Source organism: Ruegeria sp. AL11, assembly GCF_056540865.1.
On record NZ_JBQFXO010000009.1, the window covers coordinates 114,851 to 170,420 of the forward strand.

Below are 55,570 nucleotides of genomic sequence, written 5' to 3' on the forward strand. Positions count from 1 at the left end.
CCAGCGCCTTACCCAAACGCATCGGGGATCGCAACTTGCGTATTCTTGATCCGTTAGGCACCGATCCCATGCTTCCCGATCTTGTCAGCGACGCGCTGAAATCGGCCTTGAAAGAAAAAAAATGGAGCGCGGCTGCTTCCGACCTTATCATCGCCGCGCACGGCTCAGGCCGTAGTAGAAACCCTTCGGCCGTTGCAAAAGATTTTGCCGAGCAACTGTTGCAGAGAATGACATTCCGCTCGATCCGCGTCGGATTTGTCGAGGAACCTCCGTCAATTTCCGATGCTGCCAACGGGGCGTCTGAGCAGTCGCTTTGTCTGCCCTTCTTCGCCTGTCGCGGAGGACACGTGCTGGAAGATGTCCCAGAAGAGCTGGAAAAGGCGCATTTCCGCGGCACTGTCCTGCCAGTGATCGGCGAATTGCCCCCGATACAGCGCCAAATCGCGGACACTCTGCAAGCGGCGTTTTCCACGGCCTGATCTCAGGACTGCGCCTTGAGGAGCGTGGAATAGAGCCGGTGGCACGATCTCCCCTCTCGCTTGGCTTGATACAGCGCGAGGTCCGAGGCCTGCAAAACATCTTCGGACCTCGGATTGTCAAAATGCGTAGACAAGGCCGTGCCGACACTTGCGGAGATACGGCAATCCTTGTCCTGAAAACTCATCGGTTGGTTCAGCCTTTCGATCAACCGGTCTGCAATCGCAGAAAGCCGGTCGGTGTTGGACAGGCCTTGGAAGATGATAACGAACTCATCCCCACCTATTCGTGCCACTGTGTCGTCGTCTCGGGTTTCTTCGATCATGATCCGGGCGGCCTGCTGCAAAACGAAATCCCCGGCAGCATGTCCGAGACGGTCATTCACGGATTTGAAGTAGTCCAGATCAATATGCATCACCGCAAACGGCGTGTTTGACGCGATCATCTGTCCTAGAAGGCTGTCCATCGCGCGCCGGTTTTTTACCCCGGTCAGGGTATCGGTATAGGCCTGCTCCTCTGCTGCGAGCATTGCGCCCTGTAGCCTGAGATTCAGCGACCGCGACGCATCCATCGCGGCCGATTTCGCCTCAACCAGATAGAGAAGTTCGATCGCCAGATCAGTGCCGGAAAAATCAGCGCTTGTCAGGGCGTAGTCGCGTACCGCGTCGAGGATCGAGATACCGAAGGACAGGTTGACAACCGCCCCCTCCCCGCCTGGAAGCGGTGCAACCAGCCCCTTGAGGGCCGTGCGCGGCTCATCATGAAATCGCAGATTCAGGTTCGCCCCGGCCATAGCCATAAGCGCCGGTAAAGTTGTCACCGTGCGAGGGCGAACCATCTCAAAAATATCCAGAACACACTGCCCCTCCATGACGCAATCCGGGCGCAACTTCTGCAATGTCGGACCGACACGCAGGATGTGACCCTCCTGGTCGACCAGCAGAAACATTGGGCACAGGGTTTTCAGCAGTTCTGCCAAATCATCCATCCGCGTCATGCGCCCCGCGCCCCCAGATCGAATTGCCGCCCCTCCGCAAATGCGCTTTCGACAAGCAGGATCGAGATCACCTCAGCCTCGCCCTGCTGACCTTCATGCGAAAGCATCACCAAAGCACCGTAATCATCTGCCATCGCACGCAAAACACCAACCATTGCGCTAGCATAGCCGGGCAGCCCGGGCCCACAGATGAGCTGAAATTCGGTCTGCGAAAGCTCTTGCAATTCGAGGGCCGGAAGAGACAGGTCGGACACAGCCAGCCGCACCCGATCCGCCAGATCATCAAGGGAATGGAGGAATTCTACATAGGTCACACCGCCAAACCGCAAAAGGCGGCGCAGTCCTTCGGTATTGGGATGCGAAACCAGATAGGTTCCTACGTCTTCCAGAATCTCGAGTCGCGGTCGGGCGAGCACCGTGCTGAGCGCATCCAGCAGAGGGGCCGTGATCGCGTCATCGTAGGTCAACATGGCCTCAAACTCGGAAAACCCTAATCCGGCCGAATCTGTTACGCGCTGCCAACACGGCCGCCCGTAGGTTGCGCATACAAACGACTGTATCGCCCGATTAATCAGACCATGCATCAGATGCCTCAGATTGGTTGCACCCGTACTGTGGCCTGACAATCCTTAACAAATAGCCAAGAACCGCTGCTGATCAGCGGAAAGACCTCTTAGTATCATAGCGATATCAAAAATCCGTCGGTGCCCCGCCTTCGGCTTTACGGCGGGTGACGAACTCGGCCAACTCCTCGCGAATACCCTCGTCCAGAGCCGGGGCCTCAAAGCTTCCGATGATCTCTTTGAACATGTGATGCGCGCGTTCCGCGGTCCAAATACCTCCTGCGATCTCCCAGCCTTCGTAATTCTTCCAGTCGCTCAGAAACGGTTGATAGAAGGCGGTCGTGTAGCGGTCCTGAGTGTGCTGAATGCCAAAGAAATGCCCGTCATTCCCGACCGCACGGATCGCGTCCAGGGCGATCTCATCCGGGCCGGTCGCGGTGAGATCAGGATTCATATACCTCTGAATTTGCTGAAGGATTTCGCAATCCATGATGAACTTTTCAGGACTTGCGATCAACCCGCCCTCAAGCCATCCCGCCGCGTGATAGACCATGTTGGTCCCCGACTGCACCGACGCCCAGAGCGAGTTTGACGTCTCCCACACCGATTGCCCATCCGGCACATTCGCCGCACAGACGCCTGACGATCGCATCGGCAGACCATAGAAGCGCGCCATCTGGCCCGTCATCTGAGTGGCCCGCATATACTCTGGCGTCCCAAAAGCCGGGGCCCCGGATTTCATATCCACGTTCGAGGTAAAGGTTCCAATCACGCAGGGGATCCCCGGACGCACATATTGGAACAGAGCGATAGCACAGAGCGCCTCTGCCAGAGACTGCGCCACCGCGCCCGCGATGGTGACAGGGGCCATCGCTCCGGCCAAGGTAAATGGCGTGACAACGATAGCTTGCCCGCGCCGCGCCAGACGCAGGCAGCCGTCAATCATCGGGTGGTCGTGCTTCAGCGGCGAGGTCGAGTTGATGTTGGTATACATCCGCGGCGTGGCCTCGAACTCTTCATGGCTCAACCCGCCCGCGATGCGGACCATCTCCATCACATCCTCGACCCGCTCTTTACCCAGTGAATAGGCGTGCATCGCCTTATCCGTCAGGGTCAGCTTGTCATAGAGCACATCCAGATGGCGGATGCTGGCGTGAATATCGACTGGCTCAACCGGGTAGCCACCGGCAAAATGGATGCAGTTGAAGTACTGAGTCAGCTTCAACAGGTTGCGGCACATCTCGCGGTTGCCGGGCACCTTGGTTGCGATTTCCATATCCCAGTAATTCGGAGGGGAGGAGACGTTGCCAAACAGGATGTTTCGCCCACCAATCTCGATCGTCCGGTCGGGATTGCGCGGCGTGATCGTGAAGCGGCTGGGGGCTTTTGCCACCATCTCCATCACGAAATCACGGCCCATCCGCACATTGTCACCGTCTATCGTACAGCCCGCCTCACGCAGGATGCCGATGGCTTCTTCGTTATAGAACTCGACCCCGATCTCTTCGAGAATTCGCATGGCGCCGTCATGGATTGCCTCAATGCCGTCCTGATCCAGAGGCTCGATCGGTGCATCGATATTGACCGGAGGGTTCCACGGCATCTGATCAATAGCCGCGCTTCCCCTGCGCTCGGCAGCGCCAGCGCGCCCTCCGCTACGACGTCTGCGCGATTTGGTTCCGGCCATGTTCGACTCCCTGCCAGTTGCCTGCTCTCAAGCAAGCCCGGGAAAGCGGGAATAGGCCGTTCCATCTGCGACAGATTTTGTCGTTTACAAGCTTTGAACCGCCGGAAACGGATTCTGCATATCTAGTTGTCCGCCAACCAAGCCGGGATATGACCTATGTCGGGCAAGACAACATCCGCCATCGGCGCCAGAACGTCGGCTTTGGCGAGACCGGTGAGGACTCCGATCGTAGTCATCCCTGCCGCCCGCCCGGCCTGCAAGTCGTGCAGGCTGTCGCCAACCATAGCGATGCGATCCGGCTGTACGCCGATATGCGCGGCGAATGCCAGCAATTGGCCTGGGCCGGGTTTGAACCCATGACCACTGTCATAACCGGCAATAAAGTCGAAATGGTCTTTGACGCCCACCGACTCCAAATGCTGAAGCGCCGGGTGTTCGCTGTCATTTGTGGCGACCCCCAGCTTGAGGCCGGCCTGTTTCAACGCGTCCAGGAACGGCCCTAAAGACACCGCCTGAGCTTGCGGCGCGGCTGCGGCCTCGGCATTCATCAACTCGATCAAGGCGTCACGCGGCATGCCATCGACATGCGGCAACAGGGCTTCTGCGATTTCCTCAACGGTTCCCGCAATCACGACGCTATCAGGAGAATAGGTCTCGGTCTCAAGGTCGAAACCGATGATCCGACCCAGCTCCGCCGCACGGTCCGAGTCGTTCTCGGCCAAGCGCAACAACATGGTCCGTCCGAATGTGCCCCAGGTGTTGGCGAAGTCAAACAGCGTGCCGTCCTTGTCGAACACGATTGCATCTATTGGCATGAAAAGCTCCTGCAGAGTCAGGTCCAGTGAACGTCGGAACCACCCGACAACACCGCTTGCGCCTGAGCGGGTTGGTCATACGGCACCGCCGCCGCGTCACAAAATGCCATGATCCACGAATCGTCAAGCATCAGGAAATCCAGAACCGAGGCCAGAAACTCGGGCTCACCCGCCCTGTCGCGCAGATCATTCGCCGCGGCACCGGTCGAGCCCAAGAAAATGGGCAAAAGCTCCTCATTCCCGACCAACCACCCGAGGGCGTTCAGGGCAAGAGTTTGGGCGGAATCTTCGGAAATCGACATAAACTGGCCTCAGCCCCCTGTCTTGGAAAGGGTTTGTTAACCAGACTCATAAACACTTTGTTCACGCATGCAATCAATGGTGAGCAACTATGTCCGTGCAGGGAACGATCCTTGTTTTAGATGGGGTATCTACAAACCGCATCATGCTGAAGGTTCAGCTGACAGCGGCGTGGTACCACGTGGTACAAGGTGAGAAATTGGAAGGTCTCGCCACGCTCTTGCGGCGTGTGCGGCCTGATCTGGTGCTAACCGCGCAAACGCTGCCTGACGGCACGGCGGCGGATGTCAAAAGCCTGATTGCGAAAAATCCGGCCTTGGGTGATGTGCCCGTCGTGGCCCTGACCGCCCAGAATGACAAGCAAGCTCGATTGCGGGCTTTGGCGGAAGGCCTGGATGATGTTCTGACCCACCCGTTCAAGGATACACTGCTGCTCGCCCGTATCCGTAGCCTATTGCGCGCACGAGCTGACACGCAGGACCTGCAATTCCGCGAGGACCCCCAGTCTCTTGGCCTGGCCGAGCCGGAAACCCCGCTCATTGCAGCCCCCAAACGGGCCCGCGTTGCGGTACTGGCGCAAACACCGCGCAACGGCGCGCTTTGGCAACAGGCGCTTTCCGGGCAGCCCCGCTACGCCCTGACCTCACATCACCAATCGGATCTTCAAGCCTTGCTCTCAGGCCCGGTCCCGGATGCATTTGTGGTCGAGCTGGATGCAGACCGATCCGCGCTGAACATCCTGGCCGACCTCAGATCGCGCGGGGCCACACGTCATACAGTCCTGATCGGCGTGCTGAGTGACAACGATGCCACCCGCGCGTCCGAGGCGCTGGACCGAGGGGCAGATGCCGTCTGTCTCGGCGGGTTCTGCGCAGATGAGATCGTGTTGCGACTAGACAACCAGATCGCCCGCAAAAGCCGGATGGACCAGATGCGAGATTCGCTAAAGAAAGGGATCGCAGAATCGTGGATCGACCCTCTGACCGGGTTGCAGAACCGCCGCTATGCCATGCGTGCCATCCAGCAGATCGCGCAGCAATCGGCGCAGACGGGGCGGGGTTTTGCCCTGATGCTGGCCGATCTGGATCATTTCAAGGCGATCAACGACAAATACGGTCACGCGAGTGGTGATTGCGTGCTGACCCAGGCAGCGGCACGGATGCAACAGGTCGTTGGCAAGGTCGGATTCGTCGCGCGCATCGGCGGAGAGGAATTCATGATCGCCGCTCCGAACATCTCGCGCGCCAAGGCGCTGACGATGGCCAGCACCCTGTGCGAGGCGATCTGTGCAGTACCTTTCCGCCTGCCCGATCAGCGTATACCGATTTCCGTAACCATAAGTGTTGGCCTGAAAATGTCTGCGCCGGCCTATCTGTCAAAAGACACGGCCGAACCTGTCGAGCAGTTGATCAATTCCGCAGACAAAGCGCTCTACGCAGCCAAACAGGCCGGGCGCAACCAAGTGCAGATCAGGCAAAGCGCGGCCTGATCGCCTCAGTGCTTTTTCTTGTGACCGCGCGGGCCGCGTTCGACGACGTCTTCCAGACGGGTCGCATAGGTCTGACGTTCCGTGTCGCTCATCTGTGTGACCAGAACCAACCACTTTTCTTGCAGCGCGGCCTGCAAGTCCGCAGTCGCCTGCGCCTGCTGCTGCAGCAAGAGCGTGACAGTTTCGGGATCAAAAGGAACAGCCCGTAATGCCTCAGTCACGGCCATAAAGTCCTGAGATCGCCCCTTGGCCCCTTTGCCGTGCAGGCCGGATAGCTCTCCCCTCAGGGCTTTGCGATCCTCTTTCGGCAAGGCCCGGTACAATGCGGGTCCAAAACCCGGTGGTGCCTTGGCATGATCGCTATTCTTCAGTCGCAATATGCTGCCGACCGCGACCCCTACAATCAACAGGTTGATCGCTAGAGACAGAGTCAGAACGATCGGCATCCAACGGCGTTTCGGTTTTGGATCAGTGTTCATTCCGTACTCTCCAGAAAACTGGTGTCAAATCCAAGGTCGGCCGCCAGAACGCTGCCATCCGTTGCGCCGAACAGGCCGACCGTTTCCGGTAGAACCGCAGGCGCAAAAAAACCGATGAAAATCCCGGTGACACTGGCAGCAGCCAGACCGCTAAAACCCTGCCATCCACCGATATTGTCCAGAAGGCGTGACCACGGAGGCCGCTCAGGGCGCGCGTTTTTCGCAAATCGCCCTAGCCGAGTGGTCTCAGCGTCTGTCTGGATACGCACGGCAAGATCATCCGGCAGGCCGGGTCGGTCCTTGCGCGCCTGAGCAAACAGGTTTTCCAGTTCCATGTCGTCATCAGCCATCGTCATACCCCAGTTCTTCCCGCCGTCCGGCCAATATGGCCGACAAAGCCCGCTTTCCTCGCGCGGTCAAGCTCTCGACCGCTTCGACCGATAGGCCCATGACCCCGGCGATCTCGGGGTTGGACAGTTCCTCAATATGCCTCAACACGACGGCCTGTCGCTGTCGGTCCGGCAATTGCATAAGCGCGACCTGCAAAGCATCATGGCGCGCCGTATCCTGCATTTTCTCAACCACGCTGGACGCGTTGTCCGGCGGCTCAACCTCCTCAGGTAGCTGCTCGGGCGTCTTTTTGCGCTTGCGGTCCAGACACAAGTTCAGCGTCACCCGATAGAGCCAGGTTGACACTTTGGCCGTGCCCGGCACCCATTTGGGGGCCATCTGCCACAGCCGCATCATGGCGTCCTGCGTCACATCCTCGGCCTCGGCCCGATTGCCCAGCATGCGCAGAGAAACCGAGTAGCAACGCGGGCCCAGTCGGTCCGTCAGGATCCGCGCCGCCCCGGCGTCGCCATCAGCAAACATCCTCAGCAACGCGTCGTCACCAAGGTCGTCCGCGGCACACCCCGCACCGCGAACGTCTTGAGGGTGGGAGGTCAGATCCTCCATCCTTTATCAGCTATCGTCAGCGTCCGATTTCTGGCGCTTTTTGTGATGCTTGCCCATCTTGTCTTTTGCATCGGCAAATTCCTGTTCCGAGATACCGCCGCTGCTATCCGCGTCGATCCGATCAAACATCTTGTCAGCCCGGCGCGGTTTGGGCAACTCATCGGTGCTGAGAACCCCATCGCCATTGGCGTCATGTTTCTCGAACATCTTGGTCACGCGATCATTGGCCTTCTGCTGGGCTGCGGCCTGCATCTCCTCAAGGCTCAACTGTCCATCGCCGTCAGTATCCGCCTTTGTGAAGCGCTGCGCGCGATGGGCCTGCATCTCTTCTTTTGTGATCTGGCCGTCCGCATTGGCGTCTAGCTCCTGAAACGAAACAGGCTCACGATCCTTTGGGCCTGCTGCCAGTGCCGATGTGCCTGTGATCGCCACTGCCGACAGAACGATGGCCGGGATGAATTTCGAGTTCTTCATATCGGTTTCCCCATATTGGCGCGACCTGATTGCCGCTGCTCATATCCATTCAAACGCGGCACCATCGGGTTTCCGTCGAAAAAAGTTTACCGAAGGATCAGCGGGTCACGAACGCTTGCCCGGACCGGGCGATGCAAAGCGACGCACCCCCCTTTTCTATTGCGGCAAACAAGCCCATTATCCGCCAAGATAGATGCGCGAGTTACATTATCATGGATCAAACGATCACCCCCGCTGTGGAAGAAGAGCGCGAAACATGGCCTGCTTTGGTCAAAGGCTTTCGTTGCAAATGCCCGAAATGTGGCGAAGGCAAGCTGTTGCACAGCTACCTCAAGGTCAACGACAGCTGCGCAAATTGCGGGCAAGAGCTGTTTCACCACCGCGCAGATGACGGCCCCGCCTATCTGACGATTCTGCTGGTAGGACACCTACTTGCCCCTGCGCTTCACGTGTCATACGTGCATTGGCGACCGGACCCGTGGACCATGGCCATCGGGTTTTCCGTCGGCTGCATAGCGCTGTCGCTGTTCCTGCTGCCTCGCCTGAAAGGGGCGGTCGTAGCCTATCAATGGGCACGGCGCATGCATGGGTTCGAGAAAGCCGCGTGACCGCAGCGGGCACCAGCATGAGCGTCGACAAGACCGCCATCCGCAACGCCGCCACCGTCATCGTATTGCGGGACCGTTTCACCGCGCCGTCGATCCTGATGGGGCAACGCGGCGCCAAAGCGGCGTTCATGCCCAACAAATTCGTGTTTCCAGGCGGCGCGGTCGACCCCGAGGATGCAAGCATCCCACTGGCCGCCCCGCTGCCCCAACTCTGCTATGATCGCTTGGCCGAGCAGGCCGAGGCTGACCTGCAGCAGGCGCTTGCCGTCGCAGCCATTCGAGAGTTGTGGGAGGAAACCGGGATGGTCCTTGGCCAACCCTGTGAATGGGATTGCGATGCTCCGTCGGATTGGGTCAGCTTTGCAGCTTTGGGCTACAAACCCTCGGCCGAGGCGCTTCAGTTCGTGTTCCGGGCCGTTACCCCTCCGGGTCGGCCCAGACGGTTTGATGCGCGGTTCTTTCTGGTCGATGCACAGGCGATTCACGGCGATCTGGACGATTTCAGCCGCGCCTCGGATGAGCTGTCGCACCTGCAATGGGTCAAACTGGACGAGGTTCGAGACTTCGACCTGCCCTTCATCACCGAGGTCGTGCTGGCCGAGATCACAGCCCGGGTCACCGACCCGACACCGCCAACCTCTGTTCCGTTTTTTCTAAACAATGATGAGGCCAGCCTGTTCCAAAGGCTCAGGGGGTACCCCATGCCCGAGGTTGACTGACCCCAACCTTATTTCATGCGACTGATCACAACCGTGACTTCGGGCTTTTTACCGATCTCTGCCTTGGCCGTCTGACGCACGATCCGGCGCATGGCCTCTTCCAGCTTGTCATCGTCGCGCAGGGTCTTGGCCTCGGCCCGCATCAGGAACTGGTTCAGGTCTTCCTCAAGCACCTCAACCAGTGCAGCGCGAGAGGTTCCGATCTCCGGCAGCCCCATCGTATCACACCATGGCTCACCCAGAGGCTCGTCCTCTTCATCCAGAATGACGGTCACAGTAACGTGGCCGTTCAGCGCCATGCGGATACGGTCGCGTACAACCCCGTCCAACGCCCCGACCTTGACCGTGCCATCCAGATAGGTCCGCCCGGTCTCAACGTAGTCGACAACCTTCGGCGCATTGCCGGTCAGATCCAGCATGGTGCCGTTAACGGCCAAAACACCCGTGCGTCCGCCGGCCTCGGCCAGTTTGGCATGTTCGCGCAGGTGGCGATGTTCGCCATGCATCGGGATCACCATCTGCGGGTCGATCAACCCATGGACTTTCTCAAGATCAGGCCGGTTGGCATGGCCCGATACGTGATAAAGGCCCGAGCTGTCATCCACCACATCCACGCCCTTTTCGCTGAGCTGGTTGATGATGAAAATCACGCCGCGCTCGTTGCCGGGAATGGTTTTCGAAGAGAACAGGAACAGGTCGCCTTCTTTCAACTCGATGCCGCGGTATTTACCACGAGCCAGCTGCGCGCTGGCAGCGCGGCGTTCGCCCTGACTGCCGGTTACAATCAGCATCAGGTTCTGACGCGGAAGCTCTACAGCCTCTTCGGCGCTGATCACTTTAGGGAAATCCGACAGGATGCCGGTTTCCGTTGCAGCCTCGATCATCCGGCGCATGGCCCGGCCCAAAAGCACGACCGAACGCCCGGCCCGCTGGCCAGCCTCGGCCAAGGTCTTAACCCGCGCAACGTTCGAGGCAAATGTGGTCGCCACGACCATACCTTCAGCGCTTTCGACAAGCTTGGTGATCTCGGGTCCGACCTCGGACTCTGAGCGTCCGGGGTGGCTTGAGAACACATTTGTGCTGTCACAGACCAGAGCCTTGACGCCGGATTTGGCGACATCGGCCCAGAGATCGGGATCAAACGGTTCGCCCACCACCGGGTTTGTATCCAGCTTGAAGTCCCCCGAATGCACGATCCGCCCTTCGGGCGTGTCGATCACCAGCGCGGCGCTTTCGGGGATCGAGTGCGATACTGGCAGGAAGCCAACGGTGAATGGCCCGGCTGAGACTTGCTCGGGCCAAGCGGAGGCCGTGCGGACGGCGTCTTCAGGGTGGCCGTGTTCTTCCATCTTCCGACGGGCAATATTGGCGGTGAAGGCGCGCGCATAGATCGGCGCACCCAGTGCCTCGTAGCAATGCGCCACGGCACCCACGTGATCTTCGTGAGCGTGGGTGACAAAAACCGCCTCAAGCCGGTCGGCGCGTTCCTGTAACCATGAGATATCGGCATGGATCAGGTCCACCCCCGGCGTGGTGTCCATGTCAGGGAAGGTCACACCCAGATCGACGAGGATCAGACGTTCCTTGCCCGGTGTGCCGTAGCCGTACACATAGGCATTCATGCCGATTTCACCGGCCCCGCCCAACGGCAGGTAGATCAGTCTTTCGCTGCTCATGTCGAGCCATTTTCCTTGTTATAGCGATGGATCACGGTCAGCCCGTGCATCGTCAGATCATCTTCGATTGCGTCGAACCCCACGTCGGCCTGATCGAACAAGGGTGCGAGCCCTCCGGTTCCAACGACTTTCATCGGCATTCCGTATTCGGTCTTGATGCGGGCGATCAGCCCCTCAATCAGACCGGAATAGCCCCAATACACGCCCGATTGGATACAGCCAACCGTATTCGTACCAATCACCTTGTCCGGGCGGGTTATGTCGATATGTGGCAGAGCAGCGGCCCCTTGGTGCAGGGCCTCAAGGCTCAGGTTCACGCCCGGCGCGATGATGCCTCCGACATAGGCCCCATCAGAGGCGACGACGTCAAAGTTGGTCGCGGTTCCGAAATCGACAACCACAACGTCTCCGCCATGACGGTCAAACGCCCCCACCGCATTGGCGAGGCGATCAGGCCCCGGCACCGTGCCTTCGTCAATGCGTGGGGCGACAGGCAAAAGGCAATCCGGTTTGCCCACAACTAGCGGACGGCAACCAAAGAACCGATCCGCAAAGATGCGCAGGTTGAAAACCACGCGCGGTACGGTTGAAGCGATGATCACGTCCGTAATGTCAGCCTCGATCCCGTAGTGTTTCACCAGCGTGGAATACCAGGTGAAATAGGCATCCGCCGTGCGCGAGTGATGGGTCGAGGTGCGCAGGGTACACAGAAATGTCTCGCCGTCCCAGATCGAGAAAACGGTATTGGTATTGCCGCAGTCGATGGCCAGAAGCATCTGAGCCCCCTTCAGAAAAACACGTCCGCCGCAGGAATGCTCACACGGCCTTTGGCGGTGTTTAGGACAAGGTTGCCCCCCGCGTCCACCGTTTCGAAGGTACCAACCGTTTCCGACGTAGCGGTACGGGCGGTAATGACCTCACCCAACCGCGCTGCGCGGGCCAACCATGCGGTGCGGATCGGTTCAAAACCGTAAGTGACGAACTGGGTTTCATACCCGGCATAGGCAACGGCGAGTTCGGTCAGAAAATCCTCGGGCGTGACATTCGCGCCTGTTTCCGACAGCAAGGAGACCGGACGAACGGCACCCGGCTCAACGGCATCCGCGCCGGGCGCTTCGGTCAGATTGACACCGATCCCAATCGACAGATGAGACACTCCGCGCCCCTGCCCTGTGCTCTCCAGAAGAATACCCGCAAGCTTGCCGCCGTTCAGCAACACATCATTGGGCCATTTCAAAGACAAACCTGAGGCTCTGCCCGTCACGGCCACACAGGCATCGAACAAGGCCAAAGCCGCTACGAAGCTGCGCAGAGCCGCACTCTCCGGATCACCTTGAGGGCGCATCAGAAGGGTCGAGGCCAAATTGCCCTTGGGATTGGCCCAAGCCCGCCCTCGCCTGCCGCGCGCTGCTGTCTGATGATGCGCCATGATCCACACGGGGCCTTGCGCCGTGGGTGCAAGACGCGCGGCTTCGTTCAGCGTGCTGTCCACCTCTTGCAAGATGTGCAAGCCGTACCCGCCGGGCCAGCTACTCATGTCAGCAAGGCCCGCTTGCGCGGTTGCGCAGCTGCATTGTGTTGGCGGCTTTCATCAGTTGACAAGCGTGGCTGCGGCAGCTGCTGCTGCACCTTCGACACCGAACTGGTAGAACACGCCGATCAACATCAAAGCCGCCGATCCCATCAAGGCCACCCACAATACAGGGTTTGAGTGCGTTTCGATGGGTTCTTCGTTTTCGGCACCGAAATACATGTAGAAGACGATCCGCAGGTAGTAGAACGCACCGATGACCGAGGCGATGGCCGACACGATCACCAACCCGGTTAAACCGGCGCTGACACCCGCCTGCCAAACGCCGAACTTGGCAAAGAACCCGAGCATGGGCGGCACACCCGCCAGGCTGAACATCAGGATCAGAACGGCCAGAGCCTTGCCCGGATCGCGCTTGGAATACTGGCGCAAAGCGTCGATGTCGGTAACGGGTTTGCCGTCCCGCTCCATCATCAGGATGAAGGCGAAGGTGCCGATATTCATCGTCACGTAGATCGCCAGATACATCAGCATAGCTTTCACGCCCAGCTCAGTTCCTGCCGCCAGACCGATCAGCGCATAGCCCATATGGGCAATCGAGGAAAACGCCATCAGACGTTTGATGTCACGCTGGCCAATGGCGGCAACCGCGCCGAGCAGCATGGACAGAACCGACAGCAACACGACCACCTGCTGCCAATCCTTAACGATGCCTCCAAACGCATCGTGCAGAAGCCGTGCAAACAACGCCATAGCAGCCACTTTAGGAGCGGTCGCAAAGAAGGCTGTGATCGGGGTCGGAGACCCTTCGTACACATCCGGGGTCCACATGTGAAACGGCACGGCCGAGACCTTGAAGGCCAGACCTGAGATCAGGAAGATAAGACCAAAGAGCAGACCGATCGAGACGTCTCCGGCCTGAACGGTGGCGATGATGCCCGAGAACAGCGTGGTTCCGGTGAACCCGTAAACCAACGACGCGCCATAGAGCAGCAGGCCCGAGCTGAGCGCACCCAGAACGAAGTATTTCAGACCGGCCTCAGTAGATCTCGCACTGTCCCGGCGCAGCGCCGCCACGACATAGAGGGCCAAAGATTGAAGCTCCAACCCCATGTAAAGCGACATCAGATCGCCCGCGCTGACCATCATCATCATCCCGACCGCAGCCAATGCGACCAGCACAGGGTATTCAAACCGAAGCAGGTTGCGGCGGGCCATGTAGTCCTGGCTCATGACCAGAACGGCAGCGGCGGAAAGCAGGATGGCAACCTTGGAAAACCGCGCAAAGCCGTCATCCACGAACATACCATTGAACGCCACATTGGTCCCGTCGCCGTTGCTTGATATCCAAATCGCCAGAAGCGCCATCAGACCTGCCGTGGACCAGACCAACGCCAGGGCCAGCTCGTCCTTCTTGGTGTAAACGGCCCCGATCAGAGCAGCCATCGCATATACGGCCAGAACGATCTCTGGCAGGATTATCGTCAGATCAGCCTGGATCATGTCTCCAAAGCTCCCTTAATGCGAAGCGGCCGTCTGGGTCGCAGCTTCAGCCGCGGCCAGAGCCGTGTCATAGTTCGAAATCAGTGCAGCCGTCGAGTTGCCGATCACATCGGTCACCAGCGACGGGTAGACGCCCAGCAGGATAGTCATCAAGATGAGCGGCGCAAAGATCAGCCGCTCACGCGAGCTCATGTCGGTCATCGCTTTGAGGCTTTCCTTGATCAGATCGCCGAACACAACCCGACGGTAGAGCCAAAGCGCGTACCCGGCCGAGAAGATCACGCCGGTCGCGGCCACTGCGGTTACCCATGTGTTGACCTGGAATGCGCCCATCAGGGTCAGGAACTCGCCGATGAAGCCCGAGGTGCCTGGCAGGCCGACATTGGCCATGGTGAACAGCATGAAGACCAACGCATAGGCGGGCATCCGGATTACCAGACCTCCGTATGCGTCGATATCGCGGGTGTGCATCCGGTCGTAGATCACGCCGACGCACAAGAACAGCGCGGCCGAGATAAACCCGTGGCTGAGCATCTGGAAGATCGCGCCATCAATACCCTGCTGGTTCGCCGCGAAAATCCCCATAGTCACAAAGCCCATATGCGCGACCGAGGAATAGGCGATCAGCTTCTTCATATCCTCCTGCACCAGCGCCACGAGCGAGGTGTAGACAACGGCGATGGCTGACATCCACAGAACCAGATCGGTCATCACCGCCGAGCCAACCGGGAACATCGGCAGGCTGAACCGCAGGAAGCCATATCCGCCCATTTTCAACAGGATCGCCGCCAGCACGACCGAGCCCGCCGTCGGGGCCTGCACGTGTGCATCCGGAAGCCAAGTATGCACCGGCCACATCGGCATTTTCACCGCGAAGGATGCAAAGAAGGCCAAGAACATTAGCGTCTGCATCCCGCCGACGACGTAGATGCCCAACACGCTAAAGCTTTCGGACGAGAACTGATGGGTCATCAGCGCCTCGATGTCTGTAGTGCCAGCATCCGCGTACATCGCAACCATCGCCACCAACATCAGCACCGAGCCGAGGAAGGTGTAGAGGAAGAACTTAAAGCTCGCGTAGATGCGATCCTTGCCGCCCCAGATGCCGATGATCAGGAACATCGGGATCAGGCCTGCCTCGAAGAACAGGTAGAACAGCACCAAATCCAGCGCCATGAACACGCCCAGCATCAGCGTTTCCAGCAGTAGGAAGGCGATCATGTATTCCTTGACCCGTTCGGTCACGTTCCAGCTGGCCAGAATGGTCAGGGGCATGATGAAGGTAGTCAACAACACGAACAGCACGCTGATGCCATCCACGCCCATCTTGTACTTCAGCCCCATCAACCACTCGCCCTCTTCCACCATCTGGAAGCCAGTGTTCGAAGGATCAAAGCCCGTGTAGATGCCAATCGACACAAGGAAGGTCACAGTAGTTGCAAGCAGAGCCACCCATTTGGCATTCCGCTGCGCCGCCGCATCATTTCCATGCAGGAACAGCGCCAAGATGCCCGCAGCAATGGCCGGGATGAAGGTCACGATCGAGAGGATATTGTCCATTACTGTGCCCCTCCGCCGATCGACATCCAGGTCACAAGGGCCGCTATGCCGAGCACCATCCAGAAAGCGTAGGTAAAGATGTACCCGGTCTGCGCCTTGCCTGCGAGGCGGGTGAAGAAGGGAACAACGCCCATTGCTACTCCGTTCAGGAAGCCATCAATTGTGTTGCCATCGCCCCGCTTCCACAGAAGGCGGCCAAGGGCCAGAGTCGGTTTGACAAAGATCGCGTCATAAATCTCGTCAAAGTACCATTTGTTCAGCAGGAACAGGTACAGCGGACGCTGGTTTGCAGCCAGACGCGCGGGCAGCGACGTGTTCACGATGTAGAACCAGTAGGCCACGACAAACCCAAGCAGCATCGCCACGAAAGGCGAGACCTTAACCCATTTCGGGACGGCATGGGCGTCATCCAGCACAGTATTGTCCGGCGCGATATACAAAGCGCCCTCACCCGGTTCGCCCGCGAAGACGTAGTGATGATCTCCGTGGCCGTCTTTCTTGCCATGCGCCTCATCCCCATGGTCATCCCCGTGCGCCTCATCCGAGTGGGCATCGGCATGATCGTCACCGTGATGCTCTTCGGCGGTACCATCGGCAACATGCTCGGCATGGGTCGCCTCGTCATGACCTTCAGCATGCGCCGAGGCCTCGGCAACCGGAATCCCATAGAACTTACCAACCTTGTCCGTGTGACCGAAAAAGTTGCTGTACCAGATCATCCCCGCAAAAACCGCGCCCAGTGACAAAACACCCAGAGGGATCAGCATCACCTTCGGGCTTTCATGGGCGTGATCATGCGTATGCTTGTCACCGCGCGGTGTACCGTAGAAGGTCAGGAAAATCAGACGCCAGCTGTAGAACGAGGTGAAAACAGCCGCGATCACCAGCATCCAGAAGGCATAACCTGTACCACCGGCAAAGGCGCTTTCGATGATCGCGTCCTTGGACAGGAACCCGGCAAAGCCGAAGGTGGTCAGCGGGATACCGACACCCGTGATGGCCAGCGTTCCGATCATCATCGCCCAGAACGTATAGGGGATCTTATTCCGCAGCCCGCCGTACTCGGTCATTTCCTGCTCGTGATGCATCGCATGGATCACCGAACCGGCCCCAAGGAACAGAAGCGCCTTGAAGAAAGCGTGCGTCAGCAGGTGGAACATCGCCGCCGAATACATGCCGACGCCTGCGGCCACGAACATGTAGCCCAGCTGTGAACAGGTTGAATAGGCGATGACGCGCTTGATATCGGTCTGAACCAACCCCACGGTCGCTGCAAAAAACGCAGTCGAGGCCCCAAGGAAAGTGATAAACCCGGTCGCACCCGGTGCGAACTCCATCAGCGGCGACATGCGGCAGACAAGGAAGACACCCGCCGTTACCATCGTCGCGGCGTGGATCAGGGCCGATACAGGCGTCGGGCCTTCCATCGCATCGGGCAGCCAGGTGTGCAGGATCAACTGTGCCGATTTACCCATCGCGCCGATGAACAGAAGGACACAGATCACCTCAACCGCGTTCCACTCACCCCAGAGGAAGCTGAGTTGCATTTCCGACAGGTCAGAGGCCGAGGCAAAGATATCCGAGAAGTTGATGCTGTCAGTCAGCAGGAAGATCGCGAAAATCCCCAGCGCAAAGCCGAAATCGCCAACCCGGTTGACGATAAACGCCTTCATAGCCGCCGCATTGGCACTGGATTTGCGGTAATAAAAGCCAATCAGCAGATACGAGGCGACGCCCACGCCCTCCCATCCGAAGAACATCTGTACCAGATTGTCGGCTGTCACCAGCATCAGCATCGCAAAGGTGAAGAAGGAGAGATAGGCAAAGAAGCGCGGCTTATAGCTTTCGCCCTCGCGCCATTGCGGGTCGTGATCCATGTAGCCGAAGGAATAGAGGTGCACGAGCGCCGAAACCGTCGTTACCACGATCAGCATAATCGCGGTCAGGCGGTCCAGACGAATGGCCCAGCTTGTCGAGAGCGAGCCGCTCTCGATCCAGCGCAGGATTTCGATCTGTTGGGTCTGACCGTCGAAGGCCAGGAACACGATCCACGACAGCAGACAGGCCAGAAACAGCAGGCCCGTTGCGGTCCACATGGCGGCTTTCTCACCGATGAACCGCCAGCCGAACCCGCAGATCAGAGCGCCCACGAGCGGGGCAAAGAGGATGGTGGTTTCCATAGTTCTCTCAGCCCTTCATCATATTGACGTCTTCAACCGCGATAGTGCCACGGTTGCGGAAGAAGCAGACCAGAATGGCCAGACCAATCGCCGCCTCTGCCGCCGCAACGGTCAGCACGAACAGCGTGAACACCTGCCCGACCAGATCGCCGAGGAAGCTGGAAAACGCCACAAGGTTGATATTCACCGCCAGCAGCATCAATTCGATGCTCATGAGCAGGATGATGACGTTCTTGCGGTTCAGGAAGAGACCAAAGATGCCGATGACGAACAGCGTCGCCGCGACTGTAAGATAGTGTTCAAGTCCGATCATCTTCTCAAAGTCCCTGCCCCGGTTTCACGTCCTTCAACTCCATCGCCTTGGCCGGGTCGCGCATCATCTGGCCGACGATGTCCTGACGCTTGATGTCCTGACGGTGGCGCAAAGTCAGCACGATGGCGCCGATCATGGCCACCAGCAGGATCAGACCCGCAAGTTGGAACAGAAGGAAGTATTGATCGTAAAGGATTACACCCAGCGCCTCGGTGTTGTGGCGGTCCGCCGGGACCGGTTGGGCCAGATTGACCTCAATGCCTTGGGCGCTGTCCCAAGCCCCAAAGGCCATGATGAACTGCATCAGAATGACCAGACCTATCAGCAGGGCCAGAGGCATGTACCGCGCCATCTCGGCCTTGAGCTCGGCAAAGTCCACGTCCAGCATCATCACCACGAACAGGAACAGCACCGCGACCGCACCCACGTAGACGATGATCAGCAGCATCGCCACGAACTCGGCCCCCAGCAGTACGAACAGCCCAGCCGAGGACAGGAAAGACAGGATAAGCCACAGCACCGAATGCACCGGCTGACGGCTGATCACCGTGAACAGCCCGCCGGTGATGGTGCTGATGGCAAACAGGTAGAAGGCAAAGACGGTCATTGATCCTCATCCTCGTTTTCGCCCATGACCTCTTGCGCCAGATCCAGCGCGCGTGTCATGGCCGGGATGCCAGCAAAGACCGACATCTGACCGATCGTTTCCACGATCTCTTGTTTCTTTGCGCCCGCCTCAAGCGCATGGCGCACGGTCTGCCGTACGGCCGAATCCGCCTGAGCGCCCTGACAGGTCAGCCCAGCCAACGTCAGCAGTAGACGCGTCTTGGCATCCAGCCCGTCCTTGTTGACGGTGTTGCCGAACATCATCTCCATGACCTCTTTAGGCATGGTCGGCCATAGGTTCTCGAACCCTTTGGGCGAGAAATTCTCCATCGCCGGATTCATCGCCTTGGCCATGTCCTGCGCCTGCTTCATCATCAGCTCAAATGGGTTTGTCGGCGTGTCACTCATCTGTACGGCGCGTCCATTTCCAGATTGCGGGCGATTTCGGCTTCCCAGCGTTCACCGTTGTCGAGCAGCTTTTCCTTGTCGTAGAACAGCTCTTCGCGGGTTTCCGTTGCGAATTCGAAGTTCGGTCCTTCGACAATTGCGTCGACCGGGCAGGCCTCCTGGCAGAAGCCGCAATAGATGCACTTGGTCATGTCGATGTCGTAGCGCGTGGTGCGACGGCTGCCGTCTTCGCGCGGTTCGGCGTCGATGGTTATGGCTTGTGCTGGGCAAATCGCCTCGCATAGCTTACAGGCGATACAGCGTTCCTCTCCGTTTGGATATCGGCGCAAGGCGTGCTCGCCGCGGAACCGAGGCGACAGAGGGCCCTTTTCATGCGGATAATTCACGGTGGCCTTGGGCGCGAAGAAGTATTTTAGCCCAAGCTTCATGCCGACCCAGAAGTCCTGCAACAGGAAGTACTTGGCAGCGCGGGTGTAGTCGATTTGAGTCATATCAGCCTCCTACGCTCCAACGCGCAAACGCGCCCCAGAACCAGTCGAATTTTGCAGCGAAGGCTACGAACACCACCCAAGCCAGCGAGAACGGAAGAAACACTTTCCAGCCCAGACGCATCAACTGGTCATAGCGGTAGCGGGGTGTGATTGCCTTGACCATCGCGAAGAGGAAGAAGAAAAACGCCATCTTCGCGACCATCCATAGCACTCCATCCGGCAGGCCCGGGATCGGCGACAGCCAGCCGCCGAAGAACAGCAGCGTGGTCAGCGCGCACATTAGGAAGATGGCGATGTACTCGCCCGCCATGAACAGCAGGAAGGGCGTGGCCGAGTATTCGACCTGATAGCCTGCGACCAGTTCTGATTCCGCCTCGGGCAGGTCGAACGGGGGTCGGTTGGTTTCCGCCAGAGCCGAGATGAAGAACAGGAACACCATCGGGAAGTGCGGCAGCCAGTACCAACTGAAGAAGCCAAACGAGCCATCCTGTGCGCGGACAATATCTCCGAAGTTCATCGACCCGGTCGAGATGATCACGCCGATGATGATCAGACCGATGGACACCTCGTAAGAGATCATCTGCGCCGCAGAGCGCAACGAGCCGAGGAAAGGGTACTTTGAGTTCGACGCCCAACCGCCCATAATCACGCCGTAAACCTCCAACGAGGATACGGCGAAGACATAGAGGATCGCCACGTTCAGATCTGACAGCACCCAGCCGTCGTTGAATGGGATCACGGCCCAAGCGATCATTGCCAGCACGAAAGAGGTCAGCGGAGCAAGGATGAAAACGGTGCGGTCCGCGCCTGCTGGGATGACGACCTCTTTGACCACATATTTCAGCGCGTCGGCCACCGTTTGCAGCAAGCCGTAGGCACCCACCACATTGGGGCCACGGCGCATCTGGACGGCAGCCCAGATCTTGCGGTCACCATAGACAAGGAACAACAGCGAGATCATCACAAAGGCCACAACCGCAAGCACCTGCGCCAGGACGATCAGGGCGATGCCGCCCGGTGTGTTAAAGAAATCAGCCATTGGTCCTCACACCGTGGGTCGTCGGGGTTATCTCTGCGGGACGGATCATTCTGCGGCCATCCTGTCTGTGTTTTTCGCCTGTGCCGACAGCTCGGCCATCAGTTGCGAGGCGCGCGCGATCGGGTTGGTCAGGTAGAAATCCTTGACCGCATTGCGGAAACTCGCCTTGCCCAGTACGCCAGCCTCAAGCGGCTGCACCTCGTTCTCGATCACCTCGTCGACACGCGCCAGATGCGGCACTGCCTCGATCAACGCGGTCCGCAATTGCGCCAAGGAATCGAAGGGCAACGTCGCACCCAAATCGGCCGAGAGTGCACGCAGAATAGCCCAGTTTTCCTTGGCCTCACCCGGTGCGAAACCCGCACGCATAGCCAGCTGTGGGCGGCCTTCGGTATTGACGAACAACCCGTTTTCCTCGGTATAGGCGGCAGCAGGCAGGATCACATCAGCGCGGTGCGCGCCACGGTCGCCATGGCTGCCCTGATAGATGACGAATGCGCCGTCTCCGATTTCAACCTCATCCGCGCCGAGGTTATAGATCACATCGGCTGCGCTGATCGCGTCCATACCGCCCGCGTTGGTGGCATCCACATCCATCGCGCCCACACGCGCGGCGGCGGTATGCAAGATGATCAGCCCACTTTCGGTATTGCTTGCAATGGCTTGCGCGGCGGCCAGAACAGCGGCGCCATCGGCCTCTTGCAGCGCGCCCTGACCGACAATGACCAAAGAGCGTTTTGCTTTGATCTCATCATCGCCGCCCATGTCGACGACCTTTTGCAACGCGGCGCGGTCATCGCCCATGTGGTAGTATTCATAGGTCAGATCAGCCGCCGGACCGACCAGAGCAACCTCGGCCCCATGCGCCCAAGCCTTGCGGATACGCGCGTTCAGAACCGGAGCCTCATCGCGCGGATTGGTGCCGATCAGCAGAATACGCTCGGCCATTTCGATATCTTCGATCGCGGCGGTCCCGGCATAGGCCCCACGGTTGCCCGCAGGCAGCTTGGCCCCGTCCGTACGGCATTCGACAACGCCGCCCTGCCCTTCGATCATCTGCTTCAGTGCAAAGATCGCCTCAACCGGGGCTAGATCACCAATGAGACCCGCCGGTTTTTCGGCCCCTTTCAGCGCTTCAGCGGCTTTGGTCAGCGCCTCAGGCCATGAGGCCGGGCGCAGCTTGCCGTTTTCACGCACGAAAGGACGGTCCAAGCGCTGTCGGCGCAACCCGTCCCAGACAAACCGGGTCTTGTCACTGATCCATTCCTCGTTCACGCCGTCATGGTTGCGCGGCAGAAACCGCATCACTTCGCGCCCTTTGGTATCCACGCGGATGTTCGAGCCCAAGGCATCCATCACGTCAATGCTCTCGGTCTTGGTCAGCTCCCAAGGGCGCGCGGTGAAGGCATAGGGTTTCGAGGTCAGCGCCCCCACGGGGCACAAATCAATGATGTTGCCCTGCAGGTTCGAGTGCAGCGTCTGGTTCAGATAGGAAGTAATCTCGGCATCCTCGCCTCGCCCTGTCTGACCCATCTGAGTGATGCCGGCGACCTCGGTTGTGAAGCGCACACAGCGGGTGCAGCTGATGCAGCGGGTCATCGCGGTACCGACCAGCGGCCCCAGATCCAGATCATCTACGGCGCGCTTGGCTTCCTTAAAGCGCGAGCCCGAAACACCATAGGCCATCGCCTGATCCTGCAGGTCGCACTCCCCTCCCTGATCGCAGATCGGGCAATCCAGAGGGTGGTTGATCAGCAAAAACTCCATCACCCCTTCGCGGGCCTTCTTGACCATGGGTGAGTTCGTCTTGACCTGTGGCGGTTGCCCCTCCGGCCCTGGACGCAGATCACGCACCTGCATCGCGCAAGAGGCCGCAGGTTTCGGAGGGCCGCCCACGACCTCAACCAGACACATCCGGCAGTTCCCCGCAATCGACAGACGTTCGTGATAGCAGAAGCGCGGCACCTCGACCCCGGCCTCTTCACAGGCCTGGATCAGGGTCATAGCACCATCGACTTCGATTTCCTGCCCGTCGATATTGATCTTGCGGAGGTCAGACATCGTCAGTTCGCCCTCAAATAAACGCCAATGGCGCTGTTTCTGTCGATTTCCTTCCGCCCCAACGTGCAGAAGGAATTCGGGTTCTCGTAGGTCACGCCGTTTGAGGCCAGATAAGCCTCGCCCTTGGCGCGCATCCGGTCTTTCTCGGCGTCAGATTCGACATAGGCCCGGATCTCTTGGTCCGAATAGCCAAGGCTGTTCGCCTCGGACCGCAGTCCCCACATCACGTTGATCGCTTTCAGCTTCCGCCCGCTGATCGAGGGGCAATAGTCTGAGATCTCTTTCGCGACCGCGATGTAGTACAGCTCATTGTCGATCTGTTTGACCTCACGCAGAGGCGGCTTGGCCTCGGCTGCCGCGGGGATCATCAGCGCAAGACCGATGGCAAGTGTTTTCGCATAAGACATGACAGGTCCTTTCATCTTGGATCGACCAAGATGGGTGTCGCCCTGTCTGCTATGCAATAACAGACCGCTGGCCCTGCCGTGATATGCGGAAAACAGCCTCATGGTCTTTGGCAGATTCCCGCAAAAGTCAGTTTGTCGTCGCTGATGCGCAGGTTCTGCGGTTCGGTATCCGGGCCAACCTTCCACACGATACGCGACGAGCCGAAGTTCTGGATGCAGAATTTGGTGCCTTCGAACCGGCCCGCCTCACGCGCGCCGTCAAGCGAGGCTGACACGTTGTTCACGACTACAGTGAACTCGGTCGGGGTGTTGCGCTTGTCGACCGACTTGGCCTTGGCGCGGAAAAACTGGCCGTCAAACAGCACACGGTCCTTGGACGAGGAGACGGTGCAGGCCGAGACCAGCGCAAGCCCTGCAAGGCCAGCCAAGGTTGAGAGTTTCATTGTCTTCACTTTGTTTATTCCTGTCAGATGGCTGGCATCTGGGCGGCTGCGCGCGCGATCAGAATGGTGTGTCATCCCGCTCACTCCGCTGCGACCTGAGCGCAACGATTGTCGCGCCACTTGCTTGCTTGTTTCAAATCCGCCCATCCAAAGGCGTGTTCACTTGGACCTTCATGGCGCAGACGCTCTAGCCGCGCCATGGCTTCATCCAGATCCGGCTGGTGCCCCGCGGGCACCCACCACATGACGAAATGCTGATCCCCCAGCAGTTCAAACCAGTCCTGACGACGGTCGTAAAACTGTTTGTGTATGGTGCCCCAGACAAATGTCTCAAGGCTCGCGACATCTTCCCAGACGGTCAGGTTGGCGACAAATTGAGGATCGTCCCCAATCGCGTTTTCCGTGTTCCCGGTTCCCGGCTCGCCCGAGCCTTCCATCATCCAAACAAAGCCCGGCATCCGCTTGCCCAAGCCATTGACCTTGTCGAGATTGGCCATGAACTCAGCCACCCGAGGGTCATCCGTCGGGGCCAGCAGGCGGCCAATATTCAGTTCGGCCAGATGATATCCGTCGGGCTGCCTGATCATTCCGCTGCCATCGCCCCCATGCGGCCTGATTTCTGAGCCTTGATGCGGTCCTCGATCTCTTCGCGGAAGTTGCGGATCAGGCCCTGGATCGGCCAGGCCGCGGCATCGCCCAAGGCGCAGATCGTGTGGCCTTCGACCTGTTTTGTGACGTCAAACAGCATGTCGATCTCTTCCAGCTCAGCCTCACCGCGCACAAGGCGGTCCATCACGCGCATCATCCAGCCGGTGCCTTCGCGGCAGGGTGTGCACTGCCCGCAGCTTTCATGCTTGTAGAACTTCGACAGACGCCAGATCGCTTTTATGATGTCGGTGGACTTATCCATCACGATCACCGCCGCCGTGCCAAGACCCGAGCCCAGTTCACCGCGCAGATAGTCGAAATCCATGATCGCATCGCGCATGCTTTCACCGCGCACGCACGGAACGGACGATCCACCTGGAATGACCGCGAGCAGGTTGCCCCAGCCGCCGCGAATTCCGCCGCAATGGGTTTCGATCAGTTGTTCGAACGGGATCGACATCGCCTCTTCGACGACGCAGGGGTTGTTCACATGGCCCGAGATCGCAAACAGCTTGGTGCCGGCGTTGTTCTGACGACCAAAGCCCGCGAACCAATCCGCGCCCCGGCGCAGGATGGTCGGTACAACCGCGATTGACTCAACGTTGTTCACCGTGGTCGGGCAGCCATAGAGGCCCGCGCCAGCCGGGAATGGTGGCTTCATGCGCGGCATACCCTTCTTGCCCTCAAGGCTTTCGATCAGCGCGGTTTCTTCACCGCAGATGTAAGCGCCCGCGCCGTGATGCAGGAAGATGTCGAAATCCCATCCCGAGCCGGCCGCGTTCTTACCCAATAGCCCGGCGTCATAGGCCTCATCAATCGCGGCCTGTAGCGCCTCGCGTTCGCGGATGTATTCGCCGCGCAGGTAGATGTAGCAGGTATGCGCATTCATCGCGAAAGAGGCAATCAGGCAGCCTTCGATCAGCGTATGCGGATCGTGGCGCATTATCTCACGGTCTTTGCAGGTACCCGGCTCGGATTCATCCGCATTCACAACCAGATAAGACGGGCGGCCATCGCTTTCCTTGGGCATGAACGACCATTTCAGACCGGTTGGGAAGCCTGCGCCACCGCGCCCACGCAGGCCCGAGTCTTTCATCGTCTGGATGATCCAATCCCGGCCCTTTTCGATCAGGCCAGCGGTGCCATCCCAATGACCTCGGGCTTGCGCGCCGCGCAGAGTACGCTCGTGCATCCCGTAGATGTTGGTAAAGATCCGGTCCTGATCCCTCAGCATCGCGTGTTACCCTCAGCTGTCCTGACGCATGCGCCAGAGTTGAAAAATGTTGACGCCTGCATAGATGAAGCCGGCCAAAGCAGCGAAATCAAATAGCAGCGCATAGCGCCCCGGCATTCCAATCGCGGGGCCGATGAACAAGGTCATGCCAAGCCAAACCACCATCGTCACGGAGATGACGATGCCGATATGTCTACCCTTGCGGGCTATGGCTTGCTCTTTGTCCTTGTCCATCTCGTCCTTAAGCCCTTGCAGGGCGTTTAATCCTCGTAAGTGCCGTCTTCCTTGGCACGTTTGGCGAATTCGGTCTGATCCCCAACGGCCAGCTTGGCCGCTTGTTCAATCCAACCATCGCGTTCGATCCGGCCTTTGAACTTCAGGCGCGCATCCACCCAAGCCACATGCTCGGGCGCCCAGGCCGCGATCTGATCATAGTGGAAGAAGCCCAGATCATTCAGCGTCTCTTCCAGTTTCGGCCCGACGCCTTTGAGCATCTTGAGGTCATCCGGCAGTCCCCCACGCGCCTCAGTCAGCGTTCGGGGTTTATCTTCCTCGACTTCTTTCGCTTTGGTCTCAGCGGCCTGTTTCACGGCAGGTTTCGGTGGCTCAGGCGCTTTCGGCGGTTTCGCCGCCGCCGATGCCCCAGCCTGTTTGCCGTCTTTCCCCAGCCAAGGCGTGAGGATCGGAACCTCAGTCCCGTCGATCCGCTTGACCGTATCGCCCAGTTCGGCCGCCAAGGCCACGCTGGCATTGTGTTCCGGCTTTCCAGCCTCATGTTCGGTTAGGCTGCTGAGGCCTTTCAAAGGCTCAGCCGCATATCGCCCGTTCTGAGGGCCAGGCGTGGGCACCTTGCCCGCAGCCAGATCGTCAATGATCTTGCCAAAACTCTCGGCGGTCAGGTCTTCGTAGTAATCCTTGCCAATCTGCGCCATCGGGGCATTCGTACAGGACCCAAGACATTCCACCTCTTCCCAGCTCAACTTGCCATCGGCGGATAGCGCGTGCGGCTTGACGGCGATCTTTTCCTTGCAGACCGCAATCAGATCCTCGGCCCCGCAAATCATGCATGAAGTCGTGCCACAGACCTGAATATGCGCCACCGAGCCGACCGGCTGCAGTTGGAACATGAAGTAGAACGAGGCGACCTCAAGCACGCGAATATAGGCCATGTCCAGCATGTCGGCGACGGATTCAATTGCCGGGCGGGACAGCCAGCCCTCTTGCTCTTGCGCGCGCCACAGCAGAGGGATCACCGCACTGGCTTGGCGACCCTCGGGGTATTTCGTGATCTGCGCTTCGGCCCATTGCTGGTTGGCGGCGGTGAACGCAAAGCTTTCGGGTTGTTCGGGGTGAAGACGGCGGAGCATTAGCGGTCAATCTCTCCAAATACGACGTCCATGGTGCCGATGATGGCGGCGACGTCAGCCAGTTGGTGGCCTTTGGCGACGTGATCCATGGCTTGCAGATGCAGGAAACCCGGTGCGCGGAGTTTGGCGCGGTAGGGTTTATTGGTGCCGTCGGCGACAAGATAGACGCCGAACTCGCCCTTGGGGGCTTCTACTGCGGCGTAGACTTCGCCTGCGGGGACGTGGAAGCCTTCGGTGTAAAGCTTGAAGTGATGGATCAGGCTCTCCATCGAGGTCTTCATGTCCGAGCGTTTCGGCGGGGTGATCTTGCCGCGGGCCAGAACGTCGCCCGGGCATTCGCGGATCTTGGCGATGGCCTGACGTATGATCAGCAGGGATTGGCGCATCTCTTCCATGCGGCAGAGATAGCGGTCGTAGCAGTCGCCATTCTTGCCGACGGGAATCTGGAACTCGAACTCGTCGTAGCATTCGTAGGGCTGCGCACGGCGCAAATCCCACGCGAGGCCTGAGCCACGGACCATCACGCCCGAGAAACCGTATTTCTGAATGTCATCCTCGGTCACGACGCCAATATCGGCGTTGCGTTGCTTGAAGATGCGGTTTTCGGTCAACAACCCGTCAATGTCGTCGAGAACGGCGGGGAATTCGTGGCTCCATGCCTCGATATCGTCCAGCAGTTCTGGCGGCAGGTCCTGATGGACGCCGCCGGGGCGGAAATAGGCGGCGTGCAGGCGGGCACCGCAGGCACGCTCATAGAACACCATCAGCTTTTCGCGTTCTTCAAAGCCCCACAGCGGCGGGGTCAGAGCGCCCACATCCATCGCCTGTGTGGTCACGTTCAGCAGGTGGTTCAGGATGCGACCGATTTCGGAATACAGAACCCGGATCAGAGAGCCCCGGCGCGGTACTTCGACACCGGTCAGTTTTTCAATCGCCAGACACCAGGCATGTTCCTGATTCATCGGTGCCACGTAGTCCAGACGGTCGAAATACGGCAGGTTCTGCAGATACGTCCGGCTTTCCATCAGCTTTTCGGTGCCACGGTGCAGCAGACCAATATGCGGATCGCAGCGCTCGACGATTTCTCCGTCCAGCTCAAGCACCAAACGCAAAACGCCATGCGCGGCAGGGTGTTGCGGGCCGAAGTTGATGTTGAAGTTGCGGATCTTCTGTTCGCCGCTCAGCGCGTCAGTGCTGCCGTCATCATATCTTGAGCCGTCCATCACCGCCCCCGCTTTTTCTTCGCGTCCGCACGCACCCGGACCTTCTCGGCCTCAGCCGCCTTGGCTGCGGCACCGGCAAGCAGCACCCCAAGAGCGCCCAAAATGATCAGTTCCCCCAGCATCTCAGCGACGCTCCATCTCTTGCAGCTTCATGGCCATGATCCACAGTAGGATCAGCGTTCCAATCGGGATAACACAGACAAACGCCCAGAACTTCTCGATCCCGAAATGCGGCAGCAGTTTCAGCATCGGGATGATCGTGGCGATCGTGAAAGCGATCCAGATCAGGAACTCCATGGCTTACGACTCCTGTTTTTCATCCCCCGGAAGAATGTAGTTGGCACCTTCCCATGGGGACATGAAATCAAACTGACGGTATTCCTGCACGAGGCTGACGGGTTCATAAACCACGCGTTTCTGCGCCTCGTCATAGCGAACCTCGGTGTAGCCGGTGGTCGGGAAATCCTTGCGAAGCGGATAGCCGCGGAACCCGTAGTCGGTCAGGATGCGCCGCAAGTCCGGATGGCCCGAGAACAGAATGCCGAACATGTCAAATACCTCACGCTCGAACCAGTTGGCCGAGGGATGCGTATCGACGATCGAGGGCACCATGTCTTCTTCGCGGATTGAAACTCGCAGGCGAATGCGTTGGTTCTGGTACATCGACAGGAAGTGATAGACCACGTCGAACCGCTTGGCCCGTTCCGGGTAGTCCACGCCCGTGATATCGACCAGCGTAGAGAACTGGCAGGAGCGGTCGCTTTTGAGGAATTCGATGAATTCGACAAGGTTCGACGGCGCCACATCCACGTTCAGCTCACCATGGGTGACATCCCAGGACAACACACAGTCGGACCGTTTCAGTTCCAGATGCGTACCAAGTTCTTTGAGTGCTTCGCTCATCCGCCCTCTCCCTTAGCGCACAATCGTGCCAGTACGGCGGATTTTGCGTTGCAGCTGCATCAAGCCGTACAGCAGCGCCTCAGCCGTCGGAGGGCAACCGGGGACGTAGATATCTACCGGAACGATACGGTCACAGCCGCGTACAACCGAATAGGAATAGTGGTAATAGCCGCCGCCATTCGCACAGGACCCCATCGAGATCACATAGCGCGGCTCGGGCATCTGGTCGTAGACCTTGCGCAGCGCCGGAGCCATTTTGTTGGTCAGTGTACCAGCAACGATCATCACGTCGGACTGGCGTGGGGACGCACGCGGCGCGATGCCAAACCGTTCCGCGTCATAGCGCGGCATCGAGGTGTGCATCATCTCAACCGCGCAACAGGCCAAACCAAAGGTCATCCAATGCAAAGACCCGGTCCGCGCCCAATTGATGATGTCTTCAGTCGAGGTCAGCAGGAAGCCTTTGTCCTGTAGCTCGGCATTGAGGGCCTGGGTGGCGACTTCTTTGTCGACGCCGGCGGTATTTGAACCCGTCATCACTCCCATTCCAAGGCCCCCTTCTTCCATTCATAGGCAAAGCCGATGGTCAAAACGCCCAGGAAAACCATCATTGACCAGAACCCTACATCGCTGATGTCCTTGAAGCCCACGGCCCAAGGGAACAGGAACGCAATCTCGAGGTCGAAAATGATGAACAGGATCGAAACCAGATAGAAGCGCACGTCGAACTTCATCCGAGCGTCATCAAACGCGTTGAAGCCGCATTCATAGGCGCTGACTTTTTCGGGATCGGGGTTGCGAACTGCCAGAACGACAGCTGCCAGAATCAGGACAATTCCCAGGCCGATGGCTACGGCCAGAAACACCAGAATAGGGAGATACTCCCGCAGCAGGTCTTCCACGTCTAGCTCCTTTCCTGCGCACCCCCTTTCGGAGGGCGCCGTCAATTGGCGTGTTGACTCGACTTTCTCTAGCCCCACGCGGTCAGAGGGTCAACCGAACACAAGCGCGCACCACGTCATTCATCCCCTTGACAGACCTTCGGGAATCACCCCGATTTCGCCTCAGCGGACAATAGACGCCCCAAGTTAATCTTTGTTGTTCCACTTGGGGTTACGTTTTTCGAAGAATGCTTCGATGCCTTCCCGTGCTTCAGGCGTCTCCCATCGGGCGACCAGAGCGTGGATGGTATGGTCAATCACACTGTCGTCAAGACGCGGGCCTAGGTTTTGAACCAAGGCCTTAGCCGATGCCACAGCCCCCGGCGCACAGGACAGATAGGGGGTGATTTCATCCTCGACAGCGCGCATGAGTTGATCGGCTGGCACCGCTTTTGCCAACAGTCCAAGCTCCACCGCCTCTGCCGCGTCAAACAAACGCGCCGACATGAAAACACGCCGCGCGCGGGCCTCACCCATCCGCGCGATCACGTAAGGCCCAATCGTCGCCGGGATCAGGCCCAGCCGGGTCTCGGTCAGGCCCATTTTCAGGGTGTCAACGCCAACCGCCATATCGCAGACCGAGGCCAGCCCGACTCCACCGCCAAACGCGTTGCCTTGCAATGCGCCGATCAAAGGTTTGGGCATCTCGTTCAGCACCATCAGCATTTCCGCCAGCTTACGCGCCTCAGTGAATCGGGTCTCGGCATCCGCCGCCATCTGATCGCGCATCCACCCCAGATCGCCCCCGGCGCAGAAGCTCTTGCCAGACCCGGTCAACACAACAACGCGCACCGCCTCGTCGCGCCCGAGCTGCGCCGCGGCGTGAGTCAATTCGCTGATCATCAACGCCGACATGGCGTTGTGCTTTTCGGCGCGCGACAGAGTTAGCGTCGCGACACCCCGGTCATCAGTGACGACCGCAATCGTTTCAAACATGTCAGCCTCTCATTGCCTGCGCTATCTGCGCAGCTTCGTCCAAAACTGCTGCGTCCAGACCGGTCTCATATCCAAGCCGCTCCAGATGGGGGGCGACGGCCTCAGTCGCGACATTGCCAGCCGCGCCGGGTGCATAAGGACATCCACCCAAGCCACCGACGGCAGCGTCAAACACCCGCACGCCCAGCGCCAGCGAGGCATCAATATTGTCCATCGCTCGCCCGTTGGTGTTGTGGAAATGGCCCGCAAGCCGTGTAACGGGCACCCTGTCGCGCACCGCCAGCAGCATATGCGCGATCTTGTCCGGAGTTCCCTGCCCGATCGTGTCGCCAAGCGAAATCTCATAACACCCATGCGCGAACAGAGCGTCCGCGACCTCAGCCACTTTTTCGGGTGGGGTCGGACCATCATATGGGCAATCGGTCACGCATGAGACATAGCCCCGAACCGGCAGGTCGATATGGCGCGCGGCCTCAAGGATCGGCACGAACCGTTCAATGGATTCCGCGATGGTCGCGTTGATGTTGGCTTTCGAGAACCCCTCGGAGGCTGATGCAAATACCGCGATCTCATCCGCTTTGGCCGCAAGCGCGTCTTCATAGCCGCGCATGTTCGGCGTCAACGCCGCATAACGCACGCCCTCAGCCCGTTTGATTTCAGCCAGAACCGCGCCGCTTCCCGCCATCTGGGGAACCCATTTAGGGGACACGAAACTGGCAACCTCAATTCGGTTGAACCCGGCGCGGCTAAGGCAATCGACCAGCGCAACCTTCTCGGCTACCGGAATCTCGCGCTGTTCGTTCTGAAGCCCGTCCCTTGGCCCGACCTCGAATATCTCGACCCGTTCTTTCATCAGCGCATCCCTCCCCGGCTTCTTTTCGTTTTACATTCGGATGGCCCGACTGTGCCACGCAATGTACGTCCCGAACAGATCAATCCTCGGCCAAGCGAACAAGGGCCGCCCCGGCCTCAACCTGCGCACCTGCGTCTGCCAACACCTCGGCCACCACACCATCGCGGGCAGCTAGCAGTGAATGCTCCATCTTCATGGCTTCCAGAATCGCCAACCGGTCGCCCTCTTTCACGGCCTGCCCTGCCGAGGCGAAGACGGCCTTGACCAGACCCGGCATCGGCGCCTCGATCACATTGGTATCTCCTGCAGCGCTGGGATCGCGATCCAAGGGGTCGACGATTTCAAACGCCTGCCCATAGTCATCAAACACCGTGATCTGAGGCCCAGCGACGGCGACATTGGGCATGCGCTGTCCATCAATGACCCAACCACCCTTGCGCTGCGCGATCACCTGCGCGCCATTCACCGTCCAGAGCTGCCGGTGCGGGCTTTCGACCTGAACATCCAGATCAAAGACCTCACCGTCGCGCATCAGCTGCACGGCCCGGTACAACGGCCCCCACAGGGTGAAGCCAGTCTCTGAGGTCGTCTCTGTCAGCCCCAGGGCTGTCATCGCCGCGGCCACCACGGACGCATTGACCGCGTCCGCAGTCTGGACCAAATCCTCAAGGTCACGCCCGATCAGACCCGTATCCACGTCGCCCGAGGCAAAACCACCATGGCGAGTCAGAGCGCCAAGGAAGGCCAGATTGGTCACCGTCCCGGCAACCTCGGTTTGACGCAGGGCGCGATGCAGGCTCTCAAGCGCGACCGCGCGGGTCGGACCATACACGACGACCTTGGCGATCATCGGATCATACCAGGGGCTGATCGTATCCCCCGCCCGCACGCCACTATCCGCGCGGCACTCAGGCGGAAACCGCAGATGGGTCAGAGTGCCCGTCGCGGGTAGAAAGCCCTTGGGCGCATCCTCGGCGTACAGCCGTGCCTCAAACGCGTGACCGGTGATCGACAGGTCGTTCTGCTGCCTCGGCAGGCTTTCTCCCGCTGCAACGCGCAACTGCCATTCGACCAGATCAACGCCCGTAATCGCCTCGGTCACCGGATGTTCGACCTGCAAGCGCGTGTTCATCTCCATGAACCAAAAGCGATCCGGCCGCAGCCCTTCGGACGCGTCGACGATGAACTCAACCGTCCCAGCACCCTTGTAGCCGATCGCCTCCGCCGCACGTACACCGGCCTGCCCCATCGCCTCGCGCATCTCGGGCGTCATACCAGGGGCCGGCGCCTCTTCAATCACCTTCTGATGTCGCCGTTGAAGCGAGCAGTCCCGTTCAAACAGATGCACCGCATGGGTACCATCGCCAAAGACCTGAACCTCGATATGCCGAGGTTTGGCTACGAATTTCTCGACCAGAACCGCATCGTTGCCAAAGGCCGTCTTAGCCTCACCGCGCGCGCTGTCCAGAGCGTCTGAGAAAGCTTCGGGCGTCTCGACCAACCGCATTCCTTTGCCGCCGCCGCCCGCAACCGCCTTGATCAGAACGGGGTAGCCGATGGCCGCTGCTGCCTCGGCCAGATGAGCGGGGTCCTGATTGTCACCGTGATATCCGGGCACAACGGGAACGCCTGCGTCCTCCATCAAAGCCTTGGCCGCATCCTTGAGACCCATCTTACGGATCGCATCCGCCGATGGTCCGATAAAGGTCAGCCCAGCGGCGTCAACTGCATCCACAAAATCGGGGTTCTCGGACAGAAACCCATAGCCGGGATGGATCGCCTGCGCCCCGGTCTCGAGCGCCGCCTGGATGATCACATCCCCCTTCAGATAGCTCTCGGCCGGTGCCGCCCCGCCAATATGCACCGCCTCATCCGCCATCTGCACATGCTTGGCCGAGGCATCCGCATCCGAATAGACAGCCACACAGGACACACCCATTTTCTGAGCGGTTTCGATGACCCGACACGCAATCTCGCCCCGGTTTGCGATTAGGATTTTACTGAACATGACCTACCCCTCAACCGTCAGATCTTCGACCAGCCGGAACCGCTCGCAGAGCAGCTCCATTTCAGGATCAAACCCGCCATTTCGTTCGAAATACCTGCGGTGATCTTCGCGCCAACCCTCAAGCGTCTCATTCTCACCCTCGGCCAGCGCGAAATCTTCGGTCACGTCGCAATACCGACAGACCGAAACCTGAACCGTTTCAATCACCAGCGCCGGACGGTCGTCCCAGTCCAAGGCGATATCCCTGCGCCCCACAACCGGCGTGTCTGCACTGCTTTCGGGATAGTCTCGCAAAGCACCGCAGGTTGCCGTTTTCCGGCCTGATCGCACCAAAGCCAGAAGCTCGGCGCTGAGGGCCGCGCTATCGCCGAACTTGAAAGTCTGCGCACCGGGATAGCGGCTTTTCAGATGTTCCAGATCGCTCATCTTACATCCTGAACACGCCGAAACGTGTTTCCTCGATCGGGGCGTTCAGAGCGGCGTTCAATGACAATGCCAACACATCGCGCGATTTGCGTGGGTCGATGATGCCATCGTCCCACAACCGAGCAGAGGCATAGAGCGGATGAGACTGCTCCTCGAACATATCCAAGGTCGGGCGTTTGAATTCGGCCTCTTCCTCGGCGGACCACGTCCCGCCCTGCCGCTCGATCCCGTCGCGTTTGACAGTGGCCAGAACGCCTGCCGCCTGCTCTCCGCCCATCACGGAAATCCGTGAATTCGGCCAGGTCCACAGGAACCGAGGCTGATAGGCGCGACCCGCCATGCCATAGTTTCCGGCCCCGAATGAGCCTCCGACAAGCATCGTGATCTTCGGCACCGAGGTTGTCGCCACCGCCGTCACCATCTTGGCCCCATGCCGCGCGATGCCTTCGTTCTCGTATTTGCGACCGACCATAAAGCCGGTGATATTCTGCAGGAACACCAGCGGGATGCGACGCTGAGAACATAGCTCAACAAAATGCGCCCCCTTCTGTGCAGCTTCGGAAAACAGCACGCCATTATTGGCGATGATGCCCACCGGGCAGCCTTTGACATGGGCAAAGCCAGTTACCAGCGTCTCGCCAAAACGCGGCTTGAACTCATCGAACCGAGAGCCATCGACCAGACGCGCGATCACCTCTCGGATGTCGTAGGGCGTGCGCAGATCAGCCGGAACAACGCTGAGGATTTCCTCGGGGTCATAGGCCGGGTCCTCGGGGCTGGCCCAATCGACCGTCTGCGGCTTGCGTAGGTTCAGCGACCCAACCGCCCGACGCGCCAAAGCCAGTGCGTGGGCGTCATCCTCGGCCAGATAGTCCGCCACGCCGGACAGGCGCGTATGGACATCGCCGCCGCCCAGATCTTCGGAACTCACAACCTCGCCAGTCGCGGCCTTGACCAGAGGCGGTCCAGCCAGAAAGATCGTACCTTGTTCTTTCACAATGATGGTCACGTCCGACATAGCGGGCACATAGGCCCCACCCGCCGTGCACGAGCCCATCACCACAGCGATCTGAGCAATCCCCTTAGCGCTCATCCGCGCCTGATTATAGAAGATACGGCCAAAGTGGTCGCGGTCGGGGAAAACCTCATCCTGATTGGGCAAGTTCGCGCCACCGCTATCGACGAGATAGATGCAGGGCAGATGGTTCTCCTCGGCAATCTCCTGGGCGCGGAGGTGTTTTTTGACGGTCATCGGATAGTATGTGCCACCCTTCACGGTGGCGTCGTTGCACACCACCATGACCTCGCGCCCCTGTACTCGGCCAATGCCCGCGATCACCCCGGCACAAGGCGCGGCATCGCCATACATCCCGTGCGCCGCCGTCGCGCCGATCTCCAGAAACGGAGACCCCGGATCGAGCAGATTCGCCACCCTGCGTCTGGGAAGCATCTTGCCCCGAGAGACGTGCCGCGCACGGGATTTCTCGCCGCCTCCCATACGGGCTGCTTCGGCAGCTGAGGAGATTTGCGCCAGCGCGTCGAGATGGGCTGCGCGGTTTGCTTTGAAGCCCTCAGAGGTGGGCATGGCTTTGGATGAAAGTTTCATGCGCGCAGCATCCTCTTCAGTTTCGCGGGCAATTGTCGGCGGGCACGGGCGGTCTTGAAAACCGTCGGCAGCTTTCTGTCGAACCAATATCGCCAAGGGTGGTTTACCGATGTTTTTCCACTCAGCAGTTCAAGCATCGCCACGACGTGTTGTCGGTCGTAAAACCAAAGCAACCGACCGGAGTAACTCAGTTGGTAAAAGGCGTTCCGAGGCCAACTGAGTTTGGTTTTTCTGGGCGAATGGCAGTGGCCGCATATTGAAGTGCCATAAAGTGAGTTCAGAACGTGCCGATACATGCCCACCGGATACAACGCAATCGACGAATGAATGTCTGAACCGCCAAGGCCGATGAAAGTCAGCGAATGTTCGCGATGCCAATTCGCATAATTTCGTTTGGGTCGATCTGCTTTCACGATCAAGACATCTTTTCCAAGCGCTTTGCCAGCAGAGCCCTTCAAGCTGACTTCTAACTCTGCTGGAACGAAACGCGCAGGTTTTTGACAATTCGGGCACTCGATAGCGACCGCTTGCGGAATGACAGAGGTATCACGTGCGAAGTCAAATGGGAGTGTCATCTGGAAACCTCCCCAGCAGCCCGCGCCTTCAATTCCTTGCGGATCACCTTCCCCGTCACCGTCATCGGCAACTCGTCCAGAAACGCCACCTCGCGCGGATAGGAATACTGCGCCAGACGGTCCTTGACCCAGTCCTGCAACTCCGGCCCTGAGGCCTCAGCCCCCGGTTTTAACACCACATAGGCCTTGACGATCTCGGTCCGCAGCGGGTCGAGCTTGCCGACCACGCCGACCGTTGCCACAGCAGGGTGGGTCAGAAGGCAATCCTCAATTTCGGCCGGGCCGATGCGGTATCCGGCTGAGGTGATCACGTCATCATCTCGGCCGACGAAGCGCAGATACTTTCCCTCCCACACGCCTCGGTCTCCGGTAATCAGCCAATCACCCCGGAATTTCTCAGCAGTGGCATCAGGCCGGTTCCAGTATTCCAGCAGCATCGAGGCCGAGCCGCGCCGGATGGCCACATCGCCCTCGTCCCTCGTGGGTGTGCCGTCCTCATCAATCACCGCGACCTCGTGGTCCGGAACCGGCTTGCCGATACAGCCGGGACGCACCGGGAAATCCTCGGCACAAGACGAGACGACCATGTTGCATTCGGTCTGGCCGTAGAACTCGTTGATTGTCAGTCCAAAGGCCTGTTGACCCCACGCCAGCATCTCGGCCCCCAGAGGCTCACCCCCAGACGCGACCGAACGCAGGCCGGGGATGCTCTGATCCGCCGCCTTCAGCATCCGCAGCGCGGTCGGCGGGAAGAACACATTGCGCACGCCGCCGCGCGCGATCACATCGGCGCAGGCCTCGGGGGTGAATTTGTCCAGCCGTGAGGCCACCACGGGAATACCCAGCGCGAGGCCCGGCATCAGGACATCGAAAAGCCCTCCGATCCACGCCCAATCTGCCGGAGTCCAGAGGCAATCCCCCGCGCGCAGGTGATTGTGGCTGATCGAAACGCCGGGCAGATGGCCGGTCAGCACACGGTGCCCGTGCAAGGCCCCCTTGGGGCTGCCGGTTGTGCCCGACGTATAGATCAGCACGGCGGGGTCTTCGGGGCCGGTATCCGCAAAGGGCACCTCTGGGCCGGGTTGGGCGACCTCGGCGGCGATCATCGGCTCGGCCAGATCACCCAGCAGCACCGCGCCCTCGGCATCTGTCATAACGATCCCTGCCCCGGCATCCGCCACGCGGGAGCGCAGCGCGTCCTGTTTGAACAGCTTGAACAGAGGTACCGAGATCGCGCCGATCTTCCAGATCGCCAGATGCGCCGCGGCGCACCACGGAGACTGGCTGAGCAAAACACCAACCCGGTCACCGGCCTGAACCTCGGGCAAGAGTGCCCGCGCAAGCCCATCGGCCATCTCGTGCAGCTGACCGTAAGTTATCGGCCGCTCATCGCCCTCTGTCAGATCGACCAAGGCGACCTGTTCGGGCGGATGGTTCAGACACTGGCGCGCCATGTTCAGCCGATCGGGGACATCCCAGCCACCCGCCGAGCGCAAACCCGGTATGCGCAGATCGCCTGACATCAAAATTTTCCTTTATTTTCAGGGCCTGCAGTTATGTCACACTTGACGGGCGCGCTCACGCAAATTTGACTCAGATCAGAGAGCACAGACAGCGCCCGTGCAAAACAGCGGTCATCAACTGAACCAAAGGCAGAACAATGACCAATAAACTCGCCGCTTTGACCCTCTCCACCGCGCTGATCGCGCTGGCTGGCCCCGCACTCGCCCAATCGCAAGGTGACTGGACCGTTGGTTTCGGTGTCGGCTACCTGGACCCTAAATCTGACAACGGAACGCTGGCCGGTTTTGACGCCGAGGTCGACGACGACACCCGTCCGATCTTTACCGTCGAATACTTCATCCGGGACAACCTGGGTATCGAATTGCTGGCCTCCACGCCATTCGAACACGATATCACCCTGGGTGGCAGCACCGACGCTGGCAGCACTAAGCACCTGCCCCCCACCTTGTCGCTGAACTATCACTTCCCGACCAACAGCGCGTGGAAGCCCTACGTCGGCGCAGGCCTCAACTACACTATCTTCTTCGAAGAAAGCTCTCCGCTGGGCGACCTGGAACTGGACAACTCGTTCGGTTTGTCGCTTCAGGCTGGTTTGGATTATCAGATCACTGAACAAGGCGCTGTCCGTTTGAACGTGCGTTGGTTCGATATCGACTCGGACGTCAAACTGAACGGTGCCGATATCGGTACCGCGGAAATCGATCCTTGGCTGGTCGGCGTATCCTACGTCCATCGCTTCTGATCCTTTGATCGAAACGCCCCGCAGTTCCCTCGGCTGCGGGGCGATTTCTTATCCCAGCATTTCGCCCATCAATTCACGACCGATCAGCATGCGGCGGATTTCGCTGGTCCCGGCCCCGATCTCCATCAGCTTGGCATCCCGGAAGATCCGACTGACCGGAGCGTCTGACAAGAACCCCGCCCCTCCCATCGCCTGAACGGCCTGATGCGCCTGCATCATCGCCGCCTCAGAGGCATAGAGGCAGCACGCAGCCGCGTCTTGACGAGTCACATCCCCCCGGTCACACGCCTTGGCGACCTCATACACGTAAGCACGGGCCGAGTTCATCGCAGTGTACATATCTGCGATCTTGCCCTGCATCAGTTGGAACATGCCGATGGGTTTGCCGAACTGCTTGCGCTCGGCCAGATAGGGCATGATTTCATCCAGACATGCGGCCATGATGCCGGTTCCGATCCCGGCCAGCACAACACGTTCATAGTCGAGCCCGGACATCAGAACGGCAACACCCTTGCCCTCTTCGCCCAGAACATTCTCAAACGGTACTTCTACGTCTTCAAAGATCAGTTCTGCGGTGTTGGACCCACGCATCCCAAGCTTGTCGAAATGGGGCGAGGTCGAGAATCCCGTCATCTCTTTCTCGATCAGAAACGCGGTGATCCCTTTCGATCCCGCATCCGGGTCGGTCTTGGCATAGACGACCAGAGTATCCGCATCCGGCCCATTGGTGATCCAATACTTGTTCCCGTTCAGGCGGTAATGATCATTGCGCTTCTCGGCGCGCAGCTTCATCGAAACCACATCCGATCCAGCCGAGGGTTCGGACATCGCAAGCGCGCCCACATGTTCGCCCGAGATCAGGCGTGGGAGGTATTTTTGTTTTTGCTCTTCCGTGCCGTTCAGCTTGATCTGGTTCACGCAGAGGTTCGAATGCGCGCCATAGGACAGCGAGACCGAGGCCGAGGCTCGCGCGATCTCCTCAATCGCGATCGTGTGCGCCAGATAGGACATGCCAGCGCCACCATATTCCTCTGGCACGGTCACGCCCAAAAGGCCCAGCGCACCCATCTCGGTCCAAAGCTCATTGGGGAACGCGTTCGACGCATCGACCTCGGCCGCCAACGGCTTGACCCGCTCCTGCGCCCAACGATGCACCATCTCGCGCAGCGCATTCACGTCCTCGCCCAGATCGAATTGCATACTCGCCATGAACATTGACGCTCTCCTCTCAGCATTAATGAACAAGTGTTCAATAACTGGATACCAGCGAATCTGCGGCGGGTCAATCATTCCGGGCGCCCCGGTTCCAACACGCAAAACGCCGCCCGAACCGGGGCGGCGTTTCCCAAAAAATCAAGCGTGCGCTGCAGGCGCACTCAATTGGATCACGATTGGTAGACAGCTCCGACCTCGGCCCGGATGATGCGGGCGATCAGTTGGCAGTCTTCCAGCGAAAAGGTCAGGGGCACGCGCATATCCATAATGCCAGCCAAAACCCGGTCCGAGGCAGGCATTCGCTCACTTTCGGCATAGCGCCAACTGTCATAGCGTGAGGTAAACCCGGTGGGCTCGGCACCGCCGAACCATTTTAACTCCACTCCGCGGCTGGCGCAGCGGCTGATCACCTCGGCGATCCGTTCCGGCAGCCAGTCGAGCAGTAGGAACTGGATCGAGGATCCCACATAGGTCTCCGCTTCGGGACGCTCGACCATTGTCAGGCCCGGTGTACCCCGCAGACCGCCTTCAATGGTCTGATACCGTTCATTCCAGCGGCCAACCTGCCGATCCAGATCCCGTAGCTGAGGGCGCAAAATCGCCGCACGCAAGTTGTCCATACGGCCCGAGACGTTCGGTGTGGTGTATTTGATCCGCTCAAACACCTCTGGCCCCGGTGCAGCCAGATGCCGCTCGTAGAGCATGTAGGACCCCGACAGCATCGTGGCTTTGGCCGCAAGTTCCTCATCATCGGTAACCAGCAGACCACCCTCGCCCGAGTTCACATGTTTGTAGGTCTGGCACGAATAACACCCGATGGCTCCTTGCCGACCCGAGAGTTGCCCGCGCCACGCGGCCCCCATCGTATGGGCGCAGTCCTCGATCACGACAACGCCTGCCGCATTGCAGAGCTGTATCAACCGGTCCATGTCGCACAGATGGCCACGCATATGGCTGAGCATCAGAACCCGCGCCTGATCCAGCTTGGCCTCCAGATCCTCCAGATCAATGGTCAGGTGTTCGGTCACGCCGACAAAAATCGGCTTGGCCCCGACTGAGGCAATCGCCCCCGGTACAGGAGCCAGAGTAAACGCGTTGGTTAGCACCGCCTCGCCGGGCTGCACACCCACGGCCCGCAAAGCGGTCGCCAAAGCGTAGCCACCCGACGAAACGGCAAGGCAATATTTCGCCCCCATCTGGGCCGCGAATTCCTGCTCCAGCAGCGCGGTCTCGCCCAATTCGCCAGGCACGACGTTGTAGCGATGAAGACGCCCGTGCCGCAGAACGGCCAGAGCGGCCTCGACCGCCTCGTCCGGGATGGGTTCTTGCTGGGTGAAGCTGCCGGTGAATGTCTCAATCATGGCCTAGTTCTGGGGCTCCATCCGGTCTGGGTCAAGGGATCAAGCCGCCGCACCGATCAAGTCGGCCACAAGATCGGGCAGATCGTCGAAATGATGCAGCAAGGCTTCAGGTTCCAAAGCGGCCATATCGTCGCCTGAGGGGCCGAACGTGACCAGAACCGAAGGCACTCCGGCCGCTTTCGCAGTGTTGCGGTCGGTATCAGAATCCCCGATCAGAACGCACAGGTCCGGATGCCCACCTGCACGCCGCGCAGCCTCGCGCAGCGGCTCGGGGTCGGGTTTGCGCACCGCTAGAGTGTCCGCGCCGACCAAGGAGGCGAAGTGATCCAGCACACCCATCTGACTTAGCAATTGATGCGCCAGACGTTCAGGCTTGTTAGTGCAGATCCCAACTCCATAGCCTGCGGTTTTCAGGGCCTCGACCGCCTCCAAAGCGCCGGGGTAGAACTGCGTGTGGGTGTCGATGTCCTGCGCATAGGCTTCAAGCAAAACCGGATAATATGCGTCAACCGTGCCTTCATCATAGGCCCCGACGCGCTTCAATCCGTGCGTCAGCATCATACGCCCGCCACGCACGGCAATGCCCGCATCCTGCCCATGAACTAGAACATCCCCATGCCCCATCTCGCGAAAACAATGGTTTGCAGCGGCCAGCAAATCGCCCGAGGTATCCGCCAAAGTGCCGTCCAGATCGAAGATGACCGTGCGCATTGCGCCTCCTTGCTCGGCAGGTTTCCGCCATGTCCTGTTGCAATCGGCAATCTAGTTTGATGGCCGAACGGCTTGCGCCTTTGCCCTCAGCGGATAAAACGGACGGCAACAAAACACAAAGAGAAAACGATTTCATGACCACCGCCCTTGTCATCCTTGCCGCCGGGAAAGGCACCAGGATGAATTCGGACATCCCCAAAGTCCTGCACCCGATCGCTCAGGTTCCGATGCTGGTTCACGCCATGCGCGCCGGTTCTGTGCTGTCGCCCGAGCGCACCGTGATCGTCACGGGCCACGGGGCCGAGGCCGTCACCAAGGTCGCACAGGCCGAGGATGAGACCGCACAAATCGCCGTGCAAGAGGAACAACTGGGCACCGCCCATGCCGTCGCGCAGGCCCGCGACGCGCTGGAGGGGTTCGAGGGCGATGTTGTGGTCCTTTACGGCGACACGCCCTTCCTTCAACCCAACACACTCGAGCGGATGATCGAAGCACGCGCGCAGAATGATCTGGTGATTCTAGGCTTTGAAGCCGCCGACCCGGCTCGTTATGGCCGCCTGGTGATGAACGGCGATACGTTGGAGCGGATCGTCGAGTTCAAAGACGCCTCAGACACAGAACGCGCGATCACCTTCTGCAACTCTGGCCTGCTGGCCTGCAACGCGGCAACGCTGATATCCCTGATTGACGCGGTCGGCAACGACAACGCCTCGGGCGAATACTACCTGACGGATGTGGTCGAAATCGCCCGCTCCCGCGATCTGAGCGTGACAGCGGTCGCCTGTGACGAGGCGCAGACTTTGGGCGTGAACTCGCGCGCAGATCTGGCCGCGGCGGATGCGGTGTTTCAGACCCAAGCACGGGCAGGGTTGCTGGATTTGGGGGTCACACTGATGGCCCCGGACACCGTCTATCTTGCCGCCGATACGGTGATCGGGCGCGACACGGTGATCGAACCCAATGTGATATTCGGTCCTGGCGTGACTATCGAAAGCGGCGCAACGATCCGGGCGTTTTCGCATCTTGAAGGCTGCCATGTCAGCCGAGGGGCCATCATCGGCCCTTATGCCCGCCTGCGCCCCGGCGCGGAACTGGCGGAAAACGCGCACATCGGCAATTTCGTCGAGATCAAGAATGCCGAGATCGCCGAGGGCGCAAAGGTCAATCACCTCAGCTATATTGGGGATGCCACAATCGGGGCGGGTTCGAATATCGGGGCGGGCACGATCACCTGTAACTATGACGGCGTGATGAAGCACAAAACCACGATTGGAGAGGGTGTCTTTATTGGCTCCAATACAATGCTCGTGGCCCCCGTCAGCGTAGGCGATGGCGCAATGACGGCGACCGGTACAGTCGTGACGAAAAACGTGGAAGCCGAGGCGCTTGCTGTCGCGCGCGCCAAGCAGGAGAACAAGCCCGGCTATGCGCGCAAATTGTTTGATATGTTAAAGGCGAAAAAGGCTCGCCGCGATAAAGAGGCCTGATTTTATGTGTGGAATTGTTGGTGTATTGGGACAGCATGAGGCTGCCCCCATTTTGGTTGAAGCCCTGAAACGGCTGGAATATCGCGGCTATGACAGCGCAGGGATTGCGACCGTCAACGATGGCGCTTTGGGACGCCGTCGGGCCGTTGGCAAGCTGGTGAACTTGAGCGACCTTCTGGTCCACGATCCTTTGCCCGGCAAATCCGGGATCGGGCACACCCGCTGGGCCACGCACGGCGCGCCCTCGGTCACCAACGCGCATCCGCACAAGGCCGGGCCTGTTGCAGTCGTACATAACGGGATTGTCGAGAATTACCGCGAGCTGCGTGCCGAACTGGCCGGACACGGCGTGGATTTCGTGACTGAGACCGACACTGAAACCGTGGCCCTGATGGCCGCGCACTACCTGAATACCGGTCTGTCCCCAGTCGAAGCGGCCTTCAAGACCATCGACCAGCTGGAAGGCGCATTTGCGCTGGCCTTCCTGTTCGACGGTGAGGACGACCTGATCGTGGCCGCGCGCAAGGGTTCTCCGCTGGCGATCGGCCATGGAGAAGGAGAGATGTATGTGGGGTCGGACGCGATTGCTCTGGCTCCGCTGACCAACAAGATCACCTATCTTGAGGAAGGCGACCGCGCTGTCCTGACCCGCACCTCGCTGGAAATTCGCACCGAAGCCGGTGAACTGGCCAATCGCGAAATGCGTAAGATCAAGCTGGATACGGCCCGTGCCGACAAGGGCGAACACAAGCACTTCATGGCCAAGGAAATCGCCGAGCAACCGGTGGTCGTGGCCGAGGCGATCCGCTCATACCTGCCCACCGGCGGAGACCGCGTGGTTCTACCCGAGACCGATCTGGATTTCACCAAGCTGGATCGCCTGACCATGGTCGCCTGCGGCACGGCCTTTTATGCCTGCCTGACGGCGAAGTACTGGTTCGAGCAGCTGGCGAAAATGCCGGTCGAGGTCGATATCGCCAGCGAATTCCGCTATCGCGAACCTCCGATCACTGACCGCACGCTGGCCTTGTTTGTTAGCCAGTCGGGCGAAACCGCCGATACGCTGGCCGCGCTGCGCTATTGCGAGGGTAAGGCCGACAAGATCGTTTCGGTCGTCAATGTTCCCGAAAGCTCGATTGCGCGGGAAAGCGATATCGCCCTGCCCATCCATGCGGGGGTTGAAATCGGCGTCGCCTCGACCAAGGCTTTCACCTGCCAGCTAAGCGTTCTGCTGATGCTGGCGCTCAAGGCCGCCGCTGACCGGGGTACACTGAGCGATGAGGAACTGGCCGATCACGCCGCCGCCCTGCGCGGCTTGCCCTCGGTCTTGAACGCAGCACTGGATCAAAACCGCGCCATCCGCAAATCTGCCCAGCGCCTATCCGAGGCGCGCGACGTGCTGTTCCTGGGCCGTGGCCTGATGTATCCGCTGGCGATGGAAGGCGCGCTGAAACTGAAGGAAATCAGCTATATTCACGCCGAAGGCTACGCGTCGGGCGAGTTGAAACACGGCCCCATCGCGCTGATCGACAAGCATATGCCCGTGGTGGTCATGGCCCCGCGCGATGCCGTTTTCGACAAGACTGTCTCGAACATGCAAGAGGTGATGGCACGCAAGGGCAAGGTCATCCTAGTGTCGGACGATGACGGCATCGTTGAGGCAGGCGATGATGTCTGGAGCACAATCCGCATGCCCCACATCCACACGAACCTGACCCCGATCCTCTACTCGGTTCCCGCGCAGTTGTTGGCCTATCACACGGCTGTCGCCAAGGGGACGGATGTGGACCAGCCGCGTAACCTCGCGAAATCTGTGACTGTGGAGTAAGGCATGGCCAAGCAATTCCCCCATCTGGACGAGGCTCATCAGAAATTCATCACCGAGCAGCACATGTTCTTCGTAGGCAGCGCCGGGGTTGAGGGGCGGGTCAATATCTCACCCAAGGGCATGGATTCACTGCGTGTTCTGGGGCCAAACCGGATTGCTTGGATGAACCTGACCGGCAGCGGCAATGAAACCGCCGGGCATCTGCTTGAGGTCAACCGCATGACCCTGATGTGGTGTTCCTTCACCACGCGCCCGCTGATCCTGCGCACCTATGGCACCGCACGCACCCTGCATGCGGGGGATGACGGTTGGGACGAACTGGCAGGTCAATTCCCCAACCATCGCAGCGCGCGGCAGATCTACGACCTCAGCATTGATCTGGTGCAGACCTCGTGCGGCTATGCGGTCCCGTTCATGGAATTCCAGTCGGATCGCGACACGATGCAAAATTGGGTCGACGGCAAATCAGACGATGATATCCGCGCCTATTGGGTCGAGAAGAACCAGCAGACGATTGACGGCAAACCTACCGGGGTTCCGGTCTAAACCATGCTTGCCCCATATCTGGATCAGATCAAGGCACATGCCGATGCCGAGCGCGCGGAACAGGTCGCAGCCTATCACAAGGCCGAGCGTCCCTATCTGGGCGTCGCCGTCACGGTTCTCAACGATCTGACCAAAGCTTGGCGCAAGGAATTGTCGGTTGCCGAGCGCGTCACCCTCGCGGATGCGCTCTGGCAGACTAACATTCACGAGGCGCGCGTTGCGGCCTCTAAACTACTGACACAAGCCCGGATTCGCCCGGATGAGGATGTCTGGACCTTGTTGCAAAGCTGGGTGCCCGATTTCGACGCGTGGGCCATCGCCGACCACGCCTGCACCGCCATCCAGAAACGCCTGAGCGCTGATCCCACGCGGCTGGATCAGGTCGAAACATGGACGGGATCAGACCACATGTGGACCCGCCGCGCCGCTCTGGTCTCGACCCTGCCCTGGACCAAACAGAACCACCCCAAAACCGAAGATCTGGCGCGCCGCGATCGAATCCTCGGTTGGGCCGCAGGCTATGTGCCCGACCGGAACTGGTTCATTCAGAAATCCATTGCATGGTGGCTGCGGGAACTCTCCAAACATGATCCAGACCGGGTCGTGACCTTTCTGGACGCACATGGCGACGCGATGAAACCTTTTGCCCGGCGTGAGGCCGGAAAATACCTGAAAATTTAGTTCGCGTAGACCTCGACCTCGACCAGCTGATCAAACGGCACCAGCAACGCCCGCATGGCATCTAGTGACAAACGGCTGCCACCCGTCTCGGGCCCCGAGGCCGGAACCAATGTGATGTAAGCCTGCGCCCCAGTTTTCGGCACAACCACCCGCGCGGTCACCTCGGAATCGACCAAGGGCGTCTGCATCCAGCGGCCCGGAGTCGACGGATCGCCCAACCCGGCAATAGTGGTCTTGGCCCCGGTCCAGTTCGCTGTCGCAGTTGCAGGTTGGATATAGGCTGAGCTTTCCGCCTCAGCAGGTGCGGTCTCTACAGCGGCAGGTGTTACCTCAGCAGCCTCATCGCGCCCCAACAAACGATCCGTTGTCGAACGCACGGTATCGCACCCGACCAGCAAAACGCAGGATATCACAAGCAGTTCTCTCATACTCCGAACCTACTACCGGTCAGGCAGCTGTACCAGACCAAAGCACAGTTCACTCTTGTCGCGGGCCTATTCCAGCTTTACCTATACCGCATGACTGCTCCGCTTATTGATCCTTTCGCCCGTGCCATCACGTATCTGCGCGTCTCGGTAACCGATCGCTGCGACTTTCGCTGTGTCTATTGCATGTCCGAGAACATGACCTTTCTGCCCAAGAAAGAGCTGCTGACGCTGGAAGAGCTGGACCGCATGTGTTCCACCTTCGTGAATATGGGCGTTGAGAAACTGCGCATCACCGGTGGTGAGCCGCTCGTGCGTCGCAATATCATGACGTTCTTCAACTCCATGACCCGTCATCTGGAAAGCGGCGCGCTGAAAGAACTGACGCTTACAACCAATGGCTCGCAGCTTTCGCGATTTGCCGATGACCTCTACGCGGCGGGTGTGCGACGGGTGAATATCTCACTGGACACGCTGGATGAGGATAAATTCGCAGCCGTTACGCGATGGGGACGTCTGAAACAGGTTCTGAACGGGATTGATGCGGCGCAAAAGGCGGGCCTGCGGGTCAAGATTAACGCTGTGGCTCTGAAGGGCTTCAACGAACCCGAATTGCCCCAGATCACCGAATGGTGCGCCGAACGCGACATGGACTTGACCTGGATCGAGGTCATGCCGATGGGCGACATCGGCAATGAGGACCGGTTGGACCAGTACTGGTCGCTGAAAGATGTGCGCAAGGAATACGAAAACCACTATAGCGTGACCGATCTGGCCGAACGCTCCGGAGGACCGGCGCGTTATGTCCGGCTTGAAGAAACTGGCCAGAAGATCGGCTTTATCACCCCGCTTTCCCATAATTTCTGCGAAAGCTGCAACCGCGTGCGCCTGACCTGCACCGGTGAGCTTTACATGTGCCTCGGACAGGAGGACATGGCCGACCTGCGCGCGCCGCTGCGCGATCACCCGGACACGGAAAAACCCTTGGAAGAGGCGATCCGCGCTGCGATCAACCTCAAGCCCAAAGGCCATGATTTCGACTATTCCCGCCAGGCCGTCGATGGCCAGATGAGCCGCCACATGAGCCACACAGGCGGCTGACATGCCCGGCTCTGACGTTCGTCCGACGCTGCTGTACAAGCTGTACTGCGGCGTCACCTCTCTCGTGCAGCCTTTGGCCTGGCGGACCGTGCGCAAAAAGCTGCAGGTGGCCGAAGTCTCGAACCAGCGCCAGCAGGAGCGACTGGGCTATGCCAGCCTCGACCGCCCCGCGGGACAATTGATCTGGTTTCACGCCGCCAGCGTCGGCGAAAGCCTCTCGGTGCTCAGCCTAATCCACCGGCTTGGCGAGCGCCTGCCACAAGCCGAGTTCCTGATCACCTCAGGCACGCCCACCTCAGCCGCGCTGATTGCCACGCGACTGCCCCCTCGCACCCGACATCAGTTTCCGCCCTTAGACAGCGCCGGGCCAGTGCGGCGGTTTCTGGACCATTGGGCCCCAGATGCTGCCGTATTCGTAGAAAGCGAAATCTGGCCCCGCCTGATCGTCGAGACGGCTGGACGCGGCACGCCTTTGTGTCTCCTGAACGCACGTTTATCCGACAAGTCCGTGGCGGGGTGGCAAAAACGCCCAGAAACTGCGCGCTTCATCCTGGACCATTTCGCTCTGTTTCTCACGCAGAATGACAAAACGGCCACGAATCTGATCGCAATTGGGGCGGACCCTGATCGCGTTCAGCCCGGCACCAACCTCAAGGCGATGTCCGACCCATTGCCGGTGGATCAAACCACGCTGACGGATATCCAAAACCAGATTGGCCATCGACCCGTCTGGATCGCCAGCTCTACCCATGCAGGCGAAGAGGAAACGGTTCTGGCCGCCCACAAAGCTTTGCTTAAGCAGTACCCAGACTTGCTGTTGCTGCTGATACCGCGACACCCGGAACGGCGCGAGGAGGTCGCGACCCTCCTGACCAAAGCCAAACTCACATCGGCCTTCCGAACCAAGACCGACCCTATTACAAATGAGACTCAGGTCTACGTGGCCGATACCCTTGGCGAAACCGGCACATGGTACGCGCTTTGCCCGATTGTCTTTCTCGGCGGGTCTTTGAGAGAGATCGGCGGTCACAACCCGTTCGAACCAGCTCAAGCCGGGGCTGCCGTCATGACCGGTCCGGGCTACTTCAACTTCGCCGAAACTTTCGCACCCCTTATCGACACCGGCGGGGCCGTTCAGGTTGAAACCGCCAAAGATCTTGAGAAAGCCGTCGACAACTGGCTGTCCAACGACGCAGCCCTGACCCAAGCCCGCTCCGCCGCCCGCACCTGCGTCGCAACCCAAAAAGACGCGCTGCAAAACGTGATCGAAACGCTCTGCTCCACACTCGGCCTAGAGCCGAAGGATCCTTCTTCATCTGGCTGAAAATATCCCGGGGGTGTGGGGGCAGAGCCCCCACCCTGTCATTCAGGCCGCAGGCATCCGCTGTTCTACAATCTCGGCCCACCAGCTGCACCCGGCAGGGATGGCCTCATCATTGAAATTGTACTCAGGGTGATGGACCATGGCCGTGTCGCCATTGCCCACGAGGATATAGGCGCCCGGACGTTCTTCCAGCATAAAGGCAAAATCCTCGCCGCCCATGACCAGAGGAGCCTCCTCGCAAGCACCCGACACGGATCGCGCGACGTCAGCCGCAAACTCGGTCTGCTCGTCGCTGTTCACCATGACCGGATAGCCTCGAATATAGGTGACGTCCGCTGTGCCACCAAAGGTCGCCGCTACGCCGTTGCATATCTCGTTAATCCGCATCTCGGCTAGATCACGCATCTCCTTACTCATGGTGCGCACGGTGCCTTTGATCTGAACCGATTGCGGGATCACGTTGAAGGCCTTCGACGAGGTCTCGAACGAGGTCACCGACACAACCACCTGATCGACCGGATCTGCATTGCGCGAGGCGATCGTCTGCAGCGCCAGCACCGCCTGCGCCGTCATCACGGTGGTATCGACCGTCTCCTGAGGTTTCGCCGCATGACCGCCGCGCCCTTCAAACGTGATGTCGAACTGATCGGTAGCCGCAAAGAACGACCCCGGTCGGATCGAGAAGCTGCCGACCGGTTTGCCCGGCCAGTTGTGCATCCCGTAGACCTCCTGAATGTTCCAGCGGTCCATCATGCCGTCTTCACACATCTCGCGACCACCGCCACCGCCTTCTTCGGCAGGCTGGAAGATCACTACGACGGTGCCATCGAAATTGCGGGTCTCCGACAAGTACTTCGCTGCACCAAGAAGCATCGCAGTATGGCCATCATGGCCGCAAGCGTGCATCGCGCCCGGCGTTTTCGAGGCATAGTCCAGCCCCGTCGCCTCGAGGATCGGCAGAGCGTCCATATCCGCGCGCAGACCGATCACCTTGCCTTTGCTGTCCGACTTGCCCTTGATCACACCGACAACGCCCGTGCGGCCAATACCGGTGACAACCTCATCACAGCCGAACTCTGTCAGCTTTTCGGCCACCAAAGCGCTGGTGCGGTGGGTTTCAAACAGGATTTCGGGGTTTTCGTGCAGGTCGCGTCGCCATGTGGTGATCTCGTCCTGCAATTCCGCAAAGCGGTTTTTGACTGGCATATCTTGTCTCTCCTAAATCATTCGGCCGGCATCCGGCGTTCGACCATTTCAGCGAACCAGCTGCAGCCGGCGGGTATGGCGTCATCATCGAAATTGTATTCCGGGTGGTGACACATGGCAGTGTCTCCGTTCCCTAGAAAGATGTAGGCTCCGGGCCGTTCTTCAAGCATGTAGGCGAAATCTTCCGACGGCATGATGGGATCAGTGCCATCGTTCACCTTTCCAGCGACAGCTGCAGCAGCTTCAGCGGCATAGCCGGTCTCGGCCTCGGAGTTTACCGTCACCGGATAACCCGGTGTCCATTCTACCTTGGCGGACGCGTCAAAAGCCGAAGCCGTATCTTCCGCAATCCGGCGAACACGTTGTTCCGCGATCGTGCGGTACTCGGGGTCAAGCGTTCGTACCGTGCCTTTCAGACGAACCGTATGCGCAATCACGTTTGAGGCCACGCTGTCCGTCTCAAACGTTCCTACGGTCAGAACAACCCGTTTGATCGGATCGACAGTACGGGCCACAACGGATTGCAAAGACACAACAATATGTGAGGCAACAAGCGTTGTATCCACCGCCTCATGCGGGGCTGCCGCGTGGCCGCCCTTGCCGGTGACGGTAATTTCGAACTCGTCCGACGAGGCCAGCAAGGCTCCGGGCCGGATCGCAAATTCACCAACCGGCAGGCCGGGCATATTGTGCATGCCGTAGACTTCCTGAATGCCCCAGCGCTCCATCAACCCGTCCTGACACATGGCCAGACCTCCGGCGCCGCCCTCCTCGGCCGGTTGAAAGATCAGCACGGCGGTGCCATCGAAACTCCGTGTCTCGGCCAGGTACTGCGCAGCCCCAAGCAGCATCGAGGTATGTCCATCATGCCCACACGCATGCATCTTGCCCGGAACGGTCGAGGCATAGTCCAGACCCGTCGCCTCTTCGATCGGCAGAGCGTCCATATCTGCGCGCAATCCGATCACCCGACCCTTAGTGTCCGAGCGGCCCTTGATCACGGCCACAACACCTGTCTTGCCGACGCCTTCGGTAATCTCATCGACACCGAAGGCCTTCAGCCGCTCAACAACAAAGGCGGCGGTCTCGTGAACGTCATACATCAGTTCGGGATGAGCATGCAGATGTCGGCGCCACTTGGTGATCTCTGCCTGCATTTCAGCAAGTCTGTTTTTCACCGGCATTTTGGACCTCCTTGGGATCAGCTGGACAGTTTCTCGACCAATCGTTGCATGAACGCATGGCCCGCTTCGAACTGCGCGACAGAGATGAACTCGTTCGGTTGATGGGCCTGCGCGATGTCGCCCGGGCCGCAGATGACCGCTGAGTAACCTGCTTCCTGAAACTGCCCGGCCTCGGTGCCATAGCTGACCACATGGCTTGCGTTGTCACCGGTCAGGGCGCGTACCAAAGCTTCGGCCTCACCATCCTTTTCGGGGACCAGACCGGGGATCGAGAAATTTTCAGAGATTTCGATCCGCGCTTCGGGGTGAACCGCCTGCATCCGCGCTTCAACCGCGCGCACCTGTTCTAAATAGTCATCGCGCCACGCGGCTTTGCTTTCATCCGGCACCGTGCGGAAATCCAGCATGAAGTGGCAATCCTTGGCGGTGATATTATGCGCAGTGCCGCCTTCGATCATGCCCACATGGACCGTGGTCCAGGGCGGATCGAACACGGCAGCGGTTTCGCTGGGCTTGGCCGCCTGATTGCGGGCGTTCTGTTCATTCGCCCAATTGATCAGCGGAGCGGCCTCCATGATGGCATTGACGCCTGTGTGCATGATCGAGCTATGAACCTCGAACCCGACCATATGCGTGTCATAGCCAAAACCACCCTTGTGGCCGGTGACAGCCTGCATTGTCGAAGGCTCGCCCACGATCACGGCCGAGCCTTTGGGCAGCACTTTGTTCATTGCCTCGATCATTGGCGGAGCGCCAGTGCATCCGACCTCTTCATCGAAGCTCAGCGCCAATTGCAAAGGACGTTTGAGACCGGCATTGCTCGCTTCGACCAACGCCCAGATCGCGAGCGCGTCAAAACCCTTCATGTCGCAGGTGCCGCGTCCGTAGTACTTGCCGTCCTTCTCAGTGACATTGAACGGATCCGTGTCCCAAGGCTGCCCGTCAACCGGAACGACATCGGTGTGACCCGAGAGGACAACGCCCCCCTCTTCCCACGGGCCGACATGAGCAAAGATCGCCGCCTTGTGCGGCTGATCCGGGTCCGGCCAGCGATGGGCCTCGATACCGTGTTCGTTCAGGTAACCTTCGACCCAGTCCACCAACGGCAAGTTTGTGTCACGGCTTACGGTCGGGAATGAGATCAGCTTGGTCATGATCTCAAGCGGCGTCAGACGCTGTGGCATATTTCTTAGTACCCGCTATCCGTAGTCAGGATGAAATGGCCCGGCTCAACCTCTTTGTACTTCGACGGTTCTGGCGCGTATCCAATTGGATGAATGGGTGACGGGATCGGCTTGAAATTCAAGTCTTTTTCCGATTTTCGTTTATTCGGGTCCGCGATTGGAACCGCCTTCATCAGCGCCTGTGTATAAGGGTGCTGCGGGTTCTCAAACACCCGCGCGCGCGGTCCAAGTTCGACAATCCGGCCCAGATACATCACGCCCACATGGTGGCTGACCCGCTCGACAACGGCCATATCGTGACTGATGAACAGGTAAGACAGGCTCAGCTCGGATTGCAGCTCCATCATTAGGTTCAACACCTGCGCCTGCACCGACACGTCCAGCGCTGATACGGCCTCATCCGCGATGATCAGTTTCGGGTTCAAGGCCAAGGCGCGGGCGATTGCGATACGCTGGCGCTGACCGCCGGACATCTCATGTGGGAAACGGCGCATGAAGCTGCGCGGCAGTTGCACCTTGTCGAACAGCTGCGCGACGCGATCTTGCAGCTCCGACCCCGAGGCCACGCCGTAGTTGCGCATCGGTTCGGCCACTTGGTCGATCAACTGCATCTGCGGATTGAGCGAGGCAAACGGGTCCTGAAAGATCATCTGCATATCCAGCCGCGCCTTGCGCAGACCGGATTGGTCCAGCTTCATGATATCGACGCCGTCCAGATTGACCTCACCCGCCATCGGCTCGACCAATCGCAGGATCGAGCGCCCGGCCGAGGACTTGCCGCACCCCGATTCGCCAACGAGGCTGAGCGTCTGCCCTTTGTTCAGCGTGAACGAGACATCCTCAACAGCATGAACGTTTGAGATCGTCCGGCGCAGCAAGCCGCCTTTGACCGGGAAACGCGTGGTCAGGTTCTTGACCGTCAGTAGTGTTTCTTCCGTGCCGGGAATCGGAGCGATATTTTGCCCCTCGACGCCAAGCAGTTTCATCGGCTCGGGCGCGGCCTTCCCCTGCATCTCACCCAGTTTCGGTACCGCAGCCAGAAGGGCCTTAGTGTAGTCATGTTGCGGATTTTCGAAAATTTCGGTGACCGGGCCCTCTTCGACCTTATTGCCACGGAACATGACCACAACGCGGTCGGCCATCTGTGCCACCACAGCCATATCATGGGTGATGAACATCACTGCAGTGCCCGTTTCGCGTTTCAAACGGTCCATCAGGGCCAGAATCTCAGCCTGAATGGTCACGTCCAATGCGGTCGTCGGCTCGTCCGCAATCAGCAAACGCGGCTCGCACGCCATCGCCATTGCGATCACCACGCGCTGACGCATACCGCCTGAAAGCTCGTGCGGGTACTGCTTCAACCGGCGCTCGGGTTCGGGGATTCGCACTTGGCGCAGCAGCTCCAGCGCGCGTTCTTCGGCCTGCGTCTTGGACATGTCCTTGTGAATGCGCAGCCCTTCGGTCAGTTGCCGACCAACGGTAAAAACCGGGTTCAAGGCCGTCATCGGCTCCTGAAAGATCATTCCGATCTCGTTACCGCGAATCTGTTTCATCAGGTCCTGATCGGCATCAGCCAGGTCCATCTCGGCCCCGTCGCGGCGGTCAAACAGCAGCTCGCCACCGGCTATTTCGCCTCCGCCGAACTCGACAAGACGCATCAGAGACAGCGAGGAAACCGATTTGCCCGAGCCCGATTCGCCAACAATACAAACCGTTTCGCCTGGATTTACCTCAAAAGAGACGTCCTCAACGCCAACGACCGGGCCGTCTTTCGTCTGAAACTCCACCCTCAGTTTTTTGATCTGGGCAATTGGTTGATCCAGCACGCGCGCGCTCCCTTTTGGGTCGTTTTGTTTTTATGGATGCCGAACGCTAAGGCGGTGAGCCAGGAAAAGTCAAACGCAATGCACGATTTCGTGACGGCAAGGCTTGCAATTTTCCTAAGTTCTGTTTCGATACCCGCGTAACCGACAACCAGCGAAGGCAGAAATCGCGTTGCGCGAAATGCAATTGCTATTTCTAACAATGTCTTAGCCACAAGTCGGCAACGCCAAATCCGCAGGCATTGCGGAGATAATCGAGACACGCAAGTGTCCAATTCGGGAGTGACTTATGAAGATCAAAACCCTTTTGCTTGGTGCGATTGCAAGCACGGCAATGGCCCCAGCGGCCTTTGCTGAGCGCGGATCGGACGGCAATGTCAGCATCATTTATTGGCAGGCTCCGTCAATTATGAACCCGTTTCTGTCGGGTGGCACAAAAGATGTTGAGGCGGCCTCGCTGGTTATCGAACCACTTGCACGCTACGACCAAGACGGGAACATGGTGCCGTATCTGGCCGCTGAAATCCCGACTGTTGAAAATGGCGGCGTCAGCGAAGACCTGACCACCATTACCTGGAAAATTGCGCCTGGCCTCACATGGTCGGACGGTACTCCGTTCACCTCGGCCGACGTGGTCTTTACCGCAAACTACTGCATGGACCCCGAAGGCGGTTGTGCTCAGGTGACCAAGTTTGAAGGCGTCACCGATGTCGAAGCTGTCGATG

The 55,570-nt window shown here is 59.4% G+C and carries 60 protein-coding genes (2 of these 60 cut by a window edge); 12 read left to right on the top strand and 48 right to left on the bottom strand.

Going from position 1 to position 55,570, the window contains the following annotated elements; all coding sequences use genetic code 11:
* Positions 1-479: the 3' portion of a CbiX/SirB N-terminal domain-containing protein gene (locus ACR0IP_RS15485; protein WP_170375185.1), read on the top strand. It extends 220 nt beyond the left edge of the window; 479 of the gene's 699 nt are visible here — the last part of the coding sequence; its start codon lies off the left edge, out of view; it ends in the stop codon at positions 477-479.
* A 2-nt stretch (positions 480-481) separates the two neighbouring features.
* Here ACR0IP_RS15485 and ACR0IP_RS15490 read toward each other — a convergent pair whose 3' ends face one another.
* The 5 genes from ACR0IP_RS15490 to ACR0IP_RS15510 all read right to left on the bottom strand — a co-directional run bounded on the left by ACR0IP_RS15490 (position 482) and on the right by ACR0IP_RS15510 (position 4,841).
* The gene (locus ACR0IP_RS15490; protein ID WP_480526536.1) at positions 482-1,474 is read right to left on the bottom strand and encodes a diguanylate cyclase domain-containing protein; all 993 of its coding nucleotides are present in this window, start codon (positions 1,472-1,474) and stop codon (positions 482-484) included.
* Entirely contained in the window at positions 1,471-2,058 is a 588-nt protein-coding gene (locus ACR0IP_RS15495; RefSeq protein ID WP_170375181.1) for a heme NO-binding domain-containing protein, read from the bottom strand. Before ACR0IP_RS15495 ends, ACR0IP_RS15490 begins: the two co-directional genes overlap by 4 nt.
* Positions 2,059-2,164: 106 nt before the next feature.
* Positions 2,165-3,724 carry a trimethylamine methyltransferase family protein gene (locus ACR0IP_RS15500; RefSeq protein WP_480526538.1) on the bottom strand — a complete coding sequence of 520 codons (1,560 nt, stop codon included), beginning with the start codon at positions 3,722-3,724 and terminating at the stop codon, positions 2,165-2,167.
* A 122-nt stretch (positions 3,725-3,846) separates the two neighbouring features.
* On the bottom strand, positions 3,847-4,539 hold the full coding sequence (locus ACR0IP_RS15505) for an HAD family hydrolase (protein ID WP_480526540.1): 693 nt from the start codon (positions 4,537-4,539) through the stop codon (positions 3,847-3,849).
* 17 nt (positions 4,540-4,556) lie between these two features.
* The gene (locus tag ACR0IP_RS15510; protein WP_170375177.1) at positions 4,557-4,841 is read right to left on the bottom strand and encodes a DUF3572 domain-containing protein; all 285 of its coding nucleotides are present in this window, start codon (positions 4,839-4,841) and stop codon (positions 4,557-4,559) included.
* Positions 4,842-4,930: 89 nt separating this feature from the next.
* Here ACR0IP_RS15510 and ACR0IP_RS15515 point away from each other — a divergent pair, with 89 nt between their 5' ends.
* Positions 4,931-6,328: a diguanylate cyclase gene (locus tag ACR0IP_RS15515; RefSeq protein ID WP_480526543.1), complete on the top strand. Its 1,398-nt coding sequence runs from the start codon at positions 4,931-4,933 to the stop codon at positions 6,326-6,328.
* 5 nt (positions 6,329-6,333) lie between these two features.
* Here ACR0IP_RS15515 and ACR0IP_RS15520 read toward each other — a convergent pair whose 3' ends face one another.
* From ACR0IP_RS15520 to ACR0IP_RS15535, 4 genes are read right to left on the bottom strand one after another with little or no spacing between them, the layout of a single operon-like run.
* Positions 6,334-6,807 (bottom strand): periplasmic heavy metal sensor, encoded by a 474-nt coding sequence (locus ACR0IP_RS15520; protein WP_170375173.1) that lies wholly within the window; start codon positions 6,805-6,807, stop codon positions 6,334-6,336.
* Positions 6,804-7,157, bottom strand: coding sequence for a hypothetical protein (locus tag ACR0IP_RS15525; RefSeq protein ID WP_170375171.1), 354 nt, complete (start codon positions 7,155-7,157; stop codon positions 6,804-6,806). Before ACR0IP_RS15525 ends, ACR0IP_RS15520 begins: the two co-directional genes overlap by 4 nt.
* Positions 7,150-7,764 carry an RNA polymerase sigma factor gene (locus ACR0IP_RS15530; RefSeq protein WP_170375169.1) on the bottom strand — a complete coding sequence of 205 codons (615 nt, stop codon included), beginning with the start codon at positions 7,762-7,764 and terminating at the stop codon, positions 7,150-7,152. Before ACR0IP_RS15530 ends, ACR0IP_RS15525 begins: the two co-directional genes overlap by 8 nt.
* A 6-nt stretch (positions 7,765-7,770) precedes the next feature.
* Positions 7,771-8,238: an EF-hand domain-containing protein gene (locus ACR0IP_RS15535; RefSeq protein ID WP_170375167.1), complete on the bottom strand. Its 468-nt coding sequence runs from the start codon at positions 8,236-8,238 to the stop codon at positions 7,771-7,773.
* A gap of 212 nt (positions 8,239-8,450) precedes the next feature.
* On the opposite strand from ACR0IP_RS15535, the gene ACR0IP_RS15540 reads away from it, so the two are divergent.
* Both ACR0IP_RS15540 and ACR0IP_RS15545 read left to right on the top strand, forming a co-directional pair.
* Positions 8,451-8,846 carry a DUF983 domain-containing protein gene (locus ACR0IP_RS15540; RefSeq protein ID WP_170375165.1) on the top strand — a complete coding sequence of 132 codons (396 nt, stop codon included), beginning with the start codon at positions 8,451-8,453 and terminating at the stop codon, positions 8,844-8,846.
* A gap of 17 nt (positions 8,847-8,863) precedes the next feature.
* Entirely contained in the window at positions 8,864-9,565 is a 702-nt protein-coding gene (locus ACR0IP_RS15545; protein WP_480526546.1) for an NUDIX hydrolase, read from the top strand.
* An 8-nt stretch (positions 9,566-9,573) separates the two neighbouring features.
* Here the strand turns inward: ACR0IP_RS15545 and ACR0IP_RS15550 are convergent, their stop codons facing one another.
* The 31 genes from ACR0IP_RS15550 to ACR0IP_RS15700 form a co-directional block, all read right to left on the bottom strand.
* Entirely contained in the window at positions 9,574-11,241 is a 1,668-nt protein-coding gene (locus ACR0IP_RS15550) for a ribonuclease J (RefSeq protein ID WP_480526548.1), read from the bottom strand.
* The gene (locus tag ACR0IP_RS15555; RefSeq protein ID WP_170375159.1) at positions 11,238-12,017 is read right to left on the bottom strand and encodes a type III pantothenate kinase; all 780 of its coding nucleotides are present in this window, start codon (positions 12,015-12,017) and stop codon (positions 11,238-11,240) included. Before ACR0IP_RS15555 ends, ACR0IP_RS15550 begins: the two co-directional genes overlap by 4 nt.
* An 11-nt stretch (positions 12,018-12,028) precedes the next feature.
* Positions 12,029-12,778: a biotin--[acetyl-CoA-carboxylase] ligase gene (locus ACR0IP_RS15560; RefSeq protein WP_170375157.1), complete on the bottom strand. Its 750-nt coding sequence runs from the start codon at positions 12,776-12,778 to the stop codon at positions 12,029-12,031.
* A 54-nt stretch (positions 12,779-12,832) separates the two neighbouring features.
* On the bottom strand, positions 12,833-14,275 hold the full coding sequence (gene nuoN / locus ACR0IP_RS15565; protein ID WP_480526550.1) for an NADH-quinone oxidoreductase subunit NuoN: 1,443 nt from the start codon (positions 14,273-14,275) through the stop codon (positions 12,833-12,835).
* 15 nt (positions 14,276-14,290) lie between these two features.
* Entirely contained in the window at positions 14,291-15,835 is a 1,545-nt protein-coding gene (locus ACR0IP_RS15570) for an NADH-quinone oxidoreductase subunit M (protein ID WP_480526552.1), read from the bottom strand.
* Positions 15,835-18,015 (bottom strand): NADH-quinone oxidoreductase subunit L, encoded by a 2,181-nt coding sequence (gene nuoL / locus ACR0IP_RS15575; RefSeq protein ID WP_480526554.1) that lies wholly within the window; start codon positions 18,013-18,015, stop codon positions 15,835-15,837. Before nuoL ends, ACR0IP_RS15570 begins: the two co-directional genes overlap by 1 nt.
* A gap of 7 nt (positions 18,016-18,022) precedes the next feature.
* Positions 18,023-18,328, bottom strand: a complete 306-nt coding sequence (gene nuoK / locus ACR0IP_RS15580; protein WP_005984024.1) for an NADH-quinone oxidoreductase subunit NuoK — start codon at positions 18,326-18,328, stop codon at positions 18,023-18,025.
* A gap of 4 nt (positions 18,329-18,332) precedes the next feature.
* Positions 18,333-18,935: an NADH-quinone oxidoreductase subunit J gene (locus ACR0IP_RS15585; protein WP_170375149.1), complete on the bottom strand. Its 603-nt coding sequence runs from the start codon at positions 18,933-18,935 to the stop codon at positions 18,333-18,335.
* Positions 18,932-19,342 carry a carboxymuconolactone decarboxylase family protein gene (locus ACR0IP_RS15590; RefSeq protein WP_170678546.1) on the bottom strand — a complete coding sequence of 137 codons (411 nt, stop codon included), beginning with the start codon at positions 19,340-19,342 and terminating at the stop codon, positions 18,932-18,934. The genes ACR0IP_RS15585 and ACR0IP_RS15590 overlap by 4 nt, the downstream gene beginning before the upstream one ends.
* Positions 19,339-19,833: an NADH-quinone oxidoreductase subunit NuoI gene (nuoI, locus tag ACR0IP_RS15595; protein WP_039524264.1), complete on the bottom strand. Its 495-nt coding sequence runs from the start codon at positions 19,831-19,833 to the stop codon at positions 19,339-19,341. Before nuoI ends, ACR0IP_RS15590 begins: the two co-directional genes overlap by 4 nt.
* A 1-nt stretch (position 19,834) precedes the next feature.
* Positions 19,835-20,872, bottom strand: a complete 1,038-nt coding sequence (nuoH, locus tag ACR0IP_RS15600; RefSeq protein ID WP_170467881.1) for an NADH-quinone oxidoreductase subunit NuoH — start codon at positions 20,870-20,872, stop codon at positions 19,835-19,837.
* A gap of 45 nt (positions 20,873-20,917) precedes the next feature.
* On the bottom strand, positions 20,918-22,933 hold the full coding sequence (gene nuoG / locus ACR0IP_RS15605) for an NADH-quinone oxidoreductase subunit NuoG (RefSeq protein ID WP_480526556.1): 2,016 nt from the start codon (positions 22,931-22,933) through the stop codon (positions 20,918-20,920).
* Between the two features lie 2 nt (positions 22,934-22,935).
* Positions 22,936-23,340, bottom strand: a complete 405-nt coding sequence (locus tag ACR0IP_RS15610) for a DUF5333 domain-containing protein (protein ID WP_480526558.1) — start codon at positions 23,338-23,340, stop codon at positions 22,936-22,938.
* A 98-nt stretch (positions 23,341-23,438) separates the two neighbouring features.
* The gene (locus tag ACR0IP_RS15615) at positions 23,439-23,783 is read right to left on the bottom strand and encodes a hypothetical protein (RefSeq protein ID WP_480526560.1); all 345 of its coding nucleotides are present in this window, start codon (positions 23,781-23,783) and stop codon (positions 23,439-23,441) included.
* 80 nt (positions 23,784-23,863) lie between these two features.
* Positions 23,864-24,370, bottom strand: coding sequence for a DUF3291 domain-containing protein (locus ACR0IP_RS15620; protein WP_170691947.1), 507 nt, complete (start codon positions 24,368-24,370; stop codon positions 23,864-23,866).
* Positions 24,367-25,665, bottom strand: coding sequence for an NADH-quinone oxidoreductase subunit NuoF (gene nuoF, locus ACR0IP_RS15625; protein ID WP_425085017.1), 1,299 nt, complete (start codon positions 25,663-25,665; stop codon positions 24,367-24,369). Before nuoF ends, ACR0IP_RS15620 begins: the two co-directional genes overlap by 4 nt.
* A gap of 12 nt (positions 25,666-25,677) precedes the next feature.
* A complete protein-coding gene (locus ACR0IP_RS15630) occupies positions 25,678-25,899 on the bottom strand; it encodes a DUF5337 domain-containing protein (RefSeq protein WP_170375133.1) in 222 nt (73 codons plus the stop codon).
* 26 nt (positions 25,900-25,925) lie between these two features.
* Positions 25,926-27,032: an NADH-quinone oxidoreductase subunit NuoE gene (gene nuoE / locus ACR0IP_RS15635; protein ID WP_480526563.1), complete on the bottom strand. Its 1,107-nt coding sequence runs from the start codon at positions 27,030-27,032 to the stop codon at positions 25,926-25,928.
* Entirely contained in the window at positions 27,032-28,255 is a 1,224-nt protein-coding gene (locus tag ACR0IP_RS15640; RefSeq protein WP_170375130.1) for an NADH-quinone oxidoreductase subunit D, read from the bottom strand. Before ACR0IP_RS15640 ends, nuoE begins: the two co-directional genes overlap by 1 nt.
* Positions 28,255-28,377 carry a hypothetical protein gene (locus ACR0IP_RS15645; protein WP_419738290.1) on the bottom strand — a complete coding sequence of 41 codons (123 nt, stop codon included), beginning with the start codon at positions 28,375-28,377 and terminating at the stop codon, positions 28,255-28,257. Before ACR0IP_RS15645 ends, ACR0IP_RS15640 begins: the two co-directional genes overlap by 1 nt.
* 1 nt (position 28,378) lies before the next feature.
* Positions 28,379-28,552, bottom strand: a complete 174-nt coding sequence (locus ACR0IP_RS15650) for a hypothetical protein (protein ID WP_170375128.1) — start codon at positions 28,550-28,552, stop codon at positions 28,379-28,381.
* 3 nt (positions 28,553-28,555) lie between these two features.
* Positions 28,556-29,158 carry an NADH-quinone oxidoreductase subunit C gene (locus tag ACR0IP_RS15655; RefSeq protein ID WP_170375126.1) on the bottom strand — a complete coding sequence of 201 codons (603 nt, stop codon included), beginning with the start codon at positions 29,156-29,158 and terminating at the stop codon, positions 28,556-28,558.
* A gap of 12 nt (positions 29,159-29,170) precedes the next feature.
* Entirely contained in the window at positions 29,171-29,704 is a 534-nt protein-coding gene (locus ACR0IP_RS15660; protein ID WP_138842137.1) for a NuoB/complex I 20 kDa subunit family protein, read from the bottom strand.
* On the bottom strand, positions 29,695-30,060 hold the full coding sequence (locus tag ACR0IP_RS15665; RefSeq protein WP_170375125.1) for an NADH-quinone oxidoreductase subunit A: 366 nt from the start codon (positions 30,058-30,060) through the stop codon (positions 29,695-29,697). The genes ACR0IP_RS15660 and ACR0IP_RS15665 overlap by 10 nt, the downstream gene beginning before the upstream one ends.
* 186 nt (positions 30,061-30,246) lie before the next feature.
* Complete coding sequence (locus ACR0IP_RS15670) at positions 30,247-31,035, bottom strand: crotonase/enoyl-CoA hydratase family protein (RefSeq protein ID WP_480526567.1); 789 nt, start codon at positions 31,033-31,035, stop codon at positions 30,247-30,249.
* A gap of 1 nt (position 31,036) precedes the next feature.
* The gene (locus tag ACR0IP_RS15675; protein WP_480526568.1) at positions 31,037-31,888 is read right to left on the bottom strand and encodes a hydroxymethylglutaryl-CoA lyase; all 852 of its coding nucleotides are present in this window, start codon (positions 31,886-31,888) and stop codon (positions 31,037-31,039) included.
* Positions 31,889-31,967: 79 nt separating this feature from the next.
* The gene (locus tag ACR0IP_RS15680) at positions 31,968-33,896 is read right to left on the bottom strand and encodes an acetyl/propionyl/methylcrotonyl-CoA carboxylase subunit alpha (RefSeq protein ID WP_480526570.1); all 1,929 of its coding nucleotides are present in this window, start codon (positions 33,894-33,896) and stop codon (positions 31,968-31,970) included.
* Positions 33,897-33,899: 3 nt separating this feature from the next.
* The gene (locus ACR0IP_RS15685) at positions 33,900-34,322 is read right to left on the bottom strand and encodes an ASCH domain-containing protein (RefSeq protein WP_170375117.1); all 423 of its coding nucleotides are present in this window, start codon (positions 34,320-34,322) and stop codon (positions 33,900-33,902) included.
* Between the two features lies 1 nt (position 34,323).
* Entirely contained in the window at positions 34,324-35,928 is a 1,605-nt protein-coding gene (locus tag ACR0IP_RS15690) for a carboxyl transferase domain-containing protein (protein ID WP_480526572.1), read from the bottom strand.
* The gene (locus tag ACR0IP_RS15695; protein WP_480526574.1) at positions 35,925-36,503 is read right to left on the bottom strand and encodes a hypothetical protein; all 579 of its coding nucleotides are present in this window, start codon (positions 36,501-36,503) and stop codon (positions 35,925-35,927) included. Before ACR0IP_RS15695 ends, ACR0IP_RS15690 begins: the two co-directional genes overlap by 4 nt.
* A complete protein-coding gene (locus tag ACR0IP_RS15700) occupies positions 36,500-38,026 on the bottom strand; it encodes an AMP-binding protein (protein WP_480526576.1) in 1,527 nt (508 codons plus the stop codon). Before ACR0IP_RS15700 ends, ACR0IP_RS15695 begins: the two co-directional genes overlap by 4 nt.
* A 137-nt stretch (positions 38,027-38,163) precedes the next feature.
* Here ACR0IP_RS15700 and ACR0IP_RS15705 point away from each other — a divergent pair, with 137 nt between their 5' ends.
* Positions 38,164-38,769: an OmpW/AlkL family protein gene (locus ACR0IP_RS15705; RefSeq protein ID WP_480526578.1), complete on the top strand. Its 606-nt coding sequence runs from the start codon at positions 38,164-38,166 to the stop codon at positions 38,767-38,769.
* A gap of 48 nt (positions 38,770-38,817) precedes the next feature.
* Here the strand turns inward: ACR0IP_RS15705 and ACR0IP_RS15710 are convergent, their stop codons facing one another.
* From ACR0IP_RS15710 to ACR0IP_RS15720, 3 genes are all read right to left on the bottom strand, one after another.
* The gene (locus ACR0IP_RS15710) at positions 38,818-39,984 is read right to left on the bottom strand and encodes an isovaleryl-CoA dehydrogenase (protein ID WP_480526580.1); all 1,167 of its coding nucleotides are present in this window, start codon (positions 39,982-39,984) and stop codon (positions 38,818-38,820) included.
* A gap of 170 nt (positions 39,985-40,154) precedes the next feature.
* Positions 40,155-41,345: a DegT/DnrJ/EryC1/StrS family aminotransferase gene (locus ACR0IP_RS15715; protein WP_480526582.1), complete on the bottom strand. Its 1,191-nt coding sequence runs from the start codon at positions 41,343-41,345 to the stop codon at positions 40,155-40,157.
* 39 nt (positions 41,346-41,384) lie between these two features.
* Entirely contained in the window at positions 41,385-42,056 is a 672-nt protein-coding gene (locus ACR0IP_RS15720; protein WP_480526584.1) for an HAD-IA family hydrolase, read from the bottom strand.
* 134 nt (positions 42,057-42,190) lie between these two features.
* Between ACR0IP_RS15720 and glmU the strand changes: the two genes are divergently transcribed.
* Genes glmU through ACR0IP_RS15740 form a run of 4 tightly spaced genes read left to right on the top strand, consistent with a single transcriptional unit; the run spans position 42,191 to position 46,598 of the window.
* The gene (glmU, locus tag ACR0IP_RS15725; protein ID WP_480526586.1) at positions 42,191-43,543 is read left to right on the top strand and encodes a bifunctional UDP-N-acetylglucosamine diphosphorylase/glucosamine-1-phosphate N-acetyltransferase GlmU; all 1,353 of its coding nucleotides are present in this window, start codon (positions 42,191-42,193) and stop codon (positions 43,541-43,543) included.
* Positions 43,544-43,547: 4 nt separating this feature from the next.
* Positions 43,548-45,371, top strand: coding sequence for a glutamine--fructose-6-phosphate transaminase (isomerizing) (gene glmS / locus ACR0IP_RS15730; protein ID WP_480526588.1), 1,824 nt, complete (start codon positions 43,548-43,550; stop codon positions 45,369-45,371).
* A gap of 3 nt (positions 45,372-45,374) precedes the next feature.
* Complete coding sequence (locus ACR0IP_RS15735; protein ID WP_170691916.1) at positions 45,375-45,917, top strand: pyridoxamine 5'-phosphate oxidase family protein; 543 nt, start codon at positions 45,375-45,377, stop codon at positions 45,915-45,917.
* 3 nt (positions 45,918-45,920) lie between these two features.
* Positions 45,921-46,598, top strand: coding sequence for a DNA alkylation repair protein (locus ACR0IP_RS15740; protein WP_170691914.1), 678 nt, complete (start codon positions 45,921-45,923; stop codon positions 46,596-46,598).
* Here the strand turns inward: ACR0IP_RS15740 and ACR0IP_RS15745 are convergent.
* Positions 46,595-47,026 carry a hypothetical protein gene (locus tag ACR0IP_RS15745; protein ID WP_170467929.1) on the bottom strand — a complete coding sequence of 144 codons (432 nt, stop codon included), beginning with the start codon at positions 47,024-47,026 and terminating at the stop codon, positions 46,595-46,597. The two genes, ACR0IP_RS15740 and ACR0IP_RS15745, sit on opposite strands and share 4 nt — an antisense overlap.
* 90 nt (positions 47,027-47,116) lie before the next feature.
* On the opposite strand from ACR0IP_RS15745, the gene moaA reads away from it, so the two are divergent.
* Positions 47,117-48,124: a GTP 3',8-cyclase MoaA gene (moaA, locus tag ACR0IP_RS15750; protein ID WP_170637112.1), complete on the top strand. Its 1,008-nt coding sequence runs from the start codon at positions 47,117-47,119 to the stop codon at positions 48,122-48,124.
* Between the two features lies 1 nt (position 48,125).
* The gene (locus tag ACR0IP_RS15755; protein ID WP_480526591.1) at positions 48,126-49,448 is read left to right on the top strand and encodes a 3-deoxy-D-manno-octulosonic acid transferase; all 1,323 of its coding nucleotides are present in this window, start codon (positions 48,126-48,128) and stop codon (positions 49,446-49,448) included.
* Between the two features lie 42 nt (positions 49,449-49,490).
* Here ACR0IP_RS15755 and ACR0IP_RS15760 read toward each other — a convergent pair whose 3' ends face one another.
* The 4 genes from ACR0IP_RS15760 to ACR0IP_RS15775 are packed head-to-tail and all read right to left on the bottom strand — an operon-like array spanning position 49,491 to position 54,848.
* A complete protein-coding gene (locus tag ACR0IP_RS15760) occupies positions 49,491-50,654 on the bottom strand; it encodes a M20 aminoacylase family protein (RefSeq protein WP_480526593.1) in 1,164 nt (387 codons plus the stop codon).
* Between the two features lie 17 nt (positions 50,655-50,671).
* The gene (locus tag ACR0IP_RS15765) at positions 50,672-51,838 is read right to left on the bottom strand and encodes a M20 aminoacylase family protein (protein ID WP_170691910.1); all 1,167 of its coding nucleotides are present in this window, start codon (positions 51,836-51,838) and stop codon (positions 50,672-50,674) included.
* Positions 51,839-51,855: 17 nt separating this feature from the next.
* Entirely contained in the window at positions 51,856-53,022 is a 1,167-nt protein-coding gene (gene argE / locus ACR0IP_RS15770; protein WP_480526596.1) for an acetylornithine deacetylase, read from the bottom strand.
* Between the two features lie 5 nt (positions 53,023-53,027).
* Entirely contained in the window at positions 53,028-54,848 is a 1,821-nt protein-coding gene (locus ACR0IP_RS15775; RefSeq protein WP_480526598.1) for an ABC transporter ATP-binding protein, read from the bottom strand.
* 286 nt (positions 54,849-55,134) lie between these two features.
* On the opposite strand from ACR0IP_RS15775, the gene ACR0IP_RS15780 reads away from it, so the two are divergent.
* On the top strand, positions 55,135-55,570 hold the 5' portion of the coding sequence (locus ACR0IP_RS15780) for a peptide ABC transporter substrate-binding protein (protein WP_170375081.1). The gene runs 1,271 nt beyond the window's last position; the window shows 436 of its 1,707 coding nt (coding positions 1-436); it begins with the start codon at positions 55,135-55,137; its stop codon lies off the right edge, out of view.

Coding starts and splice junctions, on each gene's coding strand:
- ACR0IP_RS15490 (WP_480526536.1), bottom strand. CDS start 1,474: ATGACGCGGATGGATGATTTGGCAGAACTGCTGAAAACCCTGTGCCCA.
- ACR0IP_RS15495 (WP_170375181.1), bottom strand. CDS start 2,058: ATGCATGGTCTGATTAATCGGGCGATACAGTCGTTTGTATGCGCAACC.
- ACR0IP_RS15500 (WP_480526538.1), bottom strand. CDS start 3,724: ATGGCCGGAACCAAATCGCGCAGACGTCGTAGCGGAGGGCGCGCTGGC.
- ACR0IP_RS15505 (WP_480526540.1), bottom strand. CDS start 4,539: ATGCCAATAGATGCAATCGTGTTCGACAAGGACGGCACGCTGTTTGAC.
- ACR0IP_RS15510 (WP_170375177.1), bottom strand. CDS start 4,841: ATGTCGATTTCCGAAGATTCCGCCCAAACTCTTGCCCTGAACGCCCTC.
- ACR0IP_RS15515 (WP_480526543.1), top strand. CDS start 4,931: ATGTCCGTGCAGGGAACGATCCTTGTTTTAGATGGGGTATCTACAAAC.
- ACR0IP_RS15520 (WP_170375173.1), bottom strand. CDS start 6,807: ATGAACACTGATCCAAAACCGAAACGCCGTTGGATGCCGATCGTTCTG.
- ACR0IP_RS15525 (WP_170375171.1), bottom strand. CDS start 7,157: ATGGCTGATGACGACATGGAACTGGAAAACCTGTTTGCTCAGGCGCGC.
- ACR0IP_RS15530 (WP_170375169.1), bottom strand. CDS start 7,764: ATGGAGGATCTGACCTCCCACCCTCAAGACGTTCGCGGTGCGGGGTGT.
- ACR0IP_RS15535 (WP_170375167.1), bottom strand. CDS start 8,238: ATGAAGAACTCGAAATTCATCCCGGCCATCGTTCTGTCGGCAGTGGCG.
- ACR0IP_RS15540 (WP_170375165.1), top strand. CDS start 8,451: ATGGATCAAACGATCACCCCCGCTGTGGAAGAAGAGCGCGAAACATGG.
- ACR0IP_RS15545 (WP_480526546.1), top strand. CDS start 8,864: ATGAGCGTCGACAAGACCGCCATCCGCAACGCCGCCACCGTCATCGTA.
- ACR0IP_RS15550 (WP_480526548.1), bottom strand. CDS start 11,241: ATGAGCAGCGAAAGACTGATCTACCTGCCGTTGGGCGGGGCCGGTGAA.
- ACR0IP_RS15555 (WP_170375159.1), bottom strand. CDS start 12,017: ATGCTTCTGGCCATCGACTGCGGCAATACCAATACCGTTTTCTCGATC.
- ACR0IP_RS15560 (WP_170375157.1), bottom strand. CDS start 12,778: ATGAGTAGCTGGCCCGGCGGGTACGGCTTGCACATCTTGCAAGAGGTG.
- nuoN (WP_480526550.1), bottom strand. CDS start 14,275: ATGATCCAGGCTGATCTGACGATAATCCTGCCAGAGATCGTTCTGGCC.
- ACR0IP_RS15570 (WP_480526552.1), bottom strand. CDS start 15,835: ATGGACAATATCCTCTCGATCGTGACCTTCATCCCGGCCATTGCTGCG.
- nuoL (WP_480526554.1), bottom strand. CDS start 18,015: ATGGAAACCACCATCCTCTTTGCCCCGCTCGTGGGCGCTCTGATCTGC.
- nuoK (WP_005984024.1), bottom strand. CDS start 18,328: ATGATCGGACTTGAACACTATCTTACAGTCGCGGCGACGCTGTTCGTC.
- ACR0IP_RS15585 (WP_170375149.1), bottom strand. CDS start 18,935: ATGACCGTCTTTGCCTTCTACCTGTTTGCCATCAGCACCATCACCGGC.
- ACR0IP_RS15590 (WP_170678546.1), bottom strand. CDS start 19,342: ATGAGTGACACGCCGACAAACCCATTTGAGCTGATGATGAAGCAGGCG.
- nuoI (WP_039524264.1), bottom strand. CDS start 19,833: ATGACTCAAATCGACTACACCCGCGCTGCCAAGTACTTCCTGTTGCAG.
- nuoH (WP_170467881.1), bottom strand. CDS start 20,872: ATGGCTGATTTCTTTAACACACCGGGCGGCATCGCCCTGATCGTCCTG.
- nuoG (WP_480526556.1), bottom strand. CDS start 22,933: ATGTCTGACCTCCGCAAGATCAATATCGACGGGCAGGAAATCGAAGTC.
- ACR0IP_RS15610 (WP_480526558.1), bottom strand. CDS start 23,340: ATGTCTTATGCGAAAACACTTGCCATCGGTCTTGCGCTGATGATCCCC.
- ACR0IP_RS15615 (WP_480526560.1), bottom strand. CDS start 23,783: ATGAAACTCTCAACCTTGGCTGGCCTTGCAGGGCTTGCGCTGGTCTCG.
- ACR0IP_RS15620 (WP_170691947.1), bottom strand. CDS start 24,370: ATGATCAGGCAGCCCGACGGATATCATCTGGCCGAACTGAATATTGGC.
- nuoF (WP_425085017.1), bottom strand. CDS start 25,665: ATGCTGAGGGATCAGGACCGGATCTTTACCAACATCTACGGGATGCAC.
- ACR0IP_RS15630 (WP_170375133.1), bottom strand. CDS start 25,899: ATGGACAAGGACAAAGAGCAAGCCATAGCCCGCAAGGGTAGACATATC.
- nuoE (WP_480526563.1), bottom strand. CDS start 27,032: ATGCTCCGCCGTCTTCACCCCGAACAACCCGAAAGCTTTGCGTTCACC.
- ACR0IP_RS15640 (WP_170375130.1), bottom strand. CDS start 28,255: ATGGACGGCTCAAGATATGATGACGGCAGCACTGACGCGCTGAGCGGC.
- ACR0IP_RS15645 (WP_419738290.1), bottom strand. CDS start 28,377: ATGCTGGGGGAACTGATCATTTTGGGCGCTCTTGGGGTGCTGCTTGCC.
- ACR0IP_RS15650 (WP_170375128.1), bottom strand. CDS start 28,552: ATGGAGTTCCTGATCTGGATCGCTTTCACGATCGCCACGATCATCCCG.
- ACR0IP_RS15655 (WP_170375126.1), bottom strand. CDS start 29,158: ATGAGCGAAGCACTCAAAGAACTTGGTACGCATCTGGAACTGAAACGG.
- ACR0IP_RS15660 (WP_138842137.1), bottom strand. CDS start 29,704: ATGGGAGTGATGACGGGTTCAAATACCGCCGGCGTCGACAAAGAAGTC.
- ACR0IP_RS15670 (WP_480526567.1), bottom strand. CDS start 31,035: ATGTTTGAAACGATTGCGGTCGTCACTGATGACCGGGGTGTCGCGACG.
- ACR0IP_RS15675 (WP_480526568.1), bottom strand. CDS start 31,888: ATGAAAGAACGGGTCGAGATATTCGAGGTCGGGCCAAGGGACGGGCTT.
- ACR0IP_RS15680 (WP_480526570.1), bottom strand. CDS start 33,896: ATGTTCAGTAAAATCCTAATCGCAAACCGGGGCGAGATTGCGTGTCGG.
- ACR0IP_RS15685 (WP_170375117.1), bottom strand. CDS start 34,322: ATGAGCGATCTGGAACATCTGAAAAGCCGCTATCCCGGTGCGCAGACT.
- ACR0IP_RS15690 (WP_480526572.1), bottom strand. CDS start 35,928: ATGAAACTTTCATCCAAAGCCATGCCCACCTCTGAGGGCTTCAAAGCA.
- ACR0IP_RS15695 (WP_480526574.1), bottom strand. CDS start 36,503: ATGACACTCCCATTTGACTTCGCACGTGATACCTCTGTCATTCCGCAA.
- ACR0IP_RS15700 (WP_480526576.1), bottom strand. CDS start 38,026: ATGTCAGGCGATCTGCGCATACCGGGTTTGCGCTCGGCGGGTGGCTGG.
- ACR0IP_RS15705 (WP_480526578.1), top strand. CDS start 38,164: ATGACCAATAAACTCGCCGCTTTGACCCTCTCCACCGCGCTGATCGCG.
- ACR0IP_RS15710 (WP_480526580.1), bottom strand. CDS start 39,984: ATGTTCATGGCGAGTATGCAATTCGATCTGGGCGAGGACGTGAATGCG.
- ACR0IP_RS15715 (WP_480526582.1), bottom strand. CDS start 41,345: ATGATTGAGACATTCACCGGCAGCTTCACCCAGCAAGAACCCATCCCG.
- ACR0IP_RS15720 (WP_480526584.1), bottom strand. CDS start 42,056: ATGCGCACGGTCATCTTCGATCTGGACGGCACTTTGGCGGATACCTCG.
- glmU (WP_480526586.1), top strand. CDS start 42,191: ATGACCACCGCCCTTGTCATCCTTGCCGCCGGGAAAGGCACCAGGATG.
- glmS (WP_480526588.1), top strand. CDS start 43,548: ATGTGTGGAATTGTTGGTGTATTGGGACAGCATGAGGCTGCCCCCATT.
- ACR0IP_RS15735 (WP_170691916.1), top strand. CDS start 45,375: ATGGCCAAGCAATTCCCCCATCTGGACGAGGCTCATCAGAAATTCATC.
- ACR0IP_RS15740 (WP_170691914.1), top strand. CDS start 45,921: ATGCTTGCCCCATATCTGGATCAGATCAAGGCACATGCCGATGCCGAG.
- ACR0IP_RS15745 (WP_170467929.1), bottom strand. CDS start 47,026: ATGAGAGAACTGCTTGTGATATCCTGCGTTTTGCTGGTCGGGTGCGAT.
- moaA (WP_170637112.1), top strand. CDS start 47,117: ATGACTGCTCCGCTTATTGATCCTTTCGCCCGTGCCATCACGTATCTG.
- ACR0IP_RS15755 (WP_480526591.1), top strand. CDS start 48,126: ATGCCCGGCTCTGACGTTCGTCCGACGCTGCTGTACAAGCTGTACTGC.
- ACR0IP_RS15760 (WP_480526593.1), bottom strand. CDS start 50,654: ATGCCAGTCAAAAACCGCTTTGCGGAATTGCAGGACGAGATCACCACA.
- ACR0IP_RS15765 (WP_170691910.1), bottom strand. CDS start 51,838: ATGCCGGTGAAAAACAGACTTGCTGAAATGCAGGCAGAGATCACCAAG.
- argE (WP_480526596.1), bottom strand. CDS start 53,022: ATGCCACAGCGTCTGACGCCGCTTGAGATCATGACCAAGCTGATCTCA.